Origin of the sequence: Phaeobacter sp. JH20_34, from assembly GCF_048056095.1 — a bacterium.
GTDB lineage: Bacteria > Pseudomonadota > Alphaproteobacteria > Rhodobacterales > Rhodobacteraceae > Phaeobacter > Phaeobacter bryozoorum.
The window spans coordinates 1-56575 of sequence record NZ_JAYMWT010000001.1; the positions used below are offsets into that span (position 1 = coordinate 1).

Below are 56575 nucleotides of genomic sequence, written 5' to 3' on the forward strand. Positions count from 1 at the left end.
AAAAAAAATAATGTTAGGGATATCAGGACGGGCATGTGGCGTGGGGGGACCCGATTGCCGCAGCAGCCCGCAACGATCCGAGGGAGGAAAACAATGAAATTCTTGAGTGGAGTCTCCGCACTTGCCTTTGCCGCCACCGCGAGCATGGCCCTTGCCGAAGATGTGACCGTTGGCGTCAGCTGGTCGAACTTCCAGGAAGAGCGCTGGAAAACCGACGAAGCGGCGATCAAGGCTGCGCTGGAAGCGAAAGGTGCGACCTATGTATCGGCAGATGCACAGTCGTCGTCGGCCAAGCAGCTTGCGGACATTGAAAGCCTGATTGCACAGGGCGTGGATGCGCTGATCGTTCTGGCCCAGGACGCTCAGGCGATTGGCCCGGCTGTTCAGGCGGCGGCGGACGAAGGCATCCCCGTTGTTGCCTATGATCGCCTGATTGAAGACAGCCGTGCCTTCTATCTCACTTTCGACAATGTCGAAGTGGGGCGGATGCAGGCCCGGGCCGTGCTTGAGGCCCAGCCGAGCGGCAACTATGTGATGATCAAGGGCTCGCCCACCGATCCCAACGCGGATTTCCTGCGCGGTGGCCAGCAAGAGGTCATTCAGGCGGCAATCGATAGCGGCGATATCAAGATCGTTGGCGAAGCCTATACCGATGGCTGGCTGCCGGCCAACGCTCAGCGCAATATGGAACAGATCCTGACCGCCAATGACAACAAGGTCGATGCCGTTGTTGCCTCCAATGACGGCACCGCCGGTGGTGTTGTCGCCGCGCTGACCGCGCAGGGCATGGAAGGTATCGCGGTGTCCGGCCAGGATGGCGACCACGCTGCGCTGAACCGTGTTGCCAAAGGCACGCAGACCGTTTCCGTCTGGAAAGACGCTCGTGATCTGGGCAAGGCCGCCGCTGAAATCGCGGTCGAAATGGCTGAAGGCGCTGCCATGGGTGATGTCGCGGGCGGTGCCGCCTGGACGTCCCCAGCGGGCACCGAGCTGACGGCGCGGTTCCTGGAGCCGATCCCGGTGACCGCTGACAACCTGTCGGTTGTTGTCGATGCCGGCTGGATCACCAAGGAGGCGCTGTGCCAGGGTGTGACCAACGGTCCTGCGCCCTGCAACTAAGCAGCTGCTGAGAGTTTCTCGGCTACTTCTTTCTAAACCGGCGCGCGCCCTCAGAGGGTCCCGATTGGATCGGGCGCGCGTCCCCCTTTCACTACCGCTGATCACTGGAGTTCGGATATGACCGAAACCACGTCTCAGCCGATCCCCGAACAAAACAAGCGTGGCCTGTTCCAGCAATTGGAACTGGACGTCCGCCTATTGGGAATGATCGGTGCCTTTGTCATCTTGTGCATTGGATTCAACATCCTGACGGATGGGCGTTTCTTGACGCCGCGCAATATTTTCAACCTCACCATCCAGACGGTCTCTGTGGCGATCATGGCCACGGGCATGGTCTTTGTGATCGTGACACGCCACATCGACCTGAGCGTCGGTGCGTTGCTGGCGACCTGCTCGGCCGTGATGGCTGTCGTGCAGACCGATGTGCTACCGGATATGCTGGGGCTTGGACTCAACCACCCGGCAACCTGGATCATAACCGTGGTGGTTGGCCTGACGATCGGCACCCTTATCGGGGCTTTTCAGGGATGGATGGTAGGTTTCCTGACCATTCCCGCCTTTATCGTGACCCTGGGTGGTTTTCTGGTGTGGCGTAACGTTGCCTGGTATCTGACCGACGGGCAGACCATTGGCCCGCTTGACAGCAGGTTCCTGATCTTCGGGGGCACCTCGGGCACGCTGGGCACCACGCTCAGCTGGGCTGTCGGAATCGTAGCCACGGCTCTGGCGTTGGTTGCCCTGTGGAACAGCCGCCGCGGCAAACAAGGCCATGGTTTCCCGGTGAAACCCGCCTGGGCGGAAGCGGTGATTGCAGGTGCGATTGCGGCGTCGATCCTTGGCTTTGTGGCCGTGCTGAATGCCTATCAGATCCCGGCGCGCCGTCTGGCGCGAATGATGGAAGCAGAAGGCGAAACCATGCCTGAGGGGCTGGTTGTTGGTTATGGCTTGCCAATCTCGGTGCTGATCCTGATTGCAACTGCCGTGATTATGACGATTATCGCCCGCCGCACCCGGTTTGGCCGCTATATCTTTGCCACCGGTGGCAACCCGGATGCCGCCGAGCTGTCCGGCATCAACACCCGTCTGCTGACGGTCAAGATCTTTGCCCTGATGGGATTTCTCTGTGCGCTTTCAGCGGTTGTGGCCTCGGCCCGTCTTGCCAATCACTCCAATGATATCGGGACTTTGGATGAGTTGCGCGTTATTGCGGCGGCCGTGATTGGCGGCACTGCACTGTCCGGTGGGTTTGGCACGATTTATGGCGCCATCCTTGGGGCGTTGATTATGCAGAGCCTGCAGTCGGGGATGGCCATGGTCGGTGTCGACGCACCGTTCCAGAACATCGTCGTGGGCACCGTGCTGGTTGCAGCCGTCTGGATCGATATTCTTTACCGCAAACGCGTGGGGGCCCGGATATGAGCACTGCAAAAGAGTTGCGCGCCGCAGGCGCCACGCCGCTGGTCGAGATGAAAGATATTTCGATCTCCTTTGGCGGGATCAAGGCTGTGGATCACGTCAGCGTTGATCTCTATCCCGGCGAAGTTGTTGGATTGCTCGGCCATAATGGTGCCGGGAAATCCACCTTGATCAAAGTGCTGTCGGGTGCCTACCAGATGGATTCCGGCGAAATCCGGGTCAATGGCGATAAGGTTGAGATCACCAATCCGCGTGATGCGCGGTCGCATAACATCGAGACGATCTATCAGACATTGGCGCTGGCGGATAATCTGGATGCGGCCTCCAACCTGTTCCTGGGTCGCGAGCTGGTTACCCCGTTTGGTCTGGTGGACGATTCCGCCATGGAGGCCGAATGTCGCAAGATCATGAACCGGTTGAACCCGAATTTTCAAAAATTCTCGGAACCGGTTTCGGCTCTCTCGGGCGGTCAGCGTCAGTCGGTTGCCATCGCGCGGGCGGTCTATTTCAACGCCAAGATCCTGATCATGGATGAACCGACTGCCGCCCTTGGGCCGCATGAAACGCAGATGGTTGCCGAGTTGATCCAGCAGCTGAAGGCGCAGGGTATCGGTATTTTCCTCATTGATCACGATGTGAATGCGGTGATGGAGCTTTGCGACCGGGCTTCGGTCATGAAGAACGGCCAGCTGGTTGGCACCGTCGATATTGATGATGTCACCGATGATGACCTGCTGAGCATGATCATTCTGGGCAAGCGGCCCGGCGAAGCGGCGGCCTAAGTCGCGACGTCGGTAATATCGGTCTGGAAGGGGCTGCCATTGGTGGCCCCTTTTCCATATCAGAATGGTTGCCCAGCCTATCGCAAAAACCTACATAAGATGTAGATTTTAGAAGGGTGATAGATGCTGACAATTGGGACATTGGGCAAGCGGACAGGCACGAAGGTGCAGACCATTCGCTACTACGAAGAGATTGGCCTTATGCCGGAGGCGGGGCGCACAGCAGGCGGGCAGCGTCGCTATGGCGAGAGTGATCTGGACCGGCTTTCGTTCATCCGTCACGGGCGACAACTTGGCTTTGGTCTGGAGGCAATCCGGGAGTTACTGAACCTCGCGGATCATCCGGGTCAGTCCTGTTCTCATGCAGATTCCATTGCGCAGAGACAGCTGAAAGACGTCGCTGATCGGATTGCCCGGCTGGAGGCCTTGCAGACTGAATTACAGCGCATGATCCGTGAGTGTGCCGGGGGAACCGTTGCCGAGTGCCGGGTGCTGGAGGTTTTGCGGGATCATTCCGAGTGCCTGACAAATCATGATCAGATTGGTGCCTGATCAGGGCATCGGGTTCGTTTGCTCGTGGCCGAGCGCACGGAGCAACATCCGGCGTTGATGATCCTGACCCCCAAAGAACACCGCCAATACGCGTAGCTGCTGTTCGGCTTCGTTCAGGTCGAAATAGAGGATGGCGCGCCCCTTTGTCACGCTGCGCAGTCCCGGAGCGATATCGCTGCGCAGGGTGCCCTGGTGCGGGGCGTTGCCCAGTGCCTCAATGGCCGCGTCAATCTCGTTCAGGCGGGCGGCTGCCCTGCTGAATGCGGTGTCCGGATCCTCGCCAAAGCCAATTGCCGCATCAAAGAGAAAGTCGAATATGGCGTCAAGATCCTGATCAATCGCCTCGGCGCGATCAACCCGAAAGACCATGTTCTGCCAGTTTGCGCGCCAGAAGATCGGCGGTCCTTCGACGCCCCTCAGTACCGCTGACAAAAGAGCCGTCGCGGCGCTCGGCGATCAATGCACGCAGGGCGGATGTCTCGGCGCGGCGGGCTTCCGTTTCTTCGCGTAGCAATTCCAGACCCTGCTGCAACACCGCGCTGAGGCTTGCATATCGCCCTTCTGCCACCAATGTGCGGGCAAAGTCGTCCTGTGCTTCGGTCAGGGAGATGGAGGCTTTTACACTCATTTGCGCACCTGAGGCTCTTGTGGGTGATTATGGAGATTATACTACTCAGTAGTATTCATCAACCCGGCACCGGACAGGCCGCGCAGTGCAAGAGCGATCCAGCCGAGACCTGCCAAAGCAATAATGAGCCAATTATCGCTTCCCCATTGGTTAATGATAATCCCGCCGATGGCCCAGCAGATTGCGACGGTGTAAGTCCAGGCTGAGGGGCTGTCTGCCTGGACCAAAAGCCCGACCGCCAGCGCCGCCGTCAGGCAGATTACGCCCGCCAATTGCGGGTTCATCAACCCATATCCTGGAAGAATGATACTGATGGATACCGCCGATGCTGCGGTCAGCCATCCGGCATAGAGCCCTACAGGACCGCGTTTCCAGACCCGTTTGTTGCGGCCTGCGCGGCGCATAGCCAGGATCGCGGTAACTGTCATCGCGATGATCAGGATTGTGGCTAGGATGGGTGAGCTGTTCGCAACCCAAAGCCAGCACACCCCGATGGCCAGGCTGATAGAGAGGGGTTTTCGCATCTCATGCCATGTTGAGCCCTCCGGCGCGCGAAACGCGCCAAATCCGGCTCCAACGATCAGCCAGATGTAGATCACGATCCAGATTGAAAAGGCCGGACCGATGGGTTGAATGACCGGGTCGGGCTGTGGATAGGGCAGTTGATCAGCTGTATAGCCGGTGAACGGGTCGGTTATCAGCGGCGCGGCGGCAAAGGCTAGGGCAAGGGCCAGTGTAAGATAGGCCATGGACTGCTTGCTCATGATATCGAACTCGCTTTCGTATGTAGGCGCCAACTGAGGGCGGCATCTGTGGCTATTCCGATTTGCTTATCTAGTCTTAAAGAAAGCTCCGAAGCTCCTCCAATGTTCCCGCTTCTAACGCTGGTTTATCGGTCCGAATGCGATTGATACGGGGAAACCGCATGGCCAGACCACTTTTGTGACGGCTGGATTCATTTAGACCTTCAAAGGCCACTTCCAGGACCAATTCGGGCTTCACCGCGCGGACTGGGCCGAACCGGTCCGTCGTGTTGTTGCGCACGAAGCGGTCCAGTTCCTTCAGCTCGGAATCGGTGAACCCGAAATAGGCTTTGCCGACGGGCACCAGCTTATCGCCGTCCCAGACGCCGAAGGTGAAATCGGAATAGTAGCCTGAGCGTTTGCCGTGGCCGCGCTGCGCATAGAGCATGACGGCATCGACCAGCATAGGATCGCGTTTCCATTTGAACCAGTTTCCGCGTTTGCGCCCCGCGATGTAGGCGCTGTCGCGCCGTTTGATCATGACGCCTTCGATTACGCCTTCGGGTGGGTTGGCGCGAAGAACTGCCAGATCCTCCCATGTGCCAAAGGTGAGCGGGTGAGAGATGTCGATACGCGGATCGTTCAGGTCCGCAACACAGCGATGCAGCCGGGCCTGGCGTTCATCCAATGTCCAAGATCGCAGATCTTCACCCTCCCAGAACAGCAGGTCATAGGCGCGCAGCGCGGCGGGATGGCTTGCCAGCATGGTTTTGCCCACCTTCTTGCGACCAAGCCGTTTCTGTAAATCACCAAAGGGCGCGATGATGGTGTCGCGCTTAACCAGCAATTCGCCATCGAGCGTGCCGTTGAAGTTCAGCGCTTCAATGACGTCGGGAAAAGCGCCTGAGATATCCTCTCCGGTGCGTGAATAGAGCCGCCGGGTGCCGCCGTCATTCACGGCCTGCACGCGGATACCGTCCCATTTCCATTCTGCAATGAAGTCGCCGGGAGAGAGGCTGGAAAGGTCGTTCAGATCTGTACCTGTGGACAGCATAACCGGTCGGAACGGCGCGGCGGCAAGGCTTTTTGGTTTGTCACCCCCTTCGAGCCAGGAAAACAGTGGCAGGTAGGGCGGCCTCAGCCCATGCCAGAGCTCCTCGATTTCCGCGACATCGACCTCGCCATATCGTGCCAGGGCGTTGCGGGCCAGTCGGGCGGACACGCCAACGCGCAGCCCGCCGGTGGCCAGCTTCAGGTAGGCATAGCGCTGCGACGGTGTCATCTGCGACAGGCGGCGGATGATCAGTGCCGGAAGCTGGGCCTTTGCGGTTTCGGACAGCTCCGTCACCGCCTCGGTCAAGGACAGATATGCCTCGCCGTCTGAGCGCGGCCAGATCAGGGCGACGGTCTCCGCCAGATCGCCCACGAAATCATAGGAGAGGCGGAACAGTTCTGGGTCAGTCTCTTGCGCCACCAGACCGCGCAACAGCGAAGGCGTCACATTGCGGAGTGATAGATCACCCGTAATCGCTGCGAGCGCATATCCGCGTTCAGGGTCCGGCATGGCTTGAAAGGCATGGAGCAGATGCGCCGTCTTACCGTTGCGAGACGGGGTAAAGGCGAGCTGCTCCAGAAGGTCTGCGAAGGCTTGCATCAATCTGCCTCTTCCTCATAGCCGACCAGCCGCAGGGGACGGGCGGCAATCTGGTTCAGCTCACACCAGCGAACCAAAGCATCCTCGCGGCCATGGGTCACCCAGACCTGTTTCGGGGCGAGTTCCCTGATGGTTCGGGTGAGATCCGGCCAGTCGACATGGTCGCTCAGTATCAATGGCAGCTCCACGCCGCGCTGCCGCGCGCGGGCGCGGACCTGCATCCAGCCACTGGCAAAGCAGATCACCGGATCAGGAAACCGCTGCGCCCAGGCCGCGGCAAAGGCCGAAGGAGGGCCGAGGATTATCTGCCCCTTAAAGGCGGCCTTGCCCTCCTTGGTGGTGGCCGGGCGCAATTCGCCGAGATCAATGCCCTGGGCGATGTGGTAGTCGCACAGGCGCTGAAGTGAGCCATGGATATAGATCGGCCGATCCCAGCCTGCCTGGCGCAACAACGCGATGACACGCTGTGCTTTGCCGAGCGCATAGGCACCCACAAGATGGCATCGCTCCGGCTGAGCAGCAACGGAGCGGAGCAGTTTTTCGATCTCGGACCGGGGGTCCGGGTGATTGAACACTGGCAGCCCAAAGGTGGCTTCGGTCACGAAAACATCGCATGGCGCGAGCTGAAACGGTGCACAGGCAGGGTTATCGACCCGCGCGTAGTCGCCGGAGACGGTAATGGCCGTGTTGCCGTCCTGCACGGTAATTTGACAGGAGCCAAGGACATGGCCGGCCGGTGTGAATGTCGCGCCGACACCCGCGATCGTCGTGCGATCATCGACTGGAACCGATGTGTCGCAAAACGCGTCGCCATAGCGGATCGCCATGATGTCCAATGTCTGCGGGCTGGCCCAGACCGTGCCATGCCCCGCGCGGGCATGGTCAGCATGGCCGTGAGTGATCAGCGCGCGGGGCACCGGGCGGACCGGATCAATGTAGAAATCACCAGCAGGACAATAAAGCCCATCGGGGCGCGGATGCAGCAGCTCTTCCGGTAGGCGTGGTGCATTCACGGCGCAGGATCCTTCATATTACTTCTAGGCGGTGTTCCAGGAAAGTTAAGCCAAACAGGGGTTTGGGCAAGGGGAGACCGTGCCGACGCTGGCGAGCCGACGTCTTGCCATCCAGTGTGGAACCATCAAGAGGCTCAGGCGTTTTGCCCGCTATGGCGCAGTTTCCTGCGCTGCCGCTATTACCCAACCCGAGGAGAAGGCCCGTGGCGCAGAAGGATTTAACACAGGGCACTGTTTCGCGCGCTCTTGCTGCGGTCTCCGCTCCAATGTCCTTGGGGATTTTGGGCGTGTTGAGCGTTGGACTGGCAGACGCGTATTTCCTCGGGCAGCTGGGGGAGGCTCCGCTGGCGGCCGTCGGGTTCATTTACCCGGTGACCACGGCGGTGACGTCTTTGTCCATCGGCCTGTCCGCTGGAGCCAATGCGGCGATTTCCCAGAGCCTGGGCCGGGGCGACAGCGAGGCAGAGACCAACAGGCTCTCGGTGCATGCGATTGTTCTGGGTATGGTTGTGGCGGTGCTGGTCGCCATCCTGTTTTATCTAGGTGCCGCCTCGCTGTTCTCTCTCATGGGAGCAGGGGGCGCCGTGCTGGAGGAGGCGCAATCCTATGTGCCATTCTGGGCCCTGTCGTTTCCTTTTCTGGTCGGCATGGCGCTGTTGAATGCGGTGTTTCGGGCCCATGGCGACGGGGCAACCTCGGCGGTGATCATGCTGGTTGCTGCGGTGCTCAATATCGCGCTGGACCCGATCCTTATCTACGGGCTCGGTTCTTTGCCTGAGATGTCCACGGCGGGCGCGGCGCTTGCGACGGCTCTGGCGCGCGTCCTGACCTTGGTGGGAGCCTTCACTTATGCGCTGCGGATTGGCGTTATTCGTCCTCCGCAGGAATTCGCCGATGGCATTGTCGGCTCAATACGCGAAGTCGTCAGGGTCGGACTGCCGGCGGCCTTCTCCAATGCGATCAACCCCGCCGGTATGGCGATGGTCACCGCAGCTGCTGCCACGCTGGGCGATACGGTTGTGGCTGGGCTGGGGGCGGCTCAGCGTGTGCAGTCGGTCGCGCTGGTACCCTTGCTGGCCCTTTCTGCGGGCATCGGACCGGTCGTCGGTCAGAACTGGGGTGCAGATGAACGGGATCGTGCGCGGCTGGCGGTCTGGCGGTCCTGGCAATTCTGTATCGGTTACGGCTTGGCTGTCGCGCTTCTCCTGACGGTTCTGGCGCCTTCAATCGCCGGGCTGATCGCCTCGGACGAGGGAGCGGCGCAGAAGACCGCGCAATATCTCCGCGTCGTCAGCTGGAGTTTTCTGGGCTACGGTGTCCTGGTGACAGCAAATGCCGCGATGAATGCCCGGTCCAAGGCGCTCTGGTCCATGGGGCTGAGCTTGATGCGGATCTTTGCTGTCTATGTGCCGCTGGCCTGGCTGGGGGTCTGGCTGTTCGGCTATGCCGGAATTCTGGGCGCTGCGGTCATTGCGAATCTGGCGGCTGTGGCGGGCGCTTATTATGTCGGCCGCAAGACGGGGCTGGTGGGTCAGTGAGGGCAGCCCGATCAGTTTGTCGTCAGTAGTTCGAGTAGTTTGCCTTCACCCATGCGAAGTCCGTCGATACTATGCCGGGTGAGCGATTTGAGCCGTGCGGTGCGCGTGTCGTCGGGCAGTTCGGCCAATGCGATGACCTTTGGGTGAATGTAGCTGTTGCGCGCCATGGTCGGTGTATTGTGCAGCCGCTCCGCCGCTGCCTCCGCCATGGCTGAAATCGTGAGCCTGGGGGCATGCAGCGCCGTGCGAAAGGCTGCATGGGTACCGTTCCAAGTGCGCAGCGTTTTGGCGGAGATGCCGTCACCGCAGAGGTTGGTCAGAACCTCCTGTACCTGCTCTGACCGGACGGCGCGTGCGCTGCCGCCATCATCAAGCCAAGAGATGAGTTCGCGTCCGGGCAGGTCCTGTGAACGCTCCAATATGCGTTGCAGGGCCGCGCCCCGGATCGACTTCTCAACTGTCTTGCCGCCTTTTGCGGTATAGCGCAGATGTATCGACTGACCGGAGAACTCGATGTGCCGTTGGCGCAGGGTCGTGGCGCCGTAACTGCCGTTGTCCTCTGTGTACTGCGGGTTCCCAATCCTGAGTGAGCCGCGATCCATCAGGGCAAGGACAGCAGCGACCGCCGTTTCCTCCTCGCCTATGGTGCCGCTTAGCCTGTCGCTGATCCACCTGCGCAACTGCGGCAGGCTCTCGGCGAAACTGACCAAATTGTCGAATTTCTGTTCTGCCCGCAACAACTGCCACGCGGGATGGTAGCGATATTGCTTGCGATTGCGCGCGTCGCGCCCGGTGGCCTGCAGGTGACCATTTGCCAATGGGCAGAGCCAGACATCCGTATAAGCAGGGGGCACGCCAAGCCCGTTGAGCCGGTCCACTTCGGTACGGTCCCCGATGTGGCTGCCATCAGGCATATGATAGGAAAACCCGCGACCGCGACGTCGGCGCGAGATCCCGGGCTGATCATCCTTGCAATAGACCAGTTTCATCAGGTCGATCCACGTTTGGCGGGACTGCGGACCCGCAATGTGCGGGCCGCCCGTCGTGCAGGCGGCCCGAGTGGCGTCAGCTCATCACCATGACGGATTTTACATTCACAAATTCCTTCATGCCAAAGCCTCCATGTTCGCGGCCATAGCCGGAGTCCTTGACGCCGCCGAAAGGCATGTTGGGGATTGCCAGGCCAAATCCGTTGATGAAGATCATGCCGGTGTCGAAATGATCGCGGGCGAGGGCAATCGCCTTGTCGGTATCTTTGGTCATGATGCCACCGCCGAGACCAAATCGGCTGTCGTTGGCAATGCGCATCGCATCCTCTGCGTCCTTGGCGCGGATCAATGCGGCCACCGGGCCGAAGAGCTCGTCGTCATAGGCAGGCTGGCCCGGGGTCACGTTTTCCAGAACGGTCGCCGGATAGTAGAAACCTTTGCCCTCTGGCATTTCGCCGCCGCAGAGGATCTTGGCACCGCCTGCGACACTGTCCTTGACCTGCTGATGGAGGTCATCGCGCAGATCTTTCCGTGCCATCGGTCCAATGTCGGCATCGTCACCCATCGGGTCGCCCGGGGTCACGTCTTTCATGGCGGCAACATAGGCGTCGCGGAATTCATCGTAAATTGCGTCGACGACGACGAAGCGCTTGGCAGCAATACAGGTTTCGCCATTGTTATAGGTCCGCCCCTGCACGCAGGTCTGGACAGCTGCGTCGATGTCCGCATCTTCCAGGACGATGTAGGCATCGTTGGATCCCAGTTCCAGCACGGTCTTTTTCACCGCTTCGGCCGCCTTTGCGCCCACTTTGCGGCCGGCGCCATCGCTGCCGGTCAGTGTCACGCCGCGCACCAGGTTGTGGCTGATCAGGGCGTCCGACTGATCGTGGGAAATCACCAGAGCCTGGAACAGGTCCTTTGGCAGGCCCGCGCTTTCGTAGATCTCCTGCAGCATCTGGCCCGAGCCGGTTACGTTGGAGGCGTGTTTCAGAAGTACGCCGTTACCGGCGATCAAGCTCGCGATTGAGTAGCGCACCACCTGGTAGGCTGGAAAATTCCAGGGCTGGATGCCGTAGACGACACCAATGGGGGAATAGAAGATATGCCCTGTCTTGCCACGTTGGATATCGCGCTCTTCGGGGGCGAATGCCGAGGGGGCCTCTCCTGCACTGTAGTCGCAGATGGCCGAGCAGAGCTCGACTTCCTGATGGCTCTGTTTCAGCAGCTTGCCCATTTCTTTTGTCATCAGTTCGGCAAGCTCATCCTTGCGCTCACGCAGGGCGGCCCCGATGGCTTTGATGACCTTCGCGCGCGCTTCTACCGGGGTCTTGCGCCAGCTGAGAAAGGCCTCATGGCAGCTTTGTACTGCAGTTTCCATCGCCTCGTCGCTCAGCAGGGAATAGCTGTTGAGGGTTTCTCCAGTGGTTGGGTTCACGGTTTGAATGGTGTCGGACATGGTTGACCTTTCTCTCTGACGGCAGGAGGGGAGTTCTTTGCCTATGGCTTGCAAGATCAACGTGGCTTGGTGGTTTGGGTTCCCGTCAATCGCCAGGACGTGAGGTCGCGGTTGTCTTTTGCTGGTTTGACCTAAGGTGCGCTGCTGGTTGGATTGCCTTCTTTGAGGCGGGAACATATATAGAACATATGACTCGACAATCGCTGGATCAAAAGCTCGCTATCCTCAGCGACGCCGCAAAATATGATGCGTCCTGTGCGTCTTCGGGATCGACAAAACGTGACTCCCGCGATGGGAAGGGCTTGGGCTCGAATGAGGGTACGGGCATCTGCCATGCCTACACGCCGGATGGTCGCTGCATCAGCCTGCTGAAGATCCTGATGACCAACTTTTGCATTTACGACTGCACCTACTGCGTGAACCGGGTGTCGTCCAATGTGCCGCGCGCGCGGTTTTCTGTCGATGAGGTTGTAAAGCTGACGATAGAATTCTACCGACGCAACTATATAGAAGGTCTGTTTCTGTCCTCCGGTATCATCCGGTCCCCGGATGCGACGATGTCAGATATGGTGCAGATCGCGCGAAAGCTGCGGCATGAGGAGAATTTTCGCGGATATATTCATCTCAAGACCATTCCCGATGCTGCCCCTGAATTGATTGCCGAAGCTGGGCTTCTGGCGGATCGGCTGTCGATCAATGTCGAGATGCCAAGCGATGCCGCCGTGCGTGAACATGCGCCGGAGAAAGATCCCGGCCAGATCCGCAAGGCGATGGGAGACGTCCGGATGCGCGCTGATGCAGCCAGGGAGGCGAGCTATACGGGCAGGCGTCCGCCGCGATTTGCGCCCGCAGGTCAGTCGACGCAGATGATCATAGGGGCGGATGGGTCAAATGATGCGACGGTGCTGAGGCAATCGACCCGGCTTTATGCAAGCTACAAATTGAAGCGCGTGTATTATTCCGCGTTTTCGCCCATCCCCGACAGTTCGGCCAAGCTGCCGCTGATCTCGCCACCGTTGCAGCGTGAACACCGGCTGTATCAGGCCGATTGGCTGCTGCGGTTTTATGATTTTCAGCTCGATGAGATCACATCGGTCACGCCGGATGGAAATCTGGATTTGCAGGTCGATCCCAAGCTGGCCTGGGCGCTGGCACATCGCGAGATCTTTCCGGTGGATGTGAACCGGGCCAGCCGGGAACTGCTGCTGCGGGTTCCGGGGTTCGGGGTCAAAACGGTCACGCGGATGCTCAGCACGCGACGGCATCGGATGCTGCGATACGAAGATCTGGTTCGTATCGGGGCCTCGATGAAGAAGGCGCGTGCCTTTGTCGTTGCTGGCGGGTGGACACCGGGCGGTTTGACCGACAGCGCGGATTTGCGGGCCCGGTTTCTGCCGCCGCCGGAACAATTGGCCCTGTTTTGATGTATCATGCTGAGATGCCCCCGATCGGGACGGCAGAGGCCTGGCGTCGGGCGGCGCGAGGGTTTCTGGCGCAGAATATCCCACCTGACGCCATCCTGTGGAACAATGAATGCGCCGCGCCGGATCTATTCGCCTCAGAGGCGCGACCGCCTTCAGGCGGAGAGGTCCAGGTCCCGCGCAGCTTTGTTACCCTCGCCGATAAGGTTGTCTGGCATAGTGATCCAAACCGGTTTGCCCGGCTCTACCGGTTTCTCTGGCGCCTGCGCAGTGAACGCGGGTTGATGAGCGATCGGGCTGACGCGGATCTGGCGCGATTGCGCCAGATGGAAAAATCGGTGTCGCGCTGTCAGCACAAGATGAAGGCCTTTGTGCGGTTTCGGGAGTTGGGTGCCGCTGACGCGCCGCGCCGATCTTTTGCGGCGTGGTTTGAGCCGACACATCACACAGTGGAGCCGACCGCTACATTCTTTGCCCGCCGCTTTGCCGATATGGACTGGCGTATTCTGACACCTGACGTGTCGGCCATATTCGAGGGTGGGCAACTCAGGTTTGAACCGGGGCAGCCAAGGCCCGACCTGCCGGAGGATGCGAGCGAGGCGCTGTGGATCACTTATTTCCGCAATATATTCAATCCGGCACGGTTGAAGGTGCAGGCGATGCAATCGGAAATGCCCAAGAAGTATTGGCAGAACATGCCGGAGGCCGTCGCTATTCCTGACCTGATCGCCTCGGCCCCAGCGCGGGCGCGGGCGATGGCTGAGGCGGCGCCAACTCTGCCACCGTTGCGGGCTGTGCGGGTACAGGCCCGACTACCTGCGGCCAACCCTGTCTGGCAAGGAGCAGCTGGGGGTCTGCCGGAGGCCATCAACAGCTGCACGCGCTGCCCGCTCCACCGGTCGGCCACGCAGGCGGTGCCCGGTGAAGGGCCGACAGATGCCGCGTTGATGATCGTCGGCGAACAGCCCGGTGATCACGAGGATCTGGCAGGGCGTCCATTTGTTGGCCCCGCTGGGCAACTGTTCGACCAATTGGCCGCGGAGGCCGGCCTGCCGCGACAGGCAGCCTACGTCACCAATGCGGTCAAACATTTCAAATTCACGCCAAGAGGGCGCAGGCGGATACATCAGCGGCCCGATGGATCGGAGATCCAGCACTGCAAGATCTGGCTCCGGGCCGAGCTGGAACAGGTCCGGCCGCGGTTGGTCCTTGCGCTTGGTGCCACCGCGACGCAGGCTTTGTTGGGATCAGGTGCGGACATTCTGCGGCGGCGTGGCACCATCGAACATCGCGCCGACGGCACGCCGGTATTGATCACCTTGCATCCATCGTATCTGTTGCGGAGCCCAGATCCTGAGCAGCGCAGCCGTGACACCGAGAGCCTACGCGCGGACCTTCGCCTGGCTGCCGATTGGTTGCGCATGGATACGGTGAAGCATCGGCGCGACTAATCTGTACTGGTCGTGCTGGTCGAGCCGGAGGCCGCAAGTCCCGCCACCAGGGCAAGCCCCAGCAGGCCCATAGCAGGTGCGATCATTGGGGCAAACTGGCCCACGACCGGCTCAACGAGCAGCAGACATTCGTCCTCTTCCGCATCCCGTTCATCCTCGCACTCTAGCTGATCATCGTCCTCCTTAACGGTCTGAGCAGCACCGGGTGCCCCGAGCAAAGACAGGACCATCAAAGTGATGATCATGAGGCGGGTGACCGGTCCTGTCGATGTCAGGCCGGTCAATTGACTGCTGCCGCAACAGGTGTGGTGATCAGCGACGGGGTGATCTGGCGCAGGGTGCGACCCCATTTTGTGACCGGGTTTTCGGCCACAAAGATCACGTCATCGGGGCGCAGCTGAAATTTCGTCGCGAGTGTCAGATTGGCGGCGCTGCTGGCATTCAGATGCCAGGCGGTAACCGCGCCGAACTCGCGCGGATCGCTGGAGGCGCGCAGCACATAGACCTGCGAGACGTCACCGGTTTCGCGGGCTATTCCACCGCCCGCATCATAGAGTGCATCGGCCAGTGTGGCCTGACGCTCATACGGCAGGGGGTATCGTGTCTGATTGTCGACCTCCCCGGCCAGATAGACGTAATCGCGACCATTGGCACCCAGCGCCTCGCGGGCTTCGAAGGTGCTGCGTTGCTCGGCATTATCACTGCGGCGGAGGGTGATCGCGGTGTTCAGCTCGCTCAGCTCCTGTGCGCGGGCAGCCAGAGTTGTCTGCTTCAGGCGAATTTGCTGTTCAAAGAAGCGTTCGGCCCGGTTTAGGTTGAAGTCCGTGTCGACAAATACCGCATCGCCGGAGACAAGACGCGTGTTCTGCAGGTCGGGGCTGGCATAGAAATCCGTCAGCGGGATCTGGTAGAGGTCGCCGTCGCGGTAAATCCTCACCGAGCTGACATCAATATCTGGGACGGACACGCTGCCTGCGGCGGCAAGGGCTTCGCTGAGGTAGAGCGGCGTCAATGTGATCGGCAACACGCCAGGTTTGCCGACGGCACCGCCAACCGAAACGCGGCGTGAATTGAACTCGGCGATCTCAAGGCTGAATGTCGGATCGAATTGCGCTTCGACCAGTTTCTGAAACAGCAGCTCTTCGGCATCTTCGATGGTCAGCCCGCCGATGCGGATGCGACCGACGTCGGGTATGTTGACAGAGCCATCATCCTGCACGGTATAACCGTTGCGGCTGTTTTGCGCGGCAAGCAGGCCGGTGAGCTGCTCAAGCGTGTTGCGCGTGGACGGTGTCGCCAGCATCACGACATCACCAACCCCGATCTGATAGGGCATCTGCGGTACGGAAGGGGGGGGCTTCAGGGCGAGGCGTCGATTGCGCGCACCTTCCTGAGTTGAGGGTGCCTCAGGCAGGCGGCCCGCCCCGCGGCCAACCAGGCCCGCGCCGGTTCCCGCTGATCGTGCATAGGCATCCGGAAGGGATTGCGGCGCATAAGGCGCGCGGTTGGCCTGGATCACGGTTTCGCCATTCAGCGGAACCACACGCACCTGCGTGCCATCCCCGGCGCCGGGGATAACGTCAGAGCTGCGGTAGATGGTCGAGCATCCTGCCAGCGCAATCGTGGCGCAGCAGATCATAGAAATCAGGCGCAAGGTCTTTCCTCCGGTCGGGGTGGGGTAATGTTGGTCGGATGCGATAGGGGTGTGCGGATCATGGCGTTCCTCGCAGTCGCGTTGTCAAATTGCCGATAAACGGCCCGGTCCACTGGCGGCTTTGGATCAACCTGTTGTCTGATGACCGCAGCCAATAGAGGTTCAGGAACCGCTGCTCAGGGTTTTGGCAGTTTTCGACCATCAGACGGCTCGCAATCTGCTGGTCGCCAATGGTCAGGGTGCGGGGGCCGCGATCCTTGATTTCGCAGTGATATGTCCTGGTCTCAATCCGGTCGTTTCCGGTCAGATAGCTGTGAAAGCGCAGCGCCGGACCTTCTGCATGTGCAAAAATCCGTCCACGGGATTGATCCTGTTCAACGGCCATAAGACCGATACCGAAGCCACGGGTTGCGTGCAGCAGCCCCCGGTCGGTTTGCAGGCTGGCGCCGTCCGAGGACAGCCAGGTCACGAGACCCGCCCGCTCCGTCTCCCGAAGCATCACGCCGCTTCTTCCTGTCTGGAGAAAGCCAACCTGCATCTGTTGTGCGCCAGCCTCGGCCAGCTCCGCGACGCGAGGTGTGGCAGAGGAGAGACCGCCCTGCCGCAGCTGCTGAAGGGTCAGGATCTCACGCTCGTCATTTGTGCAGGCTGCGAGGATCAGGCAGCCAATCGCCGCGCTGCTGATGACCAGGTGGTGGAGCTGTCGGGTGACCGTCATCTGGAGTAACGCCCCCATTGTGCGGCAAGCGCGCGCCCACGGCTGTCGCGCACTTTTTCATAGAGACGTGTCTGCAGGTTGAGCCGCGCGCCGCCATCGCGCAGCACGGGGCGGATAACCTGCGTGATACTCTGCCGCGACGGTTTGCCGGTGAGCCAGGCAACGGGCACCTCAACACGGATGCCCTTGTCAAAGGAGCCTTCGCCGAAATCCTCGGAGGATGTATCGGTCAGCGTTGCAAAGGCCCCAACCTTGAAACCGTTGTTGAATTCACGGTCGATGGTGACGGTGGTGCCCCAGTCACCAGCCAGATACCGGCCCATATCGACCTGAACATGATAGTCGGCGCGCGTTTTGTAATAGACCGAGGCATGACCGGTCACGACGTCGTAGTCCTGAAATCCGAACTGGACGTCGAAATCGCGTTGCCGGACATAATTAAGCTCGGCTCCTAACGCCAGGCTGCTGCCAACGGGGAACCACAACACCTCTGCCGATATGCCGCCAAACATCTGCTCGAGATAGCCTGCAGTGACGCGCGCAAACAGATCCTGGTGCGGGCGCCAGACGTAATCGGCTGTCAGATGGCTGAGGCGCAGATCGGATTCCGACGCATAGCGGGCCCAGTCCGAGCGGACCCGCGGCAAGACCGAATTTGACGGGCGGGCGGAGGCGTCGAGATTGCCGATCACCGGTTGGCGCAGCTGTCCGGCAAAGGTCAGGCCGGGCGCAGGTTGATAGGCGGCTCGCAGTTCCGCCCCGACTTCGTAGCGCAGCGGCTCATCTGGATCAAAGAAAGACAGCTGCGTGTAAGGCCCGAAGCGATAGGTGAACCGAGGGAAGGCGTCGATGCCAGCGCTGTTGGGGATCGGCTCTGGGGCGTCTTCGATATCGGCACGGGCAAGGCTGCGCCAGGCGCCATCCAGATCGCCTTCCAGCTCGTAGAGGTCGTTCCGCTGCGTGGTGACGCGGGTCGTGGGCAGGCCGTTCTCGGCGAGCGTGACCTCAAACTGTTGCAGATGCGGAGGCAGGGTATTTGCCATAACGCGATTGGTCCGACCGACAGCCTGCGCGGAGGCGCCGTAGCGCATGTTCTCCACCGTGATCCGCGCTTGGCTGCCCACGCGTTCGAAGCCGAGCAGCCGGATGCCCTCGGACTCAAGCTGGGATTGCAGCACGCCGTAGAGCCGGGCAGGCTCGGCGGATCCGGTTTCGCCCTGGGCGAGGTTCCAGCTGGCCAGGGCGACCTGTTCTTCCGGTTTCAGCGCAGGCGCGGCGGCTCCCTGACCGCCGGGAGCAGCGGCGCGGCGCGGATCAAACGCATAGCTCAGCTGAACGGCGAGGGCCGATCCGTTGAGATAAGAGCCGCCCAAAGTGACTCCGTTGTCGAAGCGGTAGGATGCGCCGATGTTGACAGGTGAACGGATGTCATTCAGCCCACGTTGAGCTTCGGCTGAATAGGTGTCGGAGGAATATTCGGCGGTCAGCGACCAATGCGGAGTTACATCCCAGCGCAGACCGCCAAACAATGCGGCGTCGCCGCGGAACCAATTGCCAAAGTCCAGTTGTCCGGTTGTGGATATGCCGCCGGCGTTTGAATCTTGTCGTGTATCAAACCGCCCATCGAGTGCTGTGAGTGGATTGCGCTGCCCGCCGCGCCCGGCAAGCCGACCCCAGCCAATCCCGCCGGTGACGGTCAGATCGGGAGTGACATGTTTTGTGGCCACGAGGTATTCGCTGGCGTAGACGCCGGTCCCACCGAAATCCCGCAGGCCAAGGGCGATAGCCGGTCCCGCCGCTGTTTCATCGCGCAATTGAAAATGGATATCAAAGCTGCGGTCATACCGGCTAAGGTCGACGCCGGCGTCGAAACCGCGCAGAAAGCTATAGCGAAAACTGCCGTAGATATTCGGCAACATCTGAAACGTCAGGGTGTTGCGGCTGGTGTTCTCGAAGTTTGAGGTGGTCAGCGCGATGGTTCCGTCGGACAGAACCTCTGCGGTCGGAATATCGACCAATCCGGGCGTTCCATATGTCGATAGTGTCTGGGCCGGAGCCTGAATGGCACCCAGCGGGCCGCTGAGCGTACCCAGGCAGCCAATCATAAGAATTGCGTGTCCCCGCATTCCCACCCAGCCTCGTCGTGCCCACCTTTTTCGGCGGTGCTTCTTCACACTGCTCCCAACCCCGCCTAACACTAGACCAGCAGATTGGCCGGTTATGACAGCATCAGGCCCCCAGGGAGCAGCGATTATGTTCAAAAGTTTAATTACCGGAATTCGGCGAAAACCACAAGATTTTGCAGCTCTCAATCCAGAATTGCTTTTTTATGTTATCGGCGATGTTCACGGATGCGACGATCTGCTGGCCCGCCTTCTGGAGCGGCTTGATCCGGCGCTGCCTCTGGTCTGCCTGGGCGATTACATCGACCGCGGCGAACAGAGCGCCGCAGTTCTGCGCCGTCTCATGAACCGGCCGGATACAACTGCCCTGATGGGAAACCATGAAGCCATGCTGCTGGATTTTCTGATCGACCCGGTTGCACATGCCGCAATCTGGCTGCGCAATGGCGGGCTGCAAACGCTTGCGAGTTTTGGTGTCACCGGCATATCGGAGCATTCATCGGCCGCCAGTTTGGAGCAGGGAGCGGCTGCGCTGCGCGCAGCGATGGGTCCAGAGATGATCGCTTGGGTAGAGGGTCTGCCCACCTGTTGCCAATCCGGTAATATATTCATGGCCCATGCCGGTGCGGATCCGGGCGCTCCTGTGTCAGAACAATTCCGGCAACAGCTGCTATGGGGTTGCCCAGATGCCCGCAAGGGACGCCGCAAGGATGATATTTGGGTTGTTCATGGCCATTGGATCGTCACTGAGCCTACTGTTGCCGACGGTCGGATCGCCTTGGATACTGGTGCCTTCGCAACCGGGCGGCTGACAGCTGCTGAAATCGATCTCGGCACAGTCAGGTTTATCTCCACCTGAGGCGGGCTGTACCGGCCATCGGAACGAAACCAGCTCTTGCGCGTTTCTCATCGAGCGGATCTGGGAGAATGGGTCATGTCATCCAAAAGCAAAGCCGAAATCTGGGACCAGTGGAAAACAGCCGTCAATATGGCGCCTGCTGAATTGGAGCGCTGGCTGGAGACCGAAGAGAGCAAATCGGTTGGCGACAGTGACAACGGCGAGTCGACGGGACATGCGTCTGGACGTCGGATCGTCAAGATCAAACGCACGAACAAGGATGACCTGAGTCAGGAAGACTATGAACACATGGCTAAGGTTGTTGGCTATGTCAGACGACATTGCGCCCAGGGCGGACCCGAGGACGACATTGAAAACAGCCGGTGGCGATACTCGCTGATGAACTGGGGGCATGATCCGTTGAAATCCGATGGGTGTTCCTGACATAGGAGAGGCCAATGACCACAGCGAAGAAAAACGACCCTGAACTCTGGGAAGAAGTGAAAGAAGACCTCACCAAAAGCGGCAAGGGCGGCGAACCGGGGGAATGGTCGGCCCGCAAGGCACAGCTGGCCGTCCAGGAATACAAGCGCCGTGGTGGTACCTATGCCGAAGATGGTCCCGATCAGGAAGATACTGACCTCAATCAATGGAGCGAGGAGGACTGGGGGACCAAATCCGGGGCCGATAGCAGCGAGACCGGAGAGCGGTATCTGCCAAAAGAGGTGAGGATGATCCTGACCGAAAAAGAATACCGGCGCTCGACCCGAAAGAAGCAGAGCGATACCCGCGATGGCCAGGAACAATTCTCCGACCAACCAGAGGATGTGCAGGAGAAGGTAGCGCGTATCAAGGAAAGTGGCCCAACCTATGACATGCTCTATGAGCGGGCACAGGATCTTGATATCGCAGGTCGCTCGGATATGGACAAGGATGCCTTGATGATGGCGATCCGCAAGGCAACGGATGAGAACGGGCGCGCCAAGGGCAGCAAGGCTGCCTTGAACGCCCATACGAAGGCGGAGCTTTATGAACGGGCGCAGGATCAGGGGATCTCGGGGCGCTCCGACATGTCCAAAGCCGATCTGGTCGATGCGCTTGCCAAATCGTAGGCGCTGCTTCTGGCAGGCGTTGTTGGTGTCGTCGGCTACCCGGCCAATCTGCGCATAGCCATCTCGACCGGGCCATGTTTGGCGTAGCGTGACCAGAGATAAGCGTAAACCGTCGCGGCAGCGCAAAAAACAAGGGCTGCTGACACGGCCGTTTCGGGGGATTGGCCGCCCAATAGCCCCATCTCTTCCAGGATGCCCATACCGATCAGAATATGAGCCAGATAAAGCGTCAGTGTCTGGCGCCCAGCGGGCGCGAGCGCCTGCATCACGCCAATGCGGGTCAGAATTGGTGCAAGCAGGAGACAGCCACCGATCACCACACATGCAGTGGAAAGACCAGCAACCATATAGAGCGGCATAGGAGGAATTGGCAGTGTCGTCGCCAAATCGGCCAGGTCAGGGTCGACTTGGCGCAGGCTTTGGACGGCGATGGCGCTCGTCTTTTCAACTGCGGCGTAGGTGATGGCTCCGAAGAAGACCAGATAGATCTGGAACCGCCGGTTTTGCAGCGGCATTCTGGACAGAAGAACGCCAGCCAGGAGAAACGCCAGCCACGGCACGACGGGGTGCCAGCCGTTGAAAAACAAATGGCGCAGGAAACCACGGATCGTCCAGAGATCGGAATAGGAGAAGAGCTGCCAGTCCCAGCCGGTGTCGTAGTCCAGGACGAGGATCATTGCCGGAAACATCAGGATCAGCATCACGATGAGCCAGACGAGGCGCACTGTGGACGCACCGAGTAAGACCGCTCCGAAAAAGAAATATACCGCATAATAGTGCAGGATATCTGCCTCAAAGATCAGCATGTTCACCATCCCCAAGCTAAGCAGAAATGCAGCACGCTTTAACGTCGTCGCAGTGATGCTGGCGGTTGCTCTCCTTGCCGCCAGACCAAGCCCGACACCGGCAAGAACGACAAAGCAGGCCGCCGCGCGCCCTTCAAGCGCCGTACTGAGCAGCGCAACGAGGCCGCTGCCCCCCTCAGCCCCCATGGCAATCTTGAAATTCACGATGACCATTCCGACAAAGGCAAAATAGCGCGCAAGATCTAGGCCTTGCAGACGGGCGGTGGATGAAGGTTGCATTCCAAGTCCGTAATTGAATGAACGTACGTTCACTAACTGGGCCGTGCGAGCCAAGCTTTCAACCCCGGAAGGCAATTCTTCACTGATTAGCTCAGATGAGGTATCAGAATTGCTTCGCCCGGGATCGGTCACCACAGGCGGTAGGCCGGATAGATGCGATGCCCGAAAGGATACGATGAGCGCGATACGGGTGAAACGCGCGTATATCGATCCTTGACTAAAATTTTCGAGGCATCTTATCATGTGAACCATCGCGAACTTATGCTGAGTTTGCGATATATTGACCGGTTGGGGTCGCGTTTTTTTGCGATACTGGAGTGATGAGTAAAGATGCCGAACGCAGTATTGAATGATATTCTGGAACTGGAAGAGTGGCTCGAGTACGTTGGTGGTACGCTCGCCTATAGTGGTAATGCCGATTTGCTTGCAGCATTCAACGCAAGCAATGTGACGCAGCTGACTGTTGGAGAATTTCTGATTATCATCGACGCGGCCGAGCAGGCGATTTTGTCGATCAACTGGCAGGATCTGATCAATCAGATCGCGGAGCTGCTAAACACGCCATTTGTCTCTGACCAGCTTACGGCCGCAGAAAAACAGGCCATTCTTGACGCTGTGGCGATGATTGAACCCTCGGATATTACCGAGGGGTTTGACCTGTTGCGCGCCGAGTTTGCAGGCATCAATAGCGGGACTCTTGTTGTAGATGCTATGAATATCGCGGGCGGTGAAACGCCCGTTGGAACTGAAGCCGATGATATCCTCACCGGTACTATCGGCAGCGATGAGGTCGCTCTGTCGGCTGGCGATGATGTCTTCATCGCGGGGCAGGGAGATGTCGGTGACGACACTATCCGTGGCGGGTCTGGCGATGATACGATCAACGGAGGGTCCGGCCAGGATGTTCTATTCGGTGGTAGCGGAGCAGATCTGCTGCGCGGTGGTTGGGGGTCGGACCTGCTTAAGGGCGGACGTCAGGCGGATGTTCTGAACGGTGCGCAAGGCCATGATACGATATACGGTGAAGGCGGTGCCGACAGGCTGGATGGTGGATCGGGTAACGATCGGCTGGTAGGCGGTTCTGGCCATGATACCATATTGGGTGGAGCAGGTATCGATCGGTTGTTCGGCGGCAATGGAAACGATCTTTTGATCGGTGGCGCGCAAGCGGATTACTTCATTTTCCGTGGTAATTTTGGCGATGATACGGTCCGTGATTTTGCTGCGGGAAGTGATGCAGAAAAAATTGATCTGCGAGCTGTCGTCGAAATTTTGGATCTCTCGGATCTTCGTGACAACCATCTGACGCAGGACGGCAATAACGCCGTGATTGCGGATGGTCTTGGGAACACGATCACCCTTCTCGGGGTCGATATCGGCGACCTCGATGCCGGTGATTTTATATTCTGACAATATGCGGCTTCGGCGGTGCATCTACGTTCTGCCGCCGAAGCACATCCCGACTGGCTGCGCACATGCCTGCGAGCTGGCGATATCCTAACCCAAATCGCGCAGCAGTGCCTGGGATGGGGTGCCGTCCGCTGGCAGGCCGCGGCTGCGTTGGTAGGCACGAATGGCGTCTTCGCTGTTCGGTCCGATGACACCATCTGCACCGCCTGTGTCAAAGCCCTTTGCCGTGAGGCGCTTCTGCAGCTGGATGCGATCATCCTTGGTTAGACCATTGGCATCGGGCGGAAAGCTGCTGCGCAACGGCCCCGCACCGCCGATACGATCAGCGAGGTGGCCGACGCCAATCGCGTAGGCGTCAGAGTTGTTATAGCGCTTGATCGCGCGGAAGTTGCTGGTGACGGCAAATCTTGGACCGCCTGCCTGCGGCTGGATGATTGTGCCACTGGTTGGCGCAGAACCGACCACCTCCCGGCCCCAACGCTGACCCCGTGTCCAGCCGTTGCGGGCCAGATAGGTCGCTGTTGAGGCCAGAGCATCGCTGGGGTCATCCGACCAGATGTCGCGGCGGCCGTCGCCGGTGAAATCGACGGCAAAGGCCTGATAGGATGTGGGAATGAACTGTGTATGCCCCATGGCACCGGCCCAGCTGCCGGTCATGCGGGCTGCCGAGGTGTCACCATTCTGCAAGATTCTCAGGGCAGCGATCAGCTGTTTCTCAAAAAACGCTCCGCGCCGACCGTCGAATGCCAGGGTTGATGTTGCTGAGATGACCGGCACGTCGCCCCGGCGCTCTCCGAAGAAGCTCTCCAGACCCCAGATTGCGGCAATGATTTCGGCATCGACGCCATAGGTCTGCTCCAGCGCGTTGAGCGTATTGCGGTGGCGTGCATAGGCCGCGCGTCCTTTGCTCACCCGTTCGTCCGAGGCGGCAATCGAGAGATAGTCTTCGAGGCTGCGCTTGAACTCGGTCTGGTTGCGGTCGCGTTTGATGACACCTGGCAGATAGCCTGCGCTGCGAAAGGCGGTGCTGAGCGTGCTGTTGCTGATCCCTGAAGCCGCAGCGCGTTGGCGGAACTCTGCGACCCAGGCGTCGTAGGCTGCGTTTGGTACCGGGCGAAGATCGGCAGGCAGACCGCTGGCCCTGCCTGACGTCCCGCTACTGGTCGTGCCACCGCTGCAAGCCCCGAGGCCAAGCGCCATCAGTCCAATTCCGAAACCGCGTCGTGAAATGCTCATCTGCCTGCCTGCTGGTTATTCATTTGGGACAACACTAGCGGATCATCGACGCCCTGCAAGGTTTCGACGGCGATAATTTGCCAGCCCATCCGCTGGAAAAAGGCATGCCTACCCTTGGCTTTCAGGCTCGCTCGCGAGCCGGTAGGTCGCGCGCTCGGCGGTGGTCAGCAGATAGATTTCATCCCAAGGCGTCACCAGCGCATGGCGCATGATCAATGGATCCACCCCCATGTCCTGAAGGTACTCCATGACCTCGCCTTGGCCGCGCTGGATCTGCTCCACCGCGACAAACGCCGGGAGCACGGTGTTCTGCCCAAAATAGTGCTGATGTACACCGATCATCGCATCCGGATCAGCATGTCGCGTGACACCTGCGGCCAGAATATAGGGGCAGGCCGAGAGGCATATGTCGCTGGCGGTCATCACGGTGGCGATCTCGCGCGCACGCAATGCGCGACCGATTTCAAGCGCATCGTAAACTGACCCGCCGGGGCTGTTGAGGTAAGTCTCTGTCGGGAGGCGTTCCAGAGCGTCGAGATAGGCAACGACCCGTGCGGCGTCGCCTTCGGCGATCCGCCCTGTAAGTGTCAATACCGGCTCACCCTCCCATTCTGGGGTTGCGATGTCCAATCGGTCCGGCATGTCCCGGGTGTCGGGTAGCGGTCTGCTGCCCGGCGCTGGGGCGCGATCCGGCAGTTGATCGGGCGTATACCGCCGGGTTTGATCGCCCGGACCAATCGGTGCTGTCAGGGCGGGTGCCGATGATGGCCACGCCAGCTGCGGGACGATCTTTGCGAGATCTGTGCCCAGCAATACGGCAGCGAACCCAAATTGCGCCGCCAGCACCCAGCGCAGCACACGCCAGGTTTCCGGCAACCGTCTGCGCCTTGTCGCTGCCAGGTCCTGCTGATGGTCTGCCCGGTCAGTCGGCACGGCGTTTATCGTCCAGATTGGCTATATCCGATGCTGAGCTGCCAGAGGTCACATCTGGGGCCGGAGTGGGGTGGGCAGGGGTGATTGATGCAGCCCGGTCGAGAGAGGTGTCGATATCGCGGATGGCTGCAACGGCGGCCCGCAACTCGGCCAGCGTCATGGTGTCTTCGGTTGCTGCGCCTTCGCGTCCGGCGCGGATAGCAGCTTGTGTGATGGCGATAATCAGAACCAGGACGGCCGGAAGCAGATCAATCGCGATAGCGCCGGCCCAGGAAGGCACAAAGTTCCCCGCATATAGGATAACCGCATCAGCTGCGGAGACCGGCGTATATGTGGTATCGCGCGGGGGCGTCATGCCCAATACGGCGGCAGCAGCAGCGCCCAGCCCGTCGGCGCGCTGCGCCAGCACACGTCGGACGCTGTCGATGGTGGCTTGCTGGCCCTGCCGCGTGGCGGCATCCGATCCGTCCAGCTCGGGGGTGACGACGCTATCGGAGAGATCCCGCGCCGCGCGCTGCACCAGAGGGGCAACCGATAGCTGTCGCAACTGGGTGATCACATTTGCCAGACGAACCGCTTCCTCGGAAAACTGCACCGACCGTTGCGCGACCGGCCCTTGTTCCACCGTCAGGGCGCGCATACGAGACAGGATCGCGTTGCCTTCATCAAAGGCGGATTCGACCAGCGGTTGCTGGCTGGTGATCTGGGTTTCTAGCGCTGCAAGCTCATCTGATTTCTGACGGAGCAACCGGAAGACCGCGCCCTGACCGGCAAAACCGGACAATTGACCGGTTGCTTCCTGCTCGGACAGGTCGACGAAGGTCTGGCGCACCCGCGCGACGTCACGGGCAAGACTCTGGCCGCTCTGGGTGATTTCATCCGCACGTTCCAGGGCTGTCTGGTAGTCCTGAACAGTTACTGCCAGATGCTGTTCAACCGCGGCTGCACCGGCGAGCGCTGCGGCGTTGAGCCAGGACGACATGGCGATTATCGCGAGCGAACCGAGCGCCATTGACAGCACAAGGCCAATGCGGGCGGCCGCCGTGCGTACGGTTGGAACAAGCCGCATCATATAGGACCAGAACACGAAAATCCCGACCGAGACCGCAACCGAATAGGCGAGCGCCGCAATCACCGAGAACGCGCCGGTATCATCCAGCAACGAAGAAACCCCAAGATAGGTGTAGATCCCCGAGGCGACAGCCAGCACGCCAAGAGCGGTGCCGGTGATGCTGTCGAGCCAGCTGAGGTGATTTTCGAGATCGCGAGCATTTTGCGCGGCGCGTGCCTCGCTGCGGCTCAACCCGGAGGTATGGCCGCTTGTGCGGTCCGAGGGCTGACCGGGGTGCCGAGTGGTCATTCGCAGTGCTCCCTTTTGCTTGCTTCAAGATATGGTGCAGGGGAGAAGATGCAATTGCCGCTCGCGTCAGATCGGTGATTTGGTGCAGTATTTGCGCCAGCCCGGTCGGCGGCGGTCAGTTGTCGTCCCGCGAGTCATCCTTGGCATTGTCGAGATCTGGCCGGTGCTGTTGCGCCCAATCCACGATCGTCAGGATGAGAAACGACAGCACCGCAACCGCTGTGGCTTCGGCAAGGAAGCCAAAACCAACCGCAATCCCCACGACGCCGACAACCCATATTGCGGCACCGCTCCCTACACCGCGAAGTCTGCCCGCTTCTGTCGTAGACATAACGGCACCAGCACCAAGAAACCCGATGCCGCCGACGATACCCTGAATGGTTCGTGACGGATCAATGGCTGCTGTCCCCTCTTCAGCGGCTGCGGCGAGGTTAAGCGTCAGTATGGTCAATGCACAGCAGCCCAGGCAGATCAGCATATAGGCTCGCGCGCCCAGAGGTTTGTGCTTTATCTCGCGGTCCAGTCCGATCAGCAGCCCCAGAGCGACGGCAAGACAACAGCGCAGAAGAAAGCTGTCGAAGGCGATCATAGCGGCTGTTTGCCGCGCGGACATGTTTTGCCTTTTTTGTGGAGCGACAGATCATGGGGTGTGTCGGGATATGATCATAGTCTTCTATCCTCACAGAAAAAAAGGAAAATTTCCACTGCCGTCTCAGTTATTGCAAAATATCTATGTTTACAGACCGGGGAAGGGAGCGCTATCAATCGACCAATTCAGCGGAGCTTCCGGGTCGTCAGATACCGGGTCCCCAGCCCAAACGAGGTAGAGATGACCGAAACCGCTACTGAAACTGTACTCACAATCTTGCAGCATGATTTTGAAGAGATTGTCAGCGCCTGGATCACGACCCAGAGCGATGAAGGTGTGCAGCGGACCGATCTATTCAGCCATAAAGAGGGGCGCGAGCAGACCAGTGGCCTGATGCGCGCGTTGATCTCGGGGATCGAAAACGGTGCGACCGGTGATCGATTTGATCTCTCCAGCGACGCCTGGGCAGAGCTGCGCAGCGTGCTGGTCGAAGTCACCCAGGAGCGCAGTTCACGGGGTGTGACGCCCAGTGATATGGCCTCCTTTGTGCTGGCGCTCAAAGCGCCGATTTTTTACCGGTTGAAAGATAAACTCGCCGATTTTCCCAGCCAGCTTGTCGAAGAAATCTGGTTCATCAGCCGGGTGATTGATGCCTTTGCGGTCTATTGCGCCGAAGTGTTCATCGCCGAGCGGGATCGTATCATCGAACAGCAGCGCGACCAGATGCAGGAGCTGTCCACGCCTGTGGTCGAACTATGGGACAAGGTGCTGACGCTGCCTCTGATCGGGACGATGGATTCAGCGCGCGCGCAGGAGGTGATGGAGAACCTGCTGGAAACCATTTTACGTCGTGAGGCGGAAGTGGTGATCGTTGATCTGACCGGCGTGCAGACCGTCGATACCCAGGTGGCTCAGCATATGCTGCGTATGGCAGCGGCTGTGCGGCTGATGGGCGCGCAATGTATTATCAGCGGCATCAGCCCGACCATTGCCCAGACGATGGTGCAGCTGGGCGTTGATGTCGGTGAAGTGACCACCCGCTCGACCATTCGCAACGGGTTGGCAGATGCGTTGGATCGGGTCGGCTACGCGATCGTCAAAAAGAAGGACCACTGACATGTCTGCGGCATCGGCCATCTACTTTGTCGAAGGTGTGCTGCTGGTGGCAATCCAGGAAGATATTTCGGATACCGATATTCTGGATCTGCAGGAAGCGCTTTCCGAACGTGTGGTGGCTGATGCGGCTCGGGCTGTTGTGATGGACATCAGCGCATTGGAGATTGTCGATACATTTGTTGGCCGTATTCTGGCGCAGCTGGCCGGTGTCTCCAAGCTGCTGGATGCGCAGACTTATGTCGTGGGTATGCGTCCGGCGGTCGCGATGACCCTGGTTGAGCTGGGTATGGATCTTTCTGAAAGCAAGACCGCGCTGAGCCTTACACATGCCCTGCGTGATCTGCGGGCGCAGAGCCGGGGATGATGCCCACAGATGGTGTTCTGGTTGGCGTATGTGCGCTGATTAGGGACCGTGACGTTATTCATGTGCGCCGAATGGCTGGCCGAGAGATGGAACGACGCGGTGCACGCGCGGGTCAGAAAACCCGATTTGTCACAGCGGTCAGCGAGATTGCAAGAAATGTTATCATGCACGGTGGCGGCGGCGAAGCGCGTATCTATATGCACAGTGACCCCACCGCAATCAGCGTGGTGTGTATCGACAATGGACCTGGTATCGCTGATCTGGACGCGGCGCTCAGGGACGGGTTCAGCACCGCAGGCAGTATGGGACGCGGTCTTGGCGGTGCGCAGCGTTTGACTGATGTGTTCGACGTCGTGACCGAATATGGTAGAGGAACACGCGTGACAATGATGGCTCGCATATGACCCACTGGCTGCCCCTTGCCGATCCGAGCGATGTTTCGGTCTGTCGTCGCACGGCACGTCAGCTGGCGCAGACGGCCGGGTTTCCACGCGCCCGGATTGAGGAAATCGCAATTGTTGCCAGCGAGGCGGCGACCAATGTTTTGCGCTATGCCAAGCGCGGTCGCTGCCTGATGCAGGTCATGCCGGGGGTCGAGGGCCCGCGTCTGGCGCTGATCGTTGTCGATCAGGGGCCGGGGATCGACAGTCTGGAAAAGATGATGCGGGACGGTATCAGCAGCGAGGAGTCGGCGGGGCTTGGTCTTGGCGCCATGCAGCGCCTGTCGGACCATTTCGATATCTATTCGACCCGCGACGAAGGCACGGTGGTCGCCTGTGAGTTCCGGCAGACACCCTATCGACCTGCCGCGATGGAGGTTGTGGGGCTTTTGGTGACACATCCGGCGGAAACGCGCTGCGGGGACGGCTGGGATCTGGCCTGTGTACGTCACAATGCGCGGTCGGACGGGCGGCTGGATCTGATCCTCTGTGATGGTCTAGGCCATGGACATCGCGCTGCTGACGCCGCCGATGCCGTGGTGCATGGGTTTGCCCAGAGGCGAGGCCGGACCCCCGCGACAACGCTGACAGATATTTCAGATGAAATCGCCGCCACACGCGGGGCGGTTGCGGCCTGTGTCGCCGTGGCTGCGGACGGTCGGCGCATGTCCTACGCCGCCGTTGGAAATATCGCGACAATCCGCGCCCGACTGGGCGAAACTAAGCGATTTGCGACCCGTGACGGTCGTCTTGGTGCCGGTCCGGTTGCGCCGTTTTCGGACGAGATCGACCTGTTGCCCGGTGATACGGTTATCTTGCACAGTGACGGTCTTCTGACTTTACGAGACCTGCACGAAAAACCCGCTTTGCTGATGCGTTCAGCCTTGCTGATTGCGGGGAAACTTATGGCTGAGAACTTCCGTGGACGCGACGACGCGGGTCTGGCGGTCATCAAAATCGCGAAAGAGAGCTAACCTCGTGTCTACGGCATTGATAACGGTGAAAATCGACACGGAACAGGATGTTCTGAGGCTGCGGTTTATTGCGATGGCGATTACCAAAGCGCTGCATTTCGGCACGTTTGCCCAGACGCGGGCGGTAACGGCCCTGCTTGAGGCTGCGCGCAACGTACAGCAGCATGCCAGCGGCGGGCGGGTTCGGCTCGGCCTGAGGGACGAAAGCAACAAGGTGGCGCTACGGGCCACCATCACGGATCAGGGGCCGGGCATAGAGGGACTTGATGATATCATGCGCGGACGGCGCGCCGCAGCAGCGTCAGCCCGGGCGGGTCTGGGGCTGGGGTTGCGCGGTCTGTCACGCCTCGCGGATCATCATTCGGTGCGCAGCAACCCGGAGGGTACGGAGATAGAGCTGCTGTTTCTCAGCCCGTTGAGAAGCAATGAGATGAGCGAGGCGACGCAGGCCGCGACAGAGGCCATCAGCAAGATACGCGGCGCAGATCCGACCGCAGAATTGGCGGAGCAGAACCGTATGTTGCTTGAGGCACTGACGGAGCGTGATCTCCTGATGAAGGAAGTGCATCACCGCACCGGCAACAATCTGGCCTTGATCGGTGCCCTTATCCGAATGAGTCGACGTGGGGCCGAGTCTGAGGAGACGATTTCTGTGCTGTCCGATCTGGAGGCACGTGTTCAATCCGTCATCCGGGTGCATGAGCAGTTGCAGCGCTCCGCGCGGGTCGATCACTTGCAGGCATTGCCTTTCCTGCGGGAGGTTGCGGCCAATGCCGAAGGAGCGTTCAACTCAGAGGCCCTTAAGGTGGCGGTCGCAGTTCGCGGCGATGACATCGAAATCCCGAGCTCGATGGCGATTGACCTGGGCCTTCTGGCGGGCGAGTTGCTGACAAATGCCTACAAGCACGCTTTTATCGGGCGGGATCATGGGGAAATCCTGATCGAACTGACAGAGCAGGACGAGGCATTGCGGCTGGTGATTGCTGATGATGGGCATGGTTTGGCTGAGGGTGATGCCAGGCCCGAGCGGTCCGGGTCGCTCGGTTGGCGGATGATCCGCAGCATGGTTGGGAAATATGCGGGGACGACCGAGGTGGATGGCTCCAATGGCATGCGGGTGGTGTTTACCTTGCCGTTTGAGCCGAGCAATAGCAGCGGATTATCCTGAGCGGGCCAAGTCGCACCAATAGGAGACGCCCCCGTCGATGGCATTATCGTTGAAATCATACCCGGGATTGTGCAACGGCATGGCGTGCGAACCCTCTGTGCCATTGCCCATCAGGACAAATGCCCCGGGCCGATGTTGCAGGAACGCGGCGAAATCCTCCGAAAACCCGACACGCCCGTAAGCGGGGTCAACGCTGCCGACCCGTCCAGCCGCAGCCACGGCACGCGCTGTGGCCTCCGGCTCATTGACCAGAGGCTGAAACGACGTGGAGTAGTCCACGTCGCAGATGGCCCCATGTGCCATGGAGATCCCATTGGCAATGGCCCGCATCCTCTCTTCGATCCTGGCAGAGACATCTGCCTCAAAACCACGGCAATCCCCTGATATTACGACGTTACTCGCCAGAATATTGCGCGCACCATCGGTTTCAAAATCCGTGACGGAGACAACGCAATGATCCCGGGCAGAAACGGAGCGCGAAGTAATGGTCTGCAGCTGGGTCACGATTGCGGCCCCGGTCACAATCGGATCAATCGCTTTTTCAGGCATCGAGGCGTGGCCGCCGCGCCCAGTAATCCTAATTTCAAAGTTATCTTCAAAGGCACAGAAAGGGCCGGCCTGGGTTGCGAACTGGCCGATTGGCAGCCCCGGCATATTGTGCAGTCCGTAGATCCGGCTGATGTCAAAGCGGTCGAATAGACCATCGGCAATCATCGCGGCCGCGCCTGTGCCGTTCTCCTCATCTGGTTGAAACAGAAAATGGACGGTGCGGTCGAATGTTGGGTCAGCTGCAAGGCGAAGGGCAGCGCCCAGGAGCATCGTGCTATGCCCGTCATGACCGCAGCCATGAAATCGCCCGGGCGTTCGCGAGCGATAGGAGAGGTTCGTGGCTTCCTCAATCGGGAGCGCATCCATATCAGCACGCAGAGCAACCCCCGTGGTGTCCCCGCCGCGTCGGAGCGTGGCGACAACCCCCGTCCCGCCGATCCCGCGGGTGACCTGCAATCCTGCAGTTTCCAGCACCTTCGCAATCGCATCGGAGGTGCGGTTCAGGTCAAACCCGGTCTCCGGGTGCATATGGAGATCGCGACGAAAGGCGACAAGATCCAGATCAGGCATCTTCGACCCTGCCTTCTGATAGGATCACCAATGGGCGCATCTCAGGGTATGTGCCAACCTTGATGTCATGCAAAAGGGCGGTTAGGCCTGCTGTTCCCGACGGGGTGCTGGGGATTCCGAGGTCTGCGGCGGCATCAACGCCGCTGAGAGCGGCCCTATCGGAAATAGTGGAATAGCGATCAGCGGTCTTTGACAGAATCTCATAGGCAAGCATTGAGGGTGTCTTGCAGTCGAGCCGCCCCATATTGGAGACCGGACCCTCAACCGTCACAATCTCGCCCGCCCGCGCGCTATGCTGAAGACAGGGCGCGGCATCCGGCTCAACAACGATGATTTCAGGCTGAACTTCCCAGTTTGCACGGATCATATAAGCTATAGCACCGGCCAGACCGCCGACGCCGGCCTGTAAATAGACATGGGTCGGCCATTGACCAGAGCGCGCAAAACTGTCGCGCATTTCCTGTGCAATGACCGTATAGCCCTCCATCACCAGTCGGGGTGGCTCGGTGTAGCCGGGCCAGGAACCATCTGCGAGATGAACTGCGCCACTTTCTGCGGCATCCTTGATAGCCGCTGCAATGCTCTCTTCGTAGGTGGCGCCGGAGCGTATCACCTCAGACCCTTTTGCTCGGAGCCGCTGCACGAAATCCTCAGGTACAGTCTTGGCCAGGTGGATCCGGCATTTAGCGCCAAAAAGACGTGCCCCGGCGGCGACGGCCATGCCATGGTTCCCGGCACTGGCGCAGACGAAGGTAACCCCTGAAGCAGCGGCCCGCCCGCGATCACTGGCCAGATCCGCCGCTGTCAGACCGGTTTCGCGTATCAGCAGCTGCGCTACCGCATAGACACCGCCCATCGCCTTGAAGGCCCCAAGACCCATTCTGTTGGTTTCATCCTTGATCCACACCTGCTGACCGTCGACCTCGTGCTGGACAAGCGGCGAGGGGCGATAGGCCGGGCAGGCGGTCAGCATCTGCTGGGGCTGGGCGGGGTCGAGCGTGACATTGATCTTGTTCATGGGGCCAGTCTAGGAAAGGTTGTTGCTGTATTCCGATCAAATTTGGGTACATTACGAGAAATTCTTGCATCATGAGGGGCAAGTATGGGGGAAAGACTCGACAAGGCTGATGTGACCCTGCTGACACTCCTGCAGCGCAATACACGGCTTGGGCTGGAATCACTTGCGGTTCAGGCAGGGTTGTCTGCGGCCTCGGTTCAGCGGCGGCTGAAATCACTGCGCGAGCGCAGGGTGATCACCGGTGAGATCGCGCTTGTCGATCCAGCCAAGGTTGGTATGCCCATGACATTTGTGGTGATGGTCGAGCTGGAGCGTGAGCGCCTTGATCAGATCGACGCGTTCACCCGCCGGGCCGGATCCGAACCGATGGTCCAGCAGTGCTACTATCTGACCGGCGAAGCGGACTTCTGTTTGATTTGCACCGCATCTGATATGGAGGCCTTTGAAGAACTGACCAAACGATTGTTTTTCGAAGACTCAAATGTGCGACGGTTCCGGACCTCGGTTGTAATGGGGCGCAAGAAAGTCAGCCTTGAAGTTCCGGTCTCCGCCGGATGAAATGACCACTGGCGGCTGCGGGCGTCTGACGAGTTCCGACGGCAATAGGGCAGCCTGTTGCGCGTTCATTTTGCGATTGGCGGGAGGGTTGAGCGTGGTGGCTCGTTTACTGTGTTTTCTGTTTTGTTGCGTGCTCCCCTTGGGGGCCGCATCGGCTCTGGATCGTGCAGAGGTTGAGGGCCAGTTTCAGCGCTGGCTGCTGCATGAGATATGGCCCGAGGCGCAGGCTGCCGGCGTTCGACGGACGACCTTCGATACTGCGATTTCCGGGGTGAAACTGAACTGGGATCTGCCGGATCTGGTCCCCCCGGGCACTAAGGCCAACCCTCCCCGTCGCCAGCGTCAGGCGGAATTTGGCGCGCCGGGGCGCTACTTCAATCGCGGCTCCGTTGACGGTGCGACGTCGGTCGGACGCCGGATGGCGAAGCGACATGCAGCTGCCCTGCAACAGACCGAACGCCGTACCGGAGTACCGGGGTGGATTATTCTGGCGATCTGGGGGCGCGAGAGCGGCTATGGTCAGGTGAAGATCCCTCACAATGTGTTTGAGGTGTTGGGCACCAAGGGCTTCATGAGCCGCCGCGCTCCCTATTTTCGCCAGGAATTGATTGCAGCCCTGCAGATCGCCGAGGCCGGGCATGCGCCGGGCAATGTGATGAAGAGCAGCTGGGCTGGCGCATTGGGCCAGCCTCAGTTCATGCCTTCCAGTTTTCTCAAGTTTGCCGAAGACGGCGACGGCGATGGTCGTGCTGATATTTGGCGTTCCGAGGCAGATACAATTGCGTCTATCGGTGGTTATCTGGCGCGCCATGGCTGGGACAAATCGCGAGACTGGGGGTTTGAGGTTTCCCTACCGGATGCGGTTTCATGTGCCCTAGAAGGCCCGGATCAGGGGCAAACCATCCGTGACTGGGAAGCGCTGGGTGTCCGGCGTAGTTCTGGACGGCCCTTTCCGCAGCATGAACAAGACGGCGTTGCCTTTCTGATGCTGCCCGCTGGGCGGAATGGTCCCGCGTTTCTGGTCACCCCGAACTTTTATGTGCTGAAAGACTACAACAAGAGCGACCTCTATGCGCTTTTTGTGGGGCATGTCGGTGACCGCATTCAGTTTGGTGTCGGAGATTTCCAAGGTCAATGGGGACAGGTCGACAACATGTTGCGATCTGACGTCGCGGCGATGCAGCGCGGGCTGGAGCGACTTGGCCATGACGTCGGCGGCGCCGACGGGCTCGCGGGGTTCAAGACCCGTCGTTCGATCGGCCGCTGGCAAGAGGCGGCTGGGCGGCGGGCCACATGTTTCCCGACCTCAGCGATGCGGTCTGATCTTGCCCGGTGATAGCCGCTACCGGTTGGTAGCCCCTGTCGGATGCGCGCCGGCGGTAACCTTGCCGAAGTCTGGATGGTCATGACGATCCAACCAGTGAAAGAAGCTGGCGATCATAGCTGCCAACCCGTGCCGTGGCACTGCAAGACTGTCGCGTCTGGTGAAGTCAAACTGCGTCGGCGGCACGGGATCTGTCCCCTTGGGGACAGCGGTTGGCAAGGCACCTACTGGAACAAATTTGGCGATTTCGCTGTAGATTTCGGTCCATTGCCAACTTCTGGCGACTGCGAAATAACGTCCCTCGGACCCCGGTTTTTGCAAGGCGGCCAGACAGAGCGCCGCCAGATCGGAGGGATGGATCAGCGACATGGACCCCTTTGGCGTCTGATGATGCCAAGGATGCGCCCCGACCGCCATCTCACGGAGGCGCACCAGAATATGCCCTTGATCATGGCAGGGCAGAACACCGGGTCCGACGATCATACCTGACAGCAAGATAATCAGACGCAAAGCCCGGTCCTGTGCAAGGCGCGCCGCCGCAACTTCCATTGCCGTTTTCTGTGCGGCGATGAATTTCCGTTGCTGGATTTGAAGCTCGAAATCGGAGTGGTGTCGCAGTTCATTTTTGATCCGGGGCGCGTTCTCTGGCTCGGCGGATGCCGTGCTCGACAGTAGGACGATATCGGAAATACCGCTCAGATGTGCTGCTTCGATCAGATTGTGACAGGCTGATTGTGCGGGTATTACGCAATGCTCCAGGCCCGTTTCCCGATCCAGGTCACCCGCAGCAGTCCCATCAGGCGCCTTGCGGATGGAGGGCAGGCAGGCGATCACCAATGTGTCGGCACCATCAAGCGCGGGGGCAAAACTCTCAGGATCAGCAGTATTTGCTGAGACTAGTCGGAGCCGCTCCTTGGCACCGGGCAGGGCCATCAGGTGAATGGTTTTTGAGCTGTCCGTCGCATCTCGCAGTGTACCGGTCACGCGCCAACCGAGTGCAAGGGCTGCGCGGGTAATATGCGCGCCTGCAAGACCGGAGGCGCCTGCGACACAAATATGCCGGGGACCTGTCGGCCTGCTGGGGATGGTTGTCTCCTGCGTGTATCGAGAGGCTCCGGTTCCGGTCATTGCCTGTTCCCTCGGATTAATAGGTAGATTATGGCGGCGCTTGTTTAAGCCTGCGCAGGCTGGCAGCGGGCGGTCAAAATTGCACATCGAAAATCCTGAGGCTTCCCCTCAGCGCGTTTTGGAGCCCCGTTGATCAAGCCGGCTGCGCAGGTCTGCCTCAGAAATCCTGAGGCGCTGTTTTCGAACTTTCGATTGGATGTGGCACCGGCTTTGGCTGAGACCTTAGGACGGAATGACCGGACTTTCCTGATGCAGATCGGATGAGCCATGTGGCGTCCTGCTGTCAGGTAGCCGGAAACTCCCGCGATGCAGCAGCAAGAGGGCTTTGACTTGACAGATCATGTAGAACGACCCCGTTTTCTTCAAAGTCTGGTTGCGGATAAATGGGAGCATCGCTCGGGTGAGACACTGAGCCTTGCCAATGCTGCGACCGATCGACCGAATGCGATCCTGTCCTTCAGTGCTGATGACGGGCGAGAGGCGGTCGACTATGCACGTGCGATTGGCGGGTCGGCGCTGCGCGCCATGGGATTCCACGATCGCGCGCAACGGCTGCGGTCGCTAGCACGGGTTCTGAACGACAGCCGCGCAGGGCTATATCGTGAGAGCCTGACGATCGGTGCGACGCGGCACGATTGCCTACTCGACGTCGACGCTGGCATAGCGCGTCTTGCGGCGCTGGCAGGTCAGGCGCTGAAATCCCTGCCCAATGCCCCTGTGCTGCATCTTGAAGATGCTATCGGACCGGTCGGCGCAACCGGTCGACAACAGATATTGGCCCCGCTTGCTGGCGTTGCCGTGCATATCACCGCGTTGGATAGCCCGGTATCGGGGCTGCTGGAGCAGATCGCGCCCGCGCTGATCGCCGGTGTGCCCTGCATCATCTGCCCTGATCCCGCCACCGCCTGTGTGAGCGAACGTCTGGTAAAACTGATCCATCAGAGCCAAACGCTGCCAACTGGCGCAGTGCAGTTGCTCTATTGTCCGCCCCTCGGGGTGTTGGAGTATCTGGCCGCAGGTGATGCGGTCAGCTTTGCCGGAGGGCGCGACGTCGCCCGGAAGTTGCGACAGCACCCAGGGATTGCCGCAGGTCTGGTGCGCTTTCAATCCTGTGAGACAGGTCTGTCTGCGGCGATCCTAGGCAGTGATGTCGCGCCCGGGAGCCCGGAATTTGAGTTCTTCCTCCGCGAGATCCGCAGCGAATTGATCCTGCGGGCGGGTCAACGGCGTCACGCGGTGCGTCGCATTCTGCTGCCGCGCTACCGCGAGGATGAAGTGGTGGAGCGTTTGGTCGAAACCCTATCCGAGATCGTTATTGGACAGCCGGATGACCCCGCTACGCAGATGGGCCCATTGGTGTCGCGGGCGCATCTGAAGACGGCTCAGAACGCGCTTGCCGAGCTGCGCCGCGCCGCCGATGTGGTATCCGGGCCTATCCTCGCGGCGACACCGGAAGGGGGGGCATTTCTCGCACCAGTGCTGCTGCATTGTCGCCAGCCTGCCCAGTCCTCTGTCATCCACGAGACCTTTGTGCAGGGGCCGGTTGCAACCGTGATGGCCTATGACAGCCTATGTGATGCGATTGCTCTGGCCAATCTGGCGCCCTGTTCGCGGTTCTCGACCGTCTTTACCAATGACAGTCCGCTGGCGCAGGAGGCTGCCGCCTGTCTGACCTCCGCAGAAGGCCAGGTCAGAATTTGCGGCAGCGAAATGGCGCGTCAGGCATTGGAGCTGTCAACCGATCCAACCGTTCCGCGTCTCTTTTCCGCTACGCATCACAGTCAGGTCTGCGGTGCCGAGGATATTCGCCGCACAGTTGCGGCCTATATGATGCGGACAGAAATTCACGCACCGCCGCAGTTGCTGACGGCGTTGACGGGGCGCTGGGTCGAGGGCGCTGAAACCAGACGCAATGGTCACCCGTTCCGCAAGTCACTGGAAACACTGCGCATCGGCGACCAGCTAATCACCGAGACAAGAAAGATCACCGAACAGGATGTTGAGCAGTTTGCCCATTTTACCGGTGATGTCTTCTACGCTCATATGGACCGGGAGGCCGCGCGTGCGCATCCGTTTTTTGACGACCGTGTGGCGCATGGCCAGCTGGTCGTTTCCTTTGCGAATGGGCTGCTTGTCGATCCGGCACCGGGCCCAGTCTTGGCCAATATTGGTTCCGACAATCTGCGCTTTCATGCGCCGGTATATTTTGGCGACTGCCTGCATGTTCGCGTGACCTGCAAGGAGATCACGCCGCGTGCCTCTGCGCCTTTTGGCGATGTGCGATGGGATTGCTGCGTGCTGAATGCCTGCGGTGCGGTTGTGGCGCGCTTTGATCTGCTGACGCTGGTGATGAAGACCTGGCCGCCTGTTCCGCAGGAGAGGACCGGCACCGCGGCGGTGGCTGTTGTCGCATCGGATAGGCCAGAGGCGTCTGTCACACAGCCCGCTGAATAATCAGACATTCAACTGAGATAGGATATTTTCGATGACGAACACCGAGATCGACACCCCGTCACGCCCGCGCATTCTGATTGGCGTTACCGGCTCTCTGGATGCCACAATGCTGCCGCTCTATCTGCGAGCAATCAATAATGAGATCGACTGTGAACTGACCGCGCTGTTCACTCCGACAGCGACGAAATTTGTAAACATGGACGCGGTTGCACTGTTCCTTGATCGGGTGATCAGTGGCGATAACCCGAAGGACTGGCCGACAGACAAGCCGGGGCGTATTGTAGCGGATCATGACATTCTCGCCATCCTGCCGACTACAGCGAACACGCTTTCGGCGATTGCGCACGGGTCCTCGCAGAACCGGCTGACCACCGTTGTCCTTGCGGCGACTTTCCCGGTTCTGCTCTTTCCTGTGATGGGTGGCCCCATGTGGGAAAAACCCGCGGTCCGCCGGAACGTGATGCAATTGCGCGAGGACGGTTATGAGGTTTTTGAGCCGGTATGGCGCGAGAACTACGATCCCTTGCTAAAGATCCAGCATGGGCATCATTCGCTCCCTGATCCGGAGCAGGTGGTGCAGATTCTGCAAAGCCGTTTGCCTTCGGCTTGTTAGCCTGCAGCATGTAATCTGAGGTGATACGGTGCAGCACCTGCTGCGCCGTTTGGTGCCTGTCAGGGAGCTTTGATCAACAGCGTTTTGACAAACATGCCTCCCCCCGGTCGCCCCAGAACGCGATGGTCCTGCGCCCGCAGCGAGACGGTGATCTCATGCGTCCCGCTTGGCAGATGCCCGATCACGATATGAGGCTGGTAGGCGGTTACGATCTTCTCAGCGCCCAGATGGACATGGGCATGGCCGCGGGCCAAAGCCTTGGCCTCGCTGATGCAAAGATCGGTAAACACGAAATTCTCAACCTCGATTTTCAGATGCCAGCCCTCGACTGGCGTGTAGCTCGCTGTAACATCAAGCTCGGGTAGCGGGTGATCGTCTGGCAGGGTGGCGAAGAGTGCTGCCGGCAGCTCGTCGATCATCGCCACAAGAGGCAGACCGGCGCAAATGGCAATCAGCGGGGCCGAGGCGAGCATGCTGACGCTGAAGACGAATTTCAACATCTATTCTCATACCGTCTGGGGTGCACCAAGGCGATGCGGCCGTCTCAATAGGTCGACAGGCGCCCCACCGTGCAGCAGGAAAAACAGGAAGACGCCGTAAAGATTGCCGTGCAGCAGCGGAGATTCTGCCAGGCTGACGGCAAAGAAGGTGAAGGCGAACAGAAGGAATACTGCGATTGGCCGGATGAGCTGCCCCAGCGCCAACAGCACACCGGCGACCAGCTCGATTGCCATCATGATCAGCGCGACAAACGGCAGCGGCAGTCCAAAGAACCACATGTTGCCGTGCTCGAGTATGGCGATCAGCAGCGTCGGTTGAAGGAATTTCACTAGGATGGCAATGGTTGCAAAAGTTCCGCCCATGGTGACTTGAACCAGACACCAGACCAAACCGGGGGCATTGGGAAGAAGTGCAGGGAAACCTGGCGGCAAGTAATAATCGACGCTAAGTGACCCGCCGCCAAAATGCAGCAGCAACAGCGCGGGGGCGGCGAAATGGAAGCCGTAGTAGGCGATGAAATCGAGCGAGAAGAGGAGACTGCCAAGGGCGACAAGACATAAGATGCCGAAGGCGGCGAACCGTGTGCCGAGACCGAGCACCAGAAAGACCGATGAAATCAGTGCAGGCAGGGCCAGCCAGTCCCAACCTGGGATCAGAGCCAACTGCATGTCTGGCACGAAGAGCGTTGGCGTGCTCCACATCTCGGTTCCGTGGCGCGGCAAACCTCCAAGCGCGTTCAGACCGACCGTCGTTCCCAGTCCGATCCGCAGACATAAGGTCCCCCAATCGGCGCTGCATTTCTGCAGGGGCTTACAGATGCGGTCCTCCAATGGGCGCAGGATTTGCCCGGCAAGGACCATCGCAAAGATGGCGGTTGCGGCAAGACACGCAAAGCCGATCAGCAGGATCGGACTGCGAAACAGGTCCGGTACCGTCGCTTGAGAAAGCGAGAGAACTTCGTCAGGCGTAAGCAGCCAGGGTTCATGGGCGATGGCTGGATCGCCGATCAGGACCAGCCCAAGGCTCAAGAAAGCGGCCATCTGTGCAGAATTAGGCTGCGCCATGGTCTGGCTCCTTGGCTGGATACGTGCGGTGACCGGATCAAGCACCGCGGCCGTAGCCCCGCAGCAGGCAGATTACTTGCTGCGGGGGAGGGATTATTGCGACAATTTGGTTGAGAGGATACCGGCGCAATCGGCACCGCCCCCGCCGCTCACGGCCTGTGCGGAGGCTACGGGTGACAGAAACGCAGCGCTGATATAGCTGCCGATCTGATAACCCAGCATGTCGCCGACCGTGTTGGAGCGTCGATAATGAACCCCTCCGATGACCCGCGATTCTGCTTCTTCCTCCGCAAATTGGGCAAAGGTTTGATAGCTGCGGCTATAGCCATCCTTGCCTTCAAAGCTAAAGGTGAACTCATCGGCGCCGAATACCGCTTCCATCACTTGCTGGGCAGCGCTGCCACTGGTGCAATGCTGACAGGGGTATTCCGGGTGCATCGGCGCCGCCACCAGCGGCGTCCAGCCGTCCATGGTGTCGAGCTGCGGATGATCGTACCCGTTGCCAACCGCGGCCAGCGCGGTTTCCGGCCGCCAGAACTGGTAGGTGTATTTGGCATCGAACCCGGCAACCAGAGCGTCGGTCAATGCGATATTCAACAGCGCCAGGGTTCGCGCTTCCTCCACCAGTGGCAGGGCGCAGGCGCGGCTGCTGTCACGGGCGATCTGGTTCCAGGCGCCTGATCCAGACCCGGCGTGAAGCTTCGCGATTGCGATAAGATCAGGATCGGTTTGCGAGGTGGAGCCGCCGAGTTGCGCGACTTCTGCCAGATCACGCTGGAACTGCATGCTGTCGAGCTGTGGCGGTGGCGGGACATCAAACTGCTTTGCGGAGGTGAGTGCAAAGGGCTGCATATGTCGAATTTTCGGAGCAACCATCGGACGTTCGGAGGTCGGCTGATAGATGCCATTTTCGCCTGGTCCGGGGGTGAAGTCGTTTGCGAAATCAGCGCCGTCGGCGGCGCGTTTGTCCAACACCGCCTGCGCAGCTGCGGTACCGAGCCGGATCCCCGCTGCGCGGGCGGTTGAATCTGTCACCTCGGCGAGGACAGTCTCAGCCGCCATTGCCAGATCTGCTGCGCGCTCGGGCATCAGCTGCTGCATTATGGTCAGGGCCGCTTGCGTTACCGCTGCGCGTCTGTCCGCAGTCGGATCCTGCGCACCGTCGTAGGCATAGGCATGGTATGCGCCATCAACGGCGTTTGCAGCGTCAAACATGGCGGCATGCAGCAGCGCCAGCGTGCGCTGGCGCTGCGCGCCGGGCCATTTTTCCTCAACGACGAAACGCATCGCGGTTTCTTGCCAATCGGCAGCCAGCTCAGCCTGCGCCGGTCCGCTAACAGAGAAAAGAGCGGCTGTTGCCAAACTTGCGATAGAGGCATGAGAGAGCAACTGGTGGCGCCAAGGGGTCAGGGTCAACATCGGAGTACCTCGTCCGTGATAAGTGCAGCTATAGGTAGAAATGCTTTGGCCGCTCGTACAAATCGAAAGTCCCGAAGGCGCCCCTCAGGTTTTCTTCTGGGGGCGCCTTCTACGCGGTCAGATGGCCAGCAACTCAGAGCATGCCCAATAGGTGCCACCACAGAAGATCCAGTGGGGCAAGCAGCAGAAGGCTGATGAAGAACAGGCTGAGACAAAGACGGATTATTGCTTTGGCTGGAAGGTTTCCGGCCTGAATGGCAGCGACCAGCGGCGGCGCCTGAAAGGGTAGGAAGACATTTGAGAAAGCCACAACCTGCGTCATCAGAACGGTTTCCAACGGCAGGCCGGTGGCTTCTGACAGCTCACCGGCGAGCGGAGTCATTACGGCCGGGACACCGGGCAGATTGGTAATCATCGCGACCAGTGTCGACAGCCCGATCAGGATAGATGTGTTCCAGACCGGCCAATCCGCGGCAAAGGCAACCGTTCCAGTGACCGCACCAACCACGGCTTCGCCCAGCCCCGCCGACGAAATGACGGCGCCCAGCCCCATGATGCCGGCGACAAACAGCAAGGCCCCATAGCTCAGATCGGTGTTGATGCACCCCTTGCGTGTGAGATTCGCGCCAGGCAGCAGGCAGATCAGTGCAGCTGCCATACCCACCCATGCGGGTGACACCATATGGATCTGGTCCGTGAGCCACAGCAACAGGCAAAGCGCCAGTACCAGGCTCAGCGCCCGCTCCTGCCGGCTGAATGGTTCAGATGTGGTTGTCGGCGCGACGCTATGGGGCGGTATCCGGTCGGGGAACATTATCAGCGCAAGCCCGACCAAGACTGCCGATTTCACAACGCCAAGCACCGGAAAATGCAGCAGGAGATAATCGAAATAGGAGATATTGAGTCCGTAAATGGTTTCCGCCATCCCGACGAGGATCATGTTCGGAGCATTTGCAGGCAGGATGGTGAAGGCCGGAGCAAAGGTGCCGAATGTAGCAACCGCCAGCATCCCGGTCCGGCCATTTGATGCCGGACCAAAACCGACGCGCTCAGCCAAGGCGGAGATTATCGGAAGAAGGATCATGATCCGCCCAATCGAGGATGGCATGACAAAGGCCAGCGCGACCGAGAAGACGACAATGCCACTCAGCAGGCCGCCATAGCTGCGCAGGGGCAACAGGGCCAGCACGCTGGCGGCCCGCTTGTCGAGGGCCGTGTGCTTGATCGCGGCACCGAGGACCAGGCCACTGAATAGCAACCAGAACGTAGAAGAGTGAAAGCCCGAGAATATCGTCTCAGGTGCAGCAACTCCCAATACGACGGCGACGAGAAAGAACGCCAGAGCGGTCCAATATTCAGGGACGAGGCCAGTCGCCCACAAACCGATTGCGCTCACCGCGAGTGCCGCGACGATGGCCAGATCCGGGGCGAGGTGGACCCAGGTCGCAAGCGCCGCGAGTCCGGCACAGGCGAAGATCAGCAGCAATGTCCACAGTGATCGCCCCGTACGAAGCAGCTGCGGTAGCGTGTGGCTTGTCGGCGGCATTGGCGGTGTGGATTTCGGGGCTGCGGGGTGGCTTTGATCGGTCATGCGTCTGAGGGTCCTCTGGTCGCTTATCAGGACACGATATGCCTCCGGATCAGGGTGCGAAGCCAATCGTTTTATCGGAGACGGGGTCTCATGAATTCCAAAGGCTCCGCTGACCTTAAGGTTCCTCAACAACTAGAGCGTGTCCTCAGAAAAATGGAGGTCACGCATCCGATATTTCGATTTTACGATGCCCGGACTGCGTCATATCAGAAGGAAACCGTTCGACGGTGGCCCGCCCAGACCTGTGCTCTCAGGTCCGCCAGCCCTTTCCCTCCCCACGACCGATTGCGAGACGCCATGACTGATGTGATGCAATTACTGACTGTGCCATCCGACACGTTTCAAATCAGACCGATCGGTGTGATCCGCACTGGATTTGCAGAGGTCAAAGAATGCCCGATGTCAGGACGTCGCAACCCGGCAACCAGCCGGATTGAAGTGGCGCCCGAGTATCAGGCTGCATTGCATAACATCGAGCTCGCCTCTCATCTTTGGGTTCTTTACTGGCTGCATAAGTCCGACCGCAGCGCCTTGGTACGCCAGGCGCGAGGTAGTCAGGTCGCAAGGGGCATCTTTGCCAGCCGCGCGCCAAACCGGCCAAATCCCATTGGATTGAGCGCGGTGCAACTGCTGGATCAGTCCGATGGCGTGCTGACGATCAGCGGACTGGACTGCATCGACGGAACCCCGGTTATCGACCTGAAACCTGTTGTTCCCGAAGAAGATGCCCGCCCAGACGCGACCATCGGCTGGTAGCGCGTCTCCTGCGAGTGTTTCGGTAACGAAGAAAGTGATGCCATGTTTTCAGTCTACCGAATTGTACGCCATCGTTGCCCTGCTCGTATTGCCGCGATCGGGCTCGCGCTCGCATGTTGGTCTACCCTTGTCGCGGGAGAGCTGAAGGCCGCGGAGCCGGAGCGGCTTGGGCACCTGGTCATCACTGACAGTAAAGGTGATCGCGGTATGCTGGCGCCTTATGTTCATCGCAAAAATGGCATCGGCTATCTCTATACCAGTTACATCTTCGATACGCTGATCGGGCAAGACACGGACGGAAATCCGGCTCCGGGCCTCGCCAGAGCCTGGAGCCGATCCGAAGATGGATTAAGCTATCATTTCGACCTCCAGCGGGACGCGGCATGGCACGATGGCACCACGGTCACAGCTGAGGATGTTGCGTTTACTTTCCGCTATATGGCTGAACATCCTTATATATTTGGATCGGTCAAATCCGTTGACCGGGTCGACGTTAGCGGACCGCAGGACCTGAGGGTGCACGTCAAACGCGCAGAATACGGTCTGATTGAGGGCCTGTTTTCCGCAGTGCCGATCCTGCCCAAGCATATCTATGAAGGCGTCGCGGATCCTTTCCGGTTTGCAGCGCCAGAGGCTGCGATCGGAAGCGGCCCCTATCGCCTGACAAGTTATGACAAGGCGCAGGGGCGTTACCTGCTTGAGGCGACCGAAGAGCATCCTCTTGGTAAGCCCCGGTTTTCGCAGATCCGGATCGTCCGAATGGGGCCAGATGCCGCGCTGCAGGCGATGGGTGCCGGTGAAGTTGACGTGATCTCATACCTGCCTCCCGAGAGGGTCGACGAGGCGACAACTGCTGGCTTCCATGTCGCAACAGCCCCCAGCCATCATGTGCTGCGGCTGGGTTTCAATCATCGCGGCCGGTTGGCATCCAAGGACCTGCGTCAGGCGATTGCCTATGCGCTTGACCGTAACGCGCTGCTCGCCATCGCATATCCGGGCGGCGCGGAACTTGCTGATACGGGATACTTCCAATCCGGCTCCAGATGGCACAGCGATGAGACCACCGCTGCCTACACCTATGATCCGGCTCTGGCCCGCAAGATGCTGACGGCGGCGGGATGGATCCGTAACGGTGCAGGCAGGTGGCTGGCTCAGGGGGATGAAATTCGCCTGCGACTGATCACTGATGGGCGCGAGGTGAAACCGGCCAGAGTGATTGCCGAACAGCTGGAAGCTTTTGGGTTTTCAGTCGATTTGCGGGTTATGGAGGTTGCCTCTTTGCACAGCCTCGTTGCTGACGGGGACTATGACCTGACGGTGTTCTCGTCCAGTACGCTGGGAGATCCGGGCAATATCAAGCGCCGCGTCTTTGGCCGGGGCTGGAACAGCGACCGCTTTGCGGCGGATCCTGAAATGGCGGCATTGATCAAGGCGCAAGCCGTAGCACAGAGTCAGGATGAACGCCGCGAAGTGCTGGCTAAGTTCCAGCAACTCTACGCCGATAATCTTCCCTCTTACATGCTGGTGAACCCGCTGATGGCAACTGTTTTTAATGACAAACTGTCTGCGCCATTCATGCCCGGCGGTGTGGCAATCGGGGTTCCGTCGGCTTTGCATAAGTCCATATTCCTGGAGTGATCAGGTGGTCAATGTCTTTTCCATGCCGCTGGAGTTGGCACCGGCAGAGTCGTTGGATGCCGGACCGTCGGCCGCTGGAATAATCACGCGGCTTCTGAGCGGGCTTCTGCTGCGATTTCTGATTTTCTGCGTTGTCTTGATATTATGCGCGATCCTGACGCGGATGTTGCCCGGCGATACGCTGGAGGTCATGCTGTCAACGGATCTGGCACGCGGTCTTGGGTCGGGCGAACTGGACCGGTTGCAGGGTCGTATGGGCCTGACTGGAGATATCGCCTCCCAGGTCTGGCGTTATGCAAAGGGCCTTTGGGCTGGTGATCTGGGCTACTCAATGCCCCATGCGGCTCCGGTTCTGCAACTTCTGCTCACGGCACTGCCCTGGACCGGATTGCTGATCCTCGGAGCAACTCCGATCTTCGTTATCGGGGGTGTCCTGACGGGGATCGAAGCGGGTCGGTTGCCGGGTGGTACTGTTGATCGGTGGGTCACACCGGTGGTCACGCTATTGGCGAGCCTGCCGCCGTTCACCGGTGCGGTCCTGCTCCTCCTGGCCTTTGGCATCCTCTGGCCGGTCCTGCCAACTGCCGGGGCTGAGCCGCTGCTTCCTGCTGCCGGACCTGTGGGCCACGCTCTGGACATTATGCGCCACGCCATCCTTCCGACGCTTGCGCTGGCCCTGCATGAACTGGCACGGTTCTATTTCTTAGCTCGGGCCGAAACGCTGACGCTGGCGCAACGGGATTTCGTGCTGAATGCGCGTGCGCGGGGCATTTCACCATGGAGGCTGAGATGGGCCTATATTGGCTTCAGCCTGATACCGGCGTGTCTCTCACGGTTGAGCGACACGCTGACCGGGTTGATCACAGCTGTGTTTTTTGTGGAAATCGTCTTCTCCTATCCCGGTACAGGTTATCTCATCTACAGTGCGATCCTGGACCGTGACTATGATCTGCTGCAGGGCGCAGTCGTTTTCATGGCGGCTTTCGTGCTTCTGGCGAATTGGATTGTCGATGGTCTGGTGATCCATCTCGCGAGGCGTGGCTGAATGCCGTTGGTCCTTCGGCAATGGTGGTTACCCGCCAGCGTCATGGTGGTTTGCCTTGGCCTCTGGTTTGCTGGGCAGGCAGGACTTCTTGATTATCGCAGCAGCCGTGATGTTCTGATTGCGCCCGGATCAGCGCATTGGCTGGGCACGAACGAGCTCGGGCAGGATGTACTGACCGGGCTGATACTCGCCACACCAACGACTCTCGTTCTAGCTGTGGCGACAGCCATGGCTACCTCCACTCTTGCGATTGGTGCAGCAAGCCTTGTGGTGTTTTCCGGGCCGTTTCTGTCTGGAATGGTCCTACGGATCGTTGATGCGGTGCAGGTCGTGCCGACAATGCTGGTTCTTCTGCTCTTCGCAGCCTTGATAAACCCTGGGTTTTTATCTCTTTTTTTGCTTTTGGTTATAACGGGCTGGAGCGATGACGTGCGTGTCGCCGCTGCGGTCTTGCGCCGGGAGGGACAGCGCGAGAACATTCAATATGCGCGCGCTATGGGGGCAGGCTGGCTCTATTGCTGGCGCTGGCATCTGTTTGCCGCGCTGCGTCCCTTATGCGGGGTATTGATGGTCCAGAACATAAGGCAGGCGGCACTAAAATCGTCCGGGTTGGCGTTCCTCGGTCTCACCGATCCGCGATTGTTAACCTGGGGCAGCATGATGCAATCGGCTATGGACCAACTTTATAGTGGCGCCTGGGTCTGGCTTCTGTTGCCGCCGGCCGCACTCCTGTCGCTGCTGCTGCATGTCACGCTGACCATGGGCGACCGGAGTCTACGCTCCGCTGCTGTGCCGGAGTTTTCCTTGTGATACGGGTCGAAAATCTCTGCCTCTGGCACGATGGTCGGGGAATCCTCAAGGGTGTCTCCTTTGAGGTGCCACGCGGACGTACGCTTGCGCTTCTGGGGGCTTCTGGCAGCGGCAAGACCTGTCTGGCGCGGCTGCTGGTGGGGATCCTTCCCGGGTGTCACGTCGAGCAGGCCGTTCGCAACAGCAACGGATTTCGTTGGTCGGGACGGGCTGAAGTCCTTGGCGTCGACATGCTGCGGGCGACGGTGGCCGAGCGGCGTCGACTGCGCCAGACAGACATAGGCCTTATTGTGCAGGCGCTGTCTGACGCGCTGAACCCTCATCAGACAGTTTTGCAACATGTTGCGGAGCTGCTGCCGCGTTCTCGCGATCGGAGATCGCTGGCGATAAGGTTTTGTAAGCGATTCAATATTCCTCAGCGTCTCTTGCATCGTTATCCGGCCAATCTCAGCGGCGGAGAGATTCAGCGCGTGCTGACAGTGCTTGCGCTGGCCCGCGATCCATCGGTTCTGATACTCGATGAGCCTACAGCGGCCTTGGATCATGGCAATATGGGGTTGGCCGTAGCCGCGCTGGAGCAGGGCAGACCGCGACGAAGCCAATTGCTCATAACCCATGACCTGTATCTGGCCGAAAGAATGGCAGACCGGACGGTGACGCTGCAAAATGGCAAATTGCGTGATCAGGACAGGGTGATTATTGGATCCAGGGTCGGCGGACGGCGGCGTAATCTGGCCTCCGTTCCACGACGGCCTGAGGGTCGAGGAGTTGCTCCGTTGGTCCCACGTCCTCAGGCGCTTCCAGCGGATCCATCGGGCTTGGTCGTGCAGGACCTGTCCTACTGGCGCAACGGAACGCCCCTGTTGCGCGGCATCTCTACTCTGGTCAGACCGGGTCATTGTCTGGCTGTCTCAGGTCCGAGCGGTTGTGGCAAATCCACATTGGCGCGTCTGATTTCTGGCTATGAGCCGCTGCAGGCGGGTCGCGTCATGTGGCGCGAGGCAAACGCCGCGCAGCCCAGAGCGTGCCGGATGTGTGAACTGGCGTTGGTGTCGCAGCATCCCCATCGGGCGCTGGCCCGCCACATGACTGTTGATCAGGTCATGCAAGACGCTGTCCGGCTCTATCTGCGGACCAGACCTGTTGGCGACCGGTACGATGTGCAGGCTCTGCTCGATAAGGTCGGCCTTCCGCACAGCGATCGATTTCTGTCGCAGCGCGCGGCGGATTTGTCCGGAGGTGAGGCACAGCGCCTGGTCATTGCACGCGCGCTTTTGGCGCGGCCGCTCTGTCTGATTGCCGATGAACCTACTGCCTCCTTGGACAGCGGTAGCCGCGACACTATCGTGCGCCTGTTTCGAAGTCTGATGGTGACCGAAAGGCTTGCGTTGGTCGTGTTTACGCATGATCCCAAGGTGGCGGCAGCCCTGGGTCACGACATTCGGTTTCTATCGGAGGGTCAGCTGCGGATCAGCCCTATGGGAGCGGTGGCTTAGGGCAGGTGGCTGCCGGCGCCCTGTGCTTGCAGGGTTTTGACCTCGGCTGACAGCCAGTCGAGGTGTTCATCGGCAATACCAAGCGCGCGCAAATGATCGGCAGTGTTCCACAGGTAGTCGCAGTTGGGGCCGCGTTCCCCGGCTGCCTCAGCAATGATTTCGGCCTGGCGGGCCAGGCTGTGATTGTCATATTGCTCGTGGTCACGATTGACGACATAGGTGAGCGCTTCAACCACGCGGCCGTCGACGAGTGTCAGCGGGACCGTAATCTCGCGATACGCGGGGTTGAACAGCTCACGTGCGCGAAGGTCCTTCAGAACCTCGGCTTCCTGGCCGGATTGCACAGCGAGAGCGACGCCGTTGCAGATCGCATCATCCGCTGCATCCAATGCGAGGACCAGACCCGGTCGTGCAAAAGTCCCGCGATATCTCAGAGAGTTCAGGCAGAACCGTCTTTGATATCCGGCCAGCTGTGCCGGCAGTTGCTCGGCAGGTTCAAATCCGGGGTCCCAGATCAGCGATCCATAGGCAAAGACCCAAAGTGTATCGGACATTTTCTTATTCCTTGAAGCGGTCGCGCTGAGACCCCTGAATTGGAAACGGCGGAAGAGGTCAGGGGCCCCCTCTTCCGCCAGGCAGATCAGTCTGTCAGCTGGCGATACGAGGTCACCAGACTGCTGTAAGGGGGGACAAAGACTGAACGCGTTTCATCGCCGATCTTTACGGTGTCCTTGACGTCGAAATGCAGGTGGATCGGCAAATCCGAAATCCAGGCATTCGACACTTTTCCAAGGCGATCTCCTTTGGAAACTTTGTCCAGCGGGGCCACGGCAAGATCGTCCATATTCATGTGGACATAGCGATAGAGAGTGCCGGATGGGGTTTGCAGGGTCAGGGCAAACCGCCCGACATGGGCGATCACACCATCTTCAACCGCAACAGCCCAATGGGTGTCGGCCTGACAGCTGGCAGGACGAATGTCCTGGCCCTGATGACCGCCTGACGCACAGACCGGCAGATTTGACCGGCGCAGTTCACAGAAATTGTCGCGCCAGGGATAGCTGTAGTTGACAGTGTCGCACTGGCTTCCGCCGTTGCCCTTGAAACCACCGGGTGCGTAGACATGGGAGTTGGCATAGGCCGGGCCATCCTCCAGCGGGAAACGCATCTCTGGATAAAGAACGGCACCAATTGACAGGCCAACCCCGGTATCCTTGATCAGGTCGCCCGGCGCCTTGAACCGATCGTCCGCCTGTGCCTGTGAAACGGCGGCAAGCATTGCAATGGCGAAGGCGGCAGCCGCCAGCCTATTTGCGCGAAGCATCATTGTACCGCCCCCTTCACAACAGTGACGGTCTGCGCCAGTTCGGCGAGATAACCGGGTTCAATACAGCGTACATCTTCGGTTGGGGCATCACAGGTGATCCGCAAGGTATAGAAACCGCCAAATCGGCTGAACATATGATCTGCACCGTCGCCGGTGGACTCATATGTACGGGCCTCATGTTTGAATGACAGGCCCGGAACCTCTGCCAGAAGTGTACGAGCGCCCATCACACTGAGCTGGGCGCCATCCAGCCGATAGTAGGCGCTATAGGCATTTTCCTGGCCGCGAAACGCGGGCAGTTCAACCTTTGCATCGGTACCGAGGATAAGGACGGGCAAGGTCACATCGTCCAGTCCGGCAGGAGCGGTGTCGATAAATGCGGCGATCAATCGCTGGTCGCTCTTGCTTGCTTCCGCTTGCGCGGTATTGGCCGCGCCCCAATCAATGGTATTGACGACGCGGTTTACGGCCTGCTCCTGCGGTTTATCAACCGCTACGGCTGGTAGAGACATCAGGACCAGGGCAAGGGCGGCAGAAGGGAACACGCGCAGGCCGGTCGCGCAGGTGGATGAGGGCATCATCTCTCTCCAAGTAGTGTGCATTGAATAGTCACCCGCAGCTATGCGGGCTCTAGAGTTTTCGACGTCGCAGCCTCTGCGACTTTCCGGGCTTTTGCATGCAGCCGCGTCATCTGGCCAAATATGTTGCGACGGTGCATTTCCTCGGTGCCGCCAACGCTGCAAAAGGCCAGTGCGTCCCGCAGGAATGTGGTCACCTGGCCCTCGTGGTAGCCTTTGCTGCCATAGAGCTTCATCAACTCCATTGCGCCTTCCACGATCGTCTCTGCACCGACCAGTTTCGAGATCGAGCAGGTCATCGCGGCCTCAGGCGCACCGCTCAGCAGCTGGTGCAGGGCGGCGTAGGACACCCATTTTGCACTTTCCGTGCCGATACGGATATCCGTCAGCTTCTTCTGGATGTATTGATGTTCGATAATCGGCACGTCGAAGGTCTTGCGTTTCTTAGAGAAATCAAAGGCTTCGGCAAGCATTGGTTCGATGAGCCAGGCCGCCACCAACCCGTAGTAGAGGCGCCCCATCGAGACGATATTGACCAGATTGCGAAGCCCGGCTCCCGGTTCTCCCAGAAGATGGCCGTAGTGCAGCGGAACATCGTCAAAAGTCATCTGACCGGTCGGCAGGTCCAGATTGCCAAGCTTGCGATCCTGTGCGCCAATTTTGAGGCCGGGGCTGTCGGCATCCAGCAGGACCAATGAGATACCTTCACGGCCGTGATCACTCAGCTTGCAGACCACAAGAATGAAACTTGCGACCGGCGCATGTGCGATATTGTATTTTGCCCCGCTCAGACGGAATGTCTCATTCGGGCCGGGGGTCAGCAAGGAGGAAGTCGCACGTACATCGGTGCCAGTATCCGGATCAGCAATCGCGGTAGCGCTCAGCTCTCCATCGAGGATACGGCCCAGATATTCGCGCTTCTGGCTGTCGCTGCCGTAAAGATCGAGCGCCCGGACCATGCCTGCTTGGGCGATCACCGAAAGCAACATGCCAGGGGTGCGCAGAGTGGCGGCAAGTCCCTCCAACGCAGCGGTGAAGCCCCACCAGTCCCGGCCATCGCCACCATATTCGCGTGGTACGATCATCCGCCACAGACCTGCGGCGGTCAGCCGATCCCAGGTCCGCTGGTCAAACGCACGGCGGCCAAGGTGCAGTTCGTCCCGGTCGGCCATTTTGCCGATCGCGGCAAAGGCAGTTCGGGTCTGCTGCTGTTCGGCTGTCCATTCCAAATTCATATCATCGTCCTCAATACAGGGGGTCAGGCGCTTTCCTGAAACGCAGCAACAGCTTCTTTAAAGGCATCCGGCACGGGGTAGGTGGTCTGCTTGTCGTAGTCGAACATGACATGAACAGACTTGGCATTGGCGACCACGCGACGATCTGCATCATCAATGTGCATCACATGCTCCATCTCAAAGCTCTTGCCGCCGAAACTGACCACACGGCTGCAGACCACCAGATTGTCACCGTAGAGCGCCTGCGAGATGTAATCGCAGGATGTCTTGACCATGATATGCGGCAGCTTTTCGGATTTGGGCAGCTCTAGGAGGTCGTGCATGTATTCCAGATATGCCGACTGCATGTAGTCATAATAGACGGGGCTGCTGACGTGACCCATCGAGTCGGTATCGCGGTAACGAATTTCTACGGGTGTTTCGAAGGCTTTGTTGGACATGGGGTCTCTCCTATTGGGGTTCGATGTAGCGAGGGTTCAGGCGTGTTGGGTGCAATCCTGGCAGGCCCGCTTTTCCAGCGGTCCGTGGATTGTGAAGCCCATCGGGACGGGGCCGAATTTCCGCAGGATGGAAAGGCCGAATTTCTCGGCCGCGCAAAGCGTGGTGATGCAGCCGTCGACATTGCCCGCCGCGCAGTCGCGTGCCGCGATGACATTGCTGGAGACAAAGCGTCGCTCAACCGTGGCCGGGAGCAGTTTTTCGGGCGCAGGATGGGTGGCGCAGGTCATTGGCTCAGCCCCGGTGCGGGAGGCGAGAACCATGTTGTCGGTATTCATGATAAATACATCCAGCAATTTCATTTTCTGGATGTGTGCGTAGATGATGGAGTGGAGATGGGGGTAGGCGACAACCCCGACCAATACAGCTCCGTCCTGGCAGGCTACACTCTCAGCGGCCTGTTCCATCGTCCGGTGCAATTTCACCGACGCGCCGTGACACCGACGTAATGCCCAGGAAATAGCTGCTCGCTCACAATTCGTTCCGGTAGGGCCAAGCGTATGGATCTGTTTAACCCAACCAAAGGTTTCAGATTGCGGAATATAATCAGCGTTAACGCTGTTTTCGATTTGGAGATCCATTACGTATCTTTTCCGCTATGTGTCGATGCTAACTTTGCAATGACCAAATTTCATCCATTTGCTCAAATAAGTATTTGAACATCTACTCGAACTATATTTTATATGTGACTTTGATTTTTGCCTTTTATCGCGGCAACTCTACTTCATATGCGCTCGCCGAATCTCATTTCACTGACATCATCGAAGCGGCAATGGCTTCGCCGAACAATTCGAAAAAACTGATGCTGTTCCTCAGCTATGGTGAGGAACAGTCCATAACTCGAATAATGACATGAAAAGCAGGAAACTGGTCGCTCAGCTCACGCGGTTATAGCTGAGGCTCGATCACCTACAGGCGGAAATCTTCCAGACAGGCCTGACCAGTAAGGTGGTGCATAAAAACCGAAGCAGCCCGCCTCCATCCCACGGTCTGGAAACAGGCTGTAGCTGCGCGCCATATCTCGCACGCCGGGCGAGCTTCCCGACGTGCAGGCGGTATCATAGCGGTGACGGTCGTCGATGAGAGGAAGCCGACAGCCGGTTTCGGTCTCAGCTGGACCGGGTCGGGTCGCGACCAATTCTGCCGAAGAGGTCGAGACAGCGCTCAAACCAGCTGCCAACGATATCATCACGCTCGAGCAACGGGTTAGATGTGCAGACGTTACACCATTGCAGTGTTCCAAAGAGCGTGTAGTCGGCGTAGGCAGGCGTTGTGCCTGACAACCAATCCTGCGTGCCGAGCAAGTCACGGACAGGCGCTAGTTTCTCTGGCAGCGCTGCGCGTTCGCCGTCGGCGCCTTCGGCCATGGCTTCCAGTGGCATGCCAAACCTGCGCTCACGGGCAGCGCGGAAATAGGCTTGGTCATCGGGCGACATCAGGTTGTGCATATCCATGACAGCAATCGTGGCAAGGCTGGGATGAAGGACCGTTTTGCAGTAGCTTTCGACAAAACGGGTCAGGGCGATCGCTCCCTTGCCATCAAAAAGATTGGGAGTATCGGTATAGGTTTCATCCAGATACCGAGCGATATCAAAACTCTCTCCCATCACCGTTTCTCCATCACGCAAGACGGGCACACTGGTAAAGCGACCATCCTCAATAGCAGTGATGTCGCCAAATGAAACAGGGACAAGATTATATTTCAAATTCTTGTGCTCCAAAGCCATGATGACTTTCCAGACATGTGGCGAATAGTGACGTTTACGATCTTCGCCACAAAGGCTATAGAGTTTGCGGTCCACTGAGGTTCTCCTGTCTGGGAAGTTAGCATCTAACATTTTCGGCTGATTTGGAATCGCGCTGCTATATATAATGAAACCTTACGTCTCATTATGGTTTCATCAATATAGTATTTTGATGAAATAACGTGGCTTCTATTTGTGATGCTGGCTCAACGGGTGAAACCATTTGGCTGGCAATAGAGCTGGTCAGGCCGAGATGGCCATCCTATCTGTATCCAGCAGATCGCGAACGGCGCTGATGATGGGGTCTTGAGTGCGGTTGGCGAGATGAGCGAAGAGAACGCGTGTCGATTTGCGGACTTCTCGCAGCAGAGCGATCTCTCCAGTCGGGGGTTCGGTTCCTGCGCTGCTGACGTGAACCAGACCGATGCCAGCACCGCTTGCGATCAAGGCGCGTGTAATAGTCTCATCATCGACATTGATGATCCGGGCGGGTTGAATGCGGTTTTCCTTAAACAGGCGCTCCGCGATGCGTCCACAACACGAACTATAAGTGGGGTAGATCCAAGGCATAGCCTCCAGCTTGTCCCAGTCAAGGTCCGGACCCGGCGGGACCAGATCAGGAGCGGTCGCAAGGTAGACGCTGAAACGCGATATTTCGAGGGTTTCAAGGTCATTCTGGGCTTCGTCAGGGTCGATAAAGAAACCTGCATCCAGGCGACCATTGCGGATATCGTCCAACACACTTGAAGATGTGCCATGTTGCAGGGCAACTTCGA

56 protein-coding genes (1 of these 56 cut by a window edge) are annotated in these 56575 nt (G+C 59.4%); 25 read left to right on the forward strand and 31 right to left on the reverse strand.

Translation table 11 applies throughout. The annotated features are described in order from the left end of the window. Positions 1–93: 93 nt before the first annotated feature. The 4 genes from xylF (at position 94) to VWZ81_RS00020 (ending at position 3869) form a co-directional block, all read left to right on the forward strand. The gene (gene xylF / locus VWZ81_RS00005) at positions 94–1119 is read left to right on the forward strand and encodes a D-xylose ABC transporter substrate-binding protein (protein WP_340547579.1); all 1026 of its coding nucleotides are present in this window, start codon (positions 94–96) and stop codon (positions 1117–1119) included. Between the two features lie 117 nt (positions 1120–1236). Next, entirely contained in the window at positions 1237–2538 is a 1302-nt protein-coding gene (locus tag VWZ81_RS00010) for a sugar ABC transporter permease (RefSeq protein WP_340547580.1), read from the forward strand. Beyond that, positions 2535–3317 carry an ATP-binding cassette domain-containing protein gene (locus VWZ81_RS00015; RefSeq protein ID WP_416535398.1) on the forward strand — a complete coding sequence of 261 codons (783 nt, stop codon included), beginning with the start codon at positions 2535–2537 and terminating at the stop codon, positions 3315–3317. Before VWZ81_RS00010 ends, VWZ81_RS00015 begins: the two co-directional genes overlap by 4 nt. 123 nt (positions 3318–3440) lie before the next feature. Further along, on the forward strand, positions 3441–3869 hold the full coding sequence (locus VWZ81_RS00020; protein WP_416541685.1) for a MerR family transcriptional regulator: 429 nt from the start codon (positions 3441–3443) through the stop codon (positions 3867–3869). Here the strand turns inward: VWZ81_RS00020 and VWZ81_RS00025 are convergent, their stop codons facing one another. From VWZ81_RS00025 to VWZ81_RS00045, 5 genes are all read right to left on the reverse strand, one after another. Continuing rightward, positions 3870–4238: a type II toxin-antitoxin system RelE/ParE family toxin gene (locus tag VWZ81_RS00025; RefSeq protein ID WP_416535400.1), complete on the reverse strand. Its 369-nt coding sequence runs from the start codon at positions 4236–4238 to the stop codon at positions 3870–3872. Continuing rightward, positions 4222–4497, reverse strand: coding sequence for a ribbon-helix-helix domain-containing protein (locus tag VWZ81_RS00030; RefSeq protein WP_416541686.1), 276 nt, complete (start codon positions 4495–4497; stop codon positions 4222–4224). The genes VWZ81_RS00025 and VWZ81_RS00030 overlap by 17 nt, the downstream gene beginning before the upstream one ends. 41 nt (positions 4498–4538) lie before the next feature. Further along, positions 4539–5261: a tryptophan-rich sensory protein gene (locus VWZ81_RS00035; RefSeq protein WP_416541687.1), complete on the reverse strand. Its 723-nt coding sequence runs from the start codon at positions 5259–5261 to the stop codon at positions 4539–4541. 76 nt (positions 5262–5337) lie between these two features. Further along, positions 5338–6894 carry a cisplatin damage response ATP-dependent DNA ligase gene (locus tag VWZ81_RS00040; RefSeq protein ID WP_416541688.1) on the reverse strand — a complete coding sequence of 519 codons (1557 nt, stop codon included), beginning with the start codon at positions 6892–6894 and terminating at the stop codon, positions 5338–5340. After that, the gene (locus tag VWZ81_RS00045; RefSeq protein ID WP_416541689.1) at positions 6894–7907 is read right to left on the reverse strand and encodes a ligase-associated DNA damage response exonuclease; all 1014 of its coding nucleotides are present in this window, start codon (positions 7905–7907) and stop codon (positions 6894–6896) included. The genes VWZ81_RS00040 and VWZ81_RS00045 overlap by 1 nt, the downstream gene beginning before the upstream one ends. A gap of 203 nt (positions 7908–8110) precedes the next feature. On the opposite strand from VWZ81_RS00045, the gene VWZ81_RS00050 reads away from it, so the two are divergent. Continuing rightward, entirely contained in the window at positions 8111–9445 is a 1335-nt protein-coding gene (locus tag VWZ81_RS00050; RefSeq protein ID WP_416541690.1) for an MATE family efflux transporter, read from the forward strand. Positions 9446–9456: 11 nt separating this feature from the next. Here the strand turns inward: VWZ81_RS00050 and VWZ81_RS00055 are convergent, their stop codons facing one another. Next, a complete protein-coding gene (locus VWZ81_RS00055; protein ID WP_416541691.1) occupies positions 9457–10434 on the reverse strand; it encodes a DNA topoisomerase IB in 978 nt (325 codons plus the stop codon). 76 nt (positions 10435–10510) lie between these two features. Continuing rightward, positions 10511–11890, reverse strand: coding sequence for an NAD-dependent succinate-semialdehyde dehydrogenase (locus VWZ81_RS00060; protein ID WP_416541692.1), 1380 nt, complete (start codon positions 11888–11890; stop codon positions 10511–10513). 188 nt (positions 11891–12078) lie between these two features. On the opposite strand from VWZ81_RS00060, the gene VWZ81_RS00065 reads away from it, so the two are divergent. Next, the gene (locus VWZ81_RS00065; RefSeq protein WP_416541693.1) at positions 12079–13314 is read left to right on the forward strand and encodes a putative DNA modification/repair radical SAM protein; all 1236 of its coding nucleotides are present in this window, start codon (positions 12079–12081) and stop codon (positions 13312–13314) included. Then, positions 13314–14762, forward strand: coding sequence for a UdgX family uracil-DNA binding protein (locus VWZ81_RS00070; RefSeq protein ID WP_416541694.1), 1449 nt, complete (start codon positions 13314–13316; stop codon positions 14760–14762). Before VWZ81_RS00065 ends, VWZ81_RS00070 begins: the two co-directional genes overlap by 1 nt. On the opposite strand, the gene VWZ81_RS00075 is transcribed toward VWZ81_RS00070, so the two are convergent. The 4 genes from VWZ81_RS00075 to VWZ81_RS00090 are packed head-to-tail and all read right to left on the reverse strand — an operon-like array spanning position 14759 to position 19260. Beyond that, positions 14759–14992 (reverse strand): hypothetical protein, encoded by a 234-nt coding sequence (locus VWZ81_RS00075; RefSeq protein WP_416541695.1) that lies wholly within the window; start codon positions 14990–14992, stop codon positions 14759–14761. The two genes, VWZ81_RS00070 and VWZ81_RS00075, sit on opposite strands and share 4 nt — an antisense overlap. Before the next feature lie 50 nt (positions 14993–15042). Continuing rightward, positions 15043–16416, reverse strand: coding sequence for a polysaccharide biosynthesis/export family protein (locus VWZ81_RS00080; RefSeq protein ID WP_416541696.1), 1374 nt, complete (start codon positions 16414–16416; stop codon positions 15043–15045). 58 nt (positions 16417–16474) lie between these two features. Then, entirely contained in the window at positions 16475–17134 is a 660-nt protein-coding gene (locus VWZ81_RS00085) for a YjbF family lipoprotein (protein WP_416541697.1), read from the reverse strand. Beyond that, the gene (locus VWZ81_RS00090; RefSeq protein ID WP_416541698.1) at positions 17131–19260 is read right to left on the reverse strand and encodes a YjbH domain-containing protein; all 2130 of its coding nucleotides are present in this window, start codon (positions 19258–19260) and stop codon (positions 17131–17133) included. Before VWZ81_RS00090 ends, VWZ81_RS00085 begins: the two co-directional genes overlap by 4 nt. Positions 19261–19387: 127 nt before the next feature. Here VWZ81_RS00090 and VWZ81_RS00095 point away from each other — a divergent pair, with 127 nt between their 5' ends. The 3 genes from VWZ81_RS00095 (at position 19388) to VWZ81_RS00105 (ending at position 21207) form a co-directional block, all read left to right on the forward strand. Then, on the forward strand, positions 19388–20116 hold the full coding sequence (locus tag VWZ81_RS00095; protein ID WP_416541814.1) for a metallophosphoesterase: 729 nt from the start codon (positions 19388–19390) through the stop codon (positions 20114–20116). Positions 20117–20191: 75 nt separating this feature from the next. Further along, entirely contained in the window at positions 20192–20539 is a 348-nt protein-coding gene (locus VWZ81_RS00100; RefSeq protein ID WP_416535414.1) for a DUF3140 domain-containing protein, read from the forward strand. 14 nt (positions 20540–20553) lie between these two features. Next, positions 20554–21207 carry an aspartate-semialdehyde dehydrogenase gene (locus VWZ81_RS00105; RefSeq protein WP_340547599.1) on the forward strand — a complete coding sequence of 218 codons (654 nt, stop codon included), beginning with the start codon at positions 20554–20556 and terminating at the stop codon, positions 21205–21207. A gap of 35 nt (positions 21208–21242) precedes the next feature. On the opposite strand, the gene VWZ81_RS00110 is transcribed toward VWZ81_RS00105, so the two are convergent. Next, positions 21243–22292: a DUF418 domain-containing protein gene (locus VWZ81_RS00110; RefSeq protein ID WP_416541699.1), complete on the reverse strand. Its 1050-nt coding sequence runs from the start codon at positions 22290–22292 to the stop codon at positions 21243–21245. A 330-nt stretch (positions 22293–22622) separates the two neighbouring features. Between VWZ81_RS00110 and VWZ81_RS00115 the strand changes: the two genes are divergently transcribed. Continuing rightward, on the forward strand, positions 22623–23702 hold the full coding sequence (locus VWZ81_RS00115) for a calcium-binding protein (protein ID WP_416541700.1): 1080 nt from the start codon (positions 22623–22625) through the stop codon (positions 23700–23702). An 87-nt stretch (positions 23703–23789) separates the two neighbouring features. On the opposite strand, the gene VWZ81_RS00120 is transcribed toward VWZ81_RS00115, so the two are convergent. The 4 genes from VWZ81_RS00120 to VWZ81_RS00135 all read right to left on the reverse strand — a co-directional run bounded on the left by VWZ81_RS00120 (position 23790) and on the right by VWZ81_RS00135 (position 27844). Continuing rightward, positions 23790–24938: a lytic murein transglycosylase gene (locus VWZ81_RS00120; RefSeq protein WP_416541701.1), complete on the reverse strand. Its 1149-nt coding sequence runs from the start codon at positions 24936–24938 to the stop codon at positions 23790–23792. 108 nt (positions 24939–25046) lie between these two features. Next, positions 25047–25814 (reverse strand): ATP-dependent Clp protease proteolytic subunit, encoded by a 768-nt coding sequence (locus VWZ81_RS00125; RefSeq protein WP_416541702.1) that lies wholly within the window; start codon positions 25812–25814, stop codon positions 25047–25049. A 46-nt stretch (positions 25815–25860) separates the two neighbouring features. Next, positions 25861–27231: a hypothetical protein gene (locus tag VWZ81_RS00130; protein ID WP_416539552.1), complete on the reverse strand. Its 1371-nt coding sequence runs from the start codon at positions 27229–27231 to the stop codon at positions 25861–25863. Between the two features lie 115 nt (positions 27232–27346). Continuing rightward, positions 27347–27844, reverse strand: coding sequence for an MgtC/SapB family protein (locus VWZ81_RS00135; protein ID WP_416541703.1), 498 nt, complete (start codon positions 27842–27844; stop codon positions 27347–27349). 216 nt (positions 27845–28060) lie between these two features. Between VWZ81_RS00135 and VWZ81_RS00140 the strand changes: the two genes are divergently transcribed. Genes VWZ81_RS00140 through VWZ81_RS00160 form a run of 5 tightly spaced genes read left to right on the forward strand, consistent with a single transcriptional unit; the run spans position 28061 to position 31882 of the window. Then, the gene (locus VWZ81_RS00140) at positions 28061–28936 is read left to right on the forward strand and encodes an STAS domain-containing protein (RefSeq protein WP_340547606.1); all 876 of its coding nucleotides are present in this window, start codon (positions 28061–28063) and stop codon (positions 28934–28936) included. A gap of 1 nt (position 28937) precedes the next feature. Then, positions 28938–29300, forward strand: a complete 363-nt coding sequence (locus VWZ81_RS00145; RefSeq protein WP_416535420.1) for an STAS domain-containing protein — start codon at positions 28938–28940, stop codon at positions 29298–29300. Then, the gene (locus VWZ81_RS00150) at positions 29297–29704 is read left to right on the forward strand and encodes an ATP-binding protein (RefSeq protein WP_416535421.1); all 408 of its coding nucleotides are present in this window, start codon (positions 29297–29299) and stop codon (positions 29702–29704) included. The genes VWZ81_RS00145 and VWZ81_RS00150 overlap by 4 nt, the downstream gene beginning before the upstream one ends. Further along, positions 29701–30714 (forward strand): ATP-binding protein, encoded by a 1014-nt coding sequence (locus tag VWZ81_RS00155; RefSeq protein WP_416541704.1) that lies wholly within the window; start codon positions 29701–29703, stop codon positions 30712–30714. Before VWZ81_RS00150 ends, VWZ81_RS00155 begins: the two co-directional genes overlap by 4 nt. Positions 30715–30718: 4 nt before the next feature. Continuing rightward, positions 30719–31882 carry a sensor histidine kinase gene (locus tag VWZ81_RS00160; protein WP_416541705.1) on the forward strand — a complete coding sequence of 388 codons (1164 nt, stop codon included), beginning with the start codon at positions 30719–30721 and terminating at the stop codon, positions 31880–31882. Here the strand turns inward: VWZ81_RS00160 and VWZ81_RS00165 are convergent. Both VWZ81_RS00165 and VWZ81_RS00170 read right to left on the reverse strand, forming a co-directional pair. After that, positions 31874–33001 (reverse strand): amidohydrolase, encoded by a 1128-nt coding sequence (locus VWZ81_RS00165; protein ID WP_416541706.1) that lies wholly within the window; start codon positions 32999–33001, stop codon positions 31874–31876. The two genes, VWZ81_RS00160 and VWZ81_RS00165, sit on opposite strands and share 9 nt — an antisense overlap. Further along, a complete protein-coding gene (locus VWZ81_RS00170) occupies positions 32994–34019 on the reverse strand; it encodes a pyridoxal-phosphate dependent enzyme (RefSeq protein WP_416541707.1) in 1026 nt (341 codons plus the stop codon). The genes VWZ81_RS00165 and VWZ81_RS00170 overlap by 8 nt, the downstream gene beginning before the upstream one ends. A gap of 84 nt (positions 34020–34103) precedes the next feature. Here VWZ81_RS00170 and VWZ81_RS00175 point away from each other — a divergent pair, with 84 nt between their 5' ends. Beyond that, positions 34104–34577: an Lrp/AsnC family transcriptional regulator gene (locus VWZ81_RS00175; protein WP_340547613.1), complete on the forward strand. Its 474-nt coding sequence runs from the start codon at positions 34104–34106 to the stop codon at positions 34575–34577. 94 nt (positions 34578–34671) lie between these two features. Beyond that, positions 34672–35913, forward strand: a complete 1242-nt coding sequence (locus VWZ81_RS00180) for a lytic murein transglycosylase (RefSeq protein WP_416541708.1) — start codon at positions 34672–34674, stop codon at positions 35911–35913. A 6-nt stretch (positions 35914–35919) separates the two neighbouring features. Here the strand turns inward: VWZ81_RS00180 and VWZ81_RS00185 are convergent, their stop codons facing one another. Further along, on the reverse strand, positions 35920–37029 hold the full coding sequence (locus VWZ81_RS00185) for an NAD-dependent epimerase/dehydratase family protein (RefSeq protein ID WP_416541709.1): 1110 nt from the start codon (positions 37027–37029) through the stop codon (positions 35920–35922). Between the two features lie 330 nt (positions 37030–37359). Here VWZ81_RS00185 and paaZ point away from each other — a divergent pair, with 330 nt between their 5' ends. Continuing rightward, positions 37360–39483 (forward strand): phenylacetic acid degradation bifunctional protein PaaZ, encoded by a 2124-nt coding sequence (gene paaZ / locus VWZ81_RS00190; RefSeq protein ID WP_416541710.1) that lies wholly within the window; start codon positions 37360–37362, stop codon positions 39481–39483. A 31-nt stretch (positions 39484–39514) separates the two neighbouring features. After that, positions 39515–40096 carry a flavoprotein gene (locus VWZ81_RS00195; protein WP_416541711.1) on the forward strand — a complete coding sequence of 194 codons (582 nt, stop codon included), beginning with the start codon at positions 39515–39517 and terminating at the stop codon, positions 40094–40096. A gap of 59 nt (positions 40097–40155) precedes the next feature. Here the strand turns inward: VWZ81_RS00195 and VWZ81_RS00200 are convergent, their stop codons facing one another. The 4 genes from VWZ81_RS00200 to VWZ81_RS00215 all read right to left on the reverse strand — a co-directional run bounded on the left by VWZ81_RS00200 (position 40156) and on the right by VWZ81_RS00215 (position 44671). Next, positions 40156–40596, reverse strand: coding sequence for a hypothetical protein (locus VWZ81_RS00200; protein WP_416541712.1), 441 nt, complete (start codon positions 40594–40596; stop codon positions 40156–40158). 6 nt (positions 40597–40602) lie between these two features. Further along, positions 40603–41706 carry a hypothetical protein gene (locus VWZ81_RS00205; protein WP_340547619.1) on the reverse strand — a complete coding sequence of 368 codons (1104 nt, stop codon included), beginning with the start codon at positions 41704–41706 and terminating at the stop codon, positions 40603–40605. Positions 41707–41754: 48 nt separating this feature from the next. Then, on the reverse strand, positions 41755–42948 hold the full coding sequence (locus VWZ81_RS00210; protein WP_416541714.1) for a vanadium-dependent haloperoxidase: 1194 nt from the start codon (positions 42946–42948) through the stop codon (positions 41755–41757). Between the two features lie 265 nt (positions 42949–43213). After that, positions 43214–44671 carry an SLC13 family permease gene (locus tag VWZ81_RS00215; protein WP_416541715.1) on the reverse strand — a complete coding sequence of 486 codons (1458 nt, stop codon included), beginning with the start codon at positions 44669–44671 and terminating at the stop codon, positions 43214–43216. 309 nt (positions 44672–44980) lie between these two features. Between VWZ81_RS00215 and tsaA the strand changes: the two genes are divergently transcribed. The 5 genes from tsaA (at position 44981) to VWZ81_RS00240 (ending at position 50416) form a co-directional block, all read left to right on the forward strand. Continuing rightward, positions 44981–45427 (forward strand): tRNA (N6-threonylcarbamoyladenosine(37)-N6)-methyltransferase TrmO, encoded by a 447-nt coding sequence (tsaA, locus tag VWZ81_RS00220; protein WP_416541716.1) that lies wholly within the window; start codon positions 44981–44983, stop codon positions 45425–45427. Positions 45428–45634: 207 nt separating this feature from the next. After that, positions 45635–47065, forward strand: coding sequence for an ABC transporter substrate-binding protein (locus tag VWZ81_RS00225; protein ID WP_416541717.1), 1431 nt, complete (start codon positions 45635–45637; stop codon positions 47063–47065). Positions 47066–47069: 4 nt separating this feature from the next. Next, positions 47070–48110: an ABC transporter permease gene (locus VWZ81_RS00230; protein ID WP_416541718.1), complete on the forward strand. Its 1041-nt coding sequence runs from the start codon at positions 47070–47072 to the stop codon at positions 48108–48110. After that, positions 48111–48920: an ABC transporter permease gene (locus VWZ81_RS00235; protein WP_416535435.1), complete on the forward strand. Its 810-nt coding sequence runs from the start codon at positions 48111–48113 to the stop codon at positions 48918–48920. Continuing rightward, positions 48917–50416, forward strand: a complete 1500-nt coding sequence (locus tag VWZ81_RS00240; RefSeq protein WP_416541719.1) for an ABC transporter ATP-binding protein — start codon at positions 48917–48919, stop codon at positions 50414–50416. The genes VWZ81_RS00235 and VWZ81_RS00240 overlap by 4 nt, the downstream gene beginning before the upstream one ends. On the opposite strand, the gene VWZ81_RS00245 is transcribed toward VWZ81_RS00240, so the two are convergent. The 8 genes from VWZ81_RS00245 to VWZ81_RS00280 all read right to left on the reverse strand — a co-directional run. Then, positions 50413–50970, reverse strand: coding sequence for a gamma-glutamylcyclotransferase (locus VWZ81_RS00245; RefSeq protein ID WP_416539570.1), 558 nt, complete (start codon positions 50968–50970; stop codon positions 50413–50415). The genes VWZ81_RS00240 and VWZ81_RS00245 overlap by 4 nt on opposite strands. Before the next feature lie 86 nt (positions 50971–51056). Next, on the reverse strand, positions 51057–51743 hold the full coding sequence (locus VWZ81_RS00250) for a M23 family metallopeptidase (protein WP_416535437.1): 687 nt from the start codon (positions 51741–51743) through the stop codon (positions 51057–51059). Further along, on the reverse strand, positions 51740–52321 hold the full coding sequence (locus VWZ81_RS00255) for a hypothetical protein (protein WP_416549214.1): 582 nt from the start codon (positions 52319–52321) through the stop codon (positions 51740–51742). Before VWZ81_RS00255 ends, VWZ81_RS00250 begins: the two co-directional genes overlap by 4 nt. Before the next feature lie 41 nt (positions 52322–52362). Continuing rightward, a complete protein-coding gene (locus tag VWZ81_RS00260) occupies positions 52363–53556 on the reverse strand; it encodes an acyl-CoA dehydrogenase family protein (RefSeq protein ID WP_416541721.1) in 1194 nt (397 codons plus the stop codon). A gap of 23 nt (positions 53557–53579) precedes the next feature. Then, positions 53580–53996: an acyl-CoA thioesterase gene (locus VWZ81_RS00265; protein ID WP_416541722.1), complete on the reverse strand. Its 417-nt coding sequence runs from the start codon at positions 53994–53996 to the stop codon at positions 53580–53582. 36 nt (positions 53997–54032) lie between these two features. Then, the gene (locus VWZ81_RS00270; RefSeq protein WP_416535440.1) at positions 54033–54635 is read right to left on the reverse strand and encodes a prephenate dehydratase; all 603 of its coding nucleotides are present in this window, start codon (positions 54633–54635) and stop codon (positions 54033–54035) included. A gap of 528 nt (positions 54636–55163) precedes the next feature. Then, positions 55164–55856 (reverse strand): glutathione S-transferase family protein, encoded by a 693-nt coding sequence (locus VWZ81_RS00275; RefSeq protein ID WP_416541723.1) that lies wholly within the window; start codon positions 55854–55856, stop codon positions 55164–55166. Positions 55857–56042: 186 nt separating this feature from the next. Next, positions 56043–56575, reverse strand: the 3' portion of a protein-coding gene (locus tag VWZ81_RS00280) for a LysR family transcriptional regulator (protein ID WP_416541724.1). 358 nt of this gene lie beyond the right edge of the window; 533 of the gene's 891 nt are visible here — the last part of the coding sequence; the start codon falls outside the window, past its right edge — the gene reads right to left on this strand; the stop codon is at positions 56043–56045.

Coding starts and splice junctions, on each gene's coding strand:
- VWZ81_RS00255 (WP_416549214.1), bottom strand. CDS start 52,321: ATGCCCTCATCCACCTGCGCGACCGGCCTGCGCGTGTTCCCTTCTGCC.
- VWZ81_RS00165 (WP_416541706.1), bottom strand. CDS start 33,001: ATGCCTGATCTGGATCTTGTCGCCTTTCGTCGCGATCTCCATATGCAC.
- tsaA (WP_416541716.1), top strand. CDS start 44,981: ATGCAATTACTGACTGTGCCATCCGACACGTTTCAAATCAGACCGATC.
- VWZ81_RS00025 (WP_416535400.1), bottom strand. CDS start 4,238: ATGGTCTTTCGGGTTGATCGCGCCGAGGCGATTGATCAGGATCTTGAC.
- VWZ81_RS00100 (WP_416535414.1), top strand. CDS start 20,192: ATGTCATCCAAAAGCAAAGCCGAAATCTGGGACCAGTGGAAAACAGCC.
- VWZ81_RS00030 (WP_416541686.1), bottom strand. CDS start 4,497: ATGAGTGTAAAAGCCTCCATCTCCCTGACCGAAGCACAGGACGACTTT.
- VWZ81_RS00135 (WP_416541703.1), bottom strand. CDS start 27,844: ATGTCCGCGCGGCAAACAGCCGCTATGATCGCCTTCGACAGCTTTCTT.
- VWZ81_RS00110 (WP_416541699.1), bottom strand. CDS start 22,292: ATGCAACCTTCATCCACCGCCCGTCTGCAAGGCCTAGATCTTGCGCGC.
- VWZ81_RS00120 (WP_416541701.1), bottom strand. CDS start 24,938: ATGAGCATTTCACGACGCGGTTTCGGAATTGGACTGATGGCGCTTGGC.
- VWZ81_RS00040 (WP_416541688.1), bottom strand. CDS start 6,894: ATGCAAGCCTTCGCAGACCTTCTGGAGCAGCTCGCCTTTACCCCGTCT.
- VWZ81_RS00245 (WP_416539570.1), bottom strand. CDS start 50,970: ATGTCCGATACACTTTGGGTCTTTGCCTATGGATCGCTGATCTGGGAC.
- VWZ81_RS00185 (WP_416541709.1), bottom strand. CDS start 37,029: ATGACCGGAACCGGAGCCTCTCGATACACGCAGGAGACAACCATCCCC.
- VWZ81_RS00070 (WP_416541694.1), top strand. CDS start 13,314: ATGTATCATGCTGAGATGCCCCCGATCGGGACGGCAGAGGCCTGGCGT.
- VWZ81_RS00170 (WP_416541707.1), bottom strand. CDS start 34,019: ATGAACAAGATCAATGTCACGCTCGACCCCGCCCAGCCCCAGCAGATG.
- VWZ81_RS00065 (WP_416541693.1), top strand. CDS start 12,079: ATGACTCGACAATCGCTGGATCAAAAGCTCGCTATCCTCAGCGACGCC.
- VWZ81_RS00055 (WP_416541691.1), bottom strand. CDS start 10,434: ATGAAACTGGTCTATTGCAAGGATGATCAGCCCGGGATCTCGCGCCGA.
- VWZ81_RS00200 (WP_416541712.1), bottom strand. CDS start 40,596: ATGTTGAAATTCGTCTTCAGCGTCAGCATGCTCGCCTCGGCCCCGCTG.
- VWZ81_RS00095 (WP_416541814.1), top strand. CDS start 19,388: ATGTTCAAAAGTTTAATTACCGGAATTCGGCGAAAACCACAAGATTTT.
- VWZ81_RS00140 (WP_340547606.1), top strand. CDS start 28,061: ATGACCGAAACCGCTACTGAAACTGTACTCACAATCTTGCAGCATGAT.
- VWZ81_RS00130 (WP_416539552.1), bottom strand. CDS start 27,231: ATGACCACTCGGCACCCCGGTCAGCCCTCGGACCGCACAAGCGGCCAT.
- VWZ81_RS00235 (WP_416535435.1), top strand. CDS start 48,111: ATGCCGTTGGTCCTTCGGCAATGGTGGTTACCCGCCAGCGTCATGGTG.
- VWZ81_RS00155 (WP_416541704.1), top strand. CDS start 29,701: ATGACCCACTGGCTGCCCCTTGCCGATCCGAGCGATGTTTCGGTCTGT.
- VWZ81_RS00105 (WP_340547599.1), top strand. CDS start 20,554: ATGACCACAGCGAAGAAAAACGACCCTGAACTCTGGGAAGAAGTGAAA.
- VWZ81_RS00210 (WP_416541714.1), bottom strand. CDS start 42,948: ATGCGTTTCGTCGTTGAGGAAAAATGGCCCGGCGCGCAGCGCCAGCGC.
- VWZ81_RS00265 (WP_416541722.1), bottom strand. CDS start 53,996: ATGTCCAACAAAGCCTTCGAAACACCCGTAGAAATTCGTTACCGCGAT.
- VWZ81_RS00015 (WP_416535398.1), top strand. CDS start 2,535: ATGAGCACTGCAAAAGAGTTGCGCGCCGCAGGCGCCACGCCGCTGGTC.
- VWZ81_RS00010 (WP_340547580.1), top strand. CDS start 1,237: ATGACCGAAACCACGTCTCAGCCGATCCCCGAACAAAACAAGCGTGGC.
- VWZ81_RS00085 (WP_416541697.1), bottom strand. CDS start 17,134: ATGACGGTCACCCGACAGCTCCACCACCTGGTCATCAGCAGCGCGGCG.
- VWZ81_RS00075 (WP_416541695.1), bottom strand. CDS start 14,992: ATGGTCCTGTCTTTGCTCGGGGCACCCGGTGCTGCTCAGACCGTTAAG.
- VWZ81_RS00175 (WP_340547613.1), top strand. CDS start 34,104: ATGGGGGAAAGACTCGACAAGGCTGATGTGACCCTGCTGACACTCCTG.
- VWZ81_RS00090 (WP_416541698.1), bottom strand. CDS start 19,260: ATGCGGGGACACGCAATTCTTATGATTGGCTGCCTGGGTACGCTCAGC.
- VWZ81_RS00115 (WP_416541700.1), top strand. CDS start 22,623: ATGCCGAACGCAGTATTGAATGATATTCTGGAACTGGAAGAGTGGCTC.
- VWZ81_RS00250 (WP_416535437.1), bottom strand. CDS start 51,743: ATGATGCTTCGCGCAAATAGGCTGGCGGCTGCCGCCTTCGCCATTGCA.
- VWZ81_RS00270 (WP_416535440.1), bottom strand. CDS start 54,635: ATGGATCTCCAAATCGAAAACAGCGTTAACGCTGATTATATTCCGCAA.
- VWZ81_RS00195 (WP_416541711.1), top strand. CDS start 39,515: ATGACGAACACCGAGATCGACACCCCGTCACGCCCGCGCATTCTGATT.
- VWZ81_RS00260 (WP_416541721.1), bottom strand. CDS start 53,556: ATGAATTTGGAATGGACAGCCGAACAGCAGCAGACCCGAACTGCCTTT.
- VWZ81_RS00225 (WP_416541717.1), top strand. CDS start 45,635: ATGCTGGCGCCTTATGTTCATCGCAAAAATGGCATCGGCTATCTCTAT.
- VWZ81_RS00215 (WP_416541715.1), bottom strand. CDS start 44,671: ATGACCGATCAAAGCCACCCCGCAGCCCCGAAATCCACACCGCCAATG.
- VWZ81_RS00060 (WP_416541692.1), bottom strand. CDS start 11,890: ATGTCCGACACCATTCAAACCGTGAACCCAACCACTGGAGAAACCCTC.
- VWZ81_RS00035 (WP_416541687.1), bottom strand. CDS start 5,261: ATGAGCAAGCAGTCCATGGCCTATCTTACACTGGCCCTTGCCCTAGCC.
- VWZ81_RS00150 (WP_416535421.1), top strand. CDS start 29,297: ATGATGCCCACAGATGGTGTTCTGGTTGGCGTATGTGCGCTGATTAGG.
- xylF (WP_340547579.1), top strand. CDS start 94: ATGAAATTCTTGAGTGGAGTCTCCGCACTTGCCTTTGCCGCCACCGCG.
- VWZ81_RS00020 (WP_416541685.1), top strand. CDS start 3,441: ATGCTGACAATTGGGACATTGGGCAAGCGGACAGGCACGAAGGTGCAG.
- VWZ81_RS00145 (WP_416535420.1), top strand. CDS start 28,938: ATGTCTGCGGCATCGGCCATCTACTTTGTCGAAGGTGTGCTGCTGGTG.